This window comes from Gryllotalpicola sp., from assembly GCF_027352875.1.
Classification (GTDB): Bacteria; Actinomycetota; Actinomycetes; order Actinomycetales; family Microbacteriaceae; genus Gryllotalpicola.
In genome coordinates, this window is sequence record NZ_DAIEII010000066.1 from 1 (window position 1) to 51454 (window position 51454).

The 51454-nt window shown below is 68.6% G+C and carries 52 protein-coding genes and 3 pseudogenes; 36 read left to right on the forward strand and 19 right to left on the reverse strand.

The window, feature by feature from the left end; translation table 11 throughout:
- Positions 1 to 940 (forward strand): annotated as a pseudogene (locus M7D61_RS07970) (transposase); the annotation flags it as partial.
- 209 nt (positions 941 to 1149) lie between these two features.
- Here the strand turns inward: M7D61_RS07970 and M7D61_RS07975 are convergent.
- Positions 1150 to 1452: a hypothetical protein gene (locus M7D61_RS07975; RefSeq protein WP_298229288.1), complete on the reverse strand. Its 303-nt coding sequence runs from the start codon at positions 1450 to 1452 to the stop codon at positions 1150 to 1152.
- A 203-nt stretch (positions 1453 to 1655) separates the two neighbouring features.
- A complete protein-coding gene (locus tag M7D61_RS07980; RefSeq protein ID WP_298229290.1) occupies positions 1656 to 2141 on the reverse strand; it encodes a hypothetical protein in 486 nt (161 codons plus the stop codon).
- A gap of 369 nt (positions 2142 to 2510) precedes the next feature.
- On the opposite strand from M7D61_RS07980, the pseudogene M7D61_RS07985 reads away from it, so the two are divergent.
- A pseudogene (locus tag M7D61_RS07985) lies at positions 2511 to 2762 on the forward strand (transposase); the annotation flags it as partial.
- Positions 2763 to 3074: 312 nt separating this feature from the next.
- Here the strand turns inward: M7D61_RS07985 and M7D61_RS07990 are convergent.
- Positions 3075 to 3893, reverse strand: a complete 819-nt coding sequence (locus M7D61_RS07990) for a mycofactocin-coupled SDR family oxidoreductase (protein ID WP_298229292.1) — start codon at positions 3891 to 3893, stop codon at positions 3075 to 3077.
- 667 nt (positions 3894 to 4560) lie between these two features.
- On the opposite strand from M7D61_RS07990, the gene M7D61_RS07995 reads away from it, so the two are divergent.
- A complete protein-coding gene (locus tag M7D61_RS07995; protein WP_298229294.1) occupies positions 4561 to 5469 on the forward strand; it encodes a class III extradiol ring-cleavage dioxygenase in 909 nt (302 codons plus the stop codon).
- A 70-nt stretch (positions 5470 to 5539) separates the two neighbouring features.
- Here the strand turns inward: M7D61_RS07995 and M7D61_RS08000 are convergent, their stop codons facing one another.
- The 3 genes from M7D61_RS08000 to M7D61_RS08010 all read right to left on the reverse strand — a co-directional run bounded on the left by M7D61_RS08000 (position 5540) and on the right by M7D61_RS08010 (position 8600).
- Complete coding sequence (locus M7D61_RS08000; protein ID WP_298229296.1) at positions 5540 to 6394, reverse strand: mycofactocin-coupled SDR family oxidoreductase; 855 nt, start codon at positions 6392 to 6394, stop codon at positions 5540 to 5542.
- Positions 6395 to 6552: 158 nt separating this feature from the next.
- Complete coding sequence (locus M7D61_RS08005) at positions 6553 to 7911, reverse strand: FAD-dependent oxidoreductase (RefSeq protein ID WP_298229298.1); 1359 nt, start codon at positions 7909 to 7911, stop codon at positions 6553 to 6555.
- Positions 7912 to 7913: 2 nt separating this feature from the next.
- On the reverse strand, positions 7914 to 8600 hold the full coding sequence (locus M7D61_RS08010; protein WP_298229300.1) for an MIP/aquaporin family protein: 687 nt from the start codon (positions 8598 to 8600) through the stop codon (positions 7914 to 7916).
- A gap of 48 nt (positions 8601 to 8648) precedes the next feature.
- Between M7D61_RS08010 and M7D61_RS08015 the strand changes: the two genes are divergently transcribed.
- The gene (locus tag M7D61_RS08015) at positions 8649 to 9323 is read left to right on the forward strand and encodes a helix-turn-helix domain-containing protein (RefSeq protein ID WP_298229302.1); all 675 of its coding nucleotides are present in this window, start codon (positions 8649 to 8651) and stop codon (positions 9321 to 9323) included.
- A gap of 61 nt (positions 9324 to 9384) precedes the next feature.
- On the opposite strand, the gene M7D61_RS08020 is transcribed toward M7D61_RS08015, so the two are convergent.
- Entirely contained in the window at positions 9385 to 11013 is a 1629-nt protein-coding gene (locus M7D61_RS08020; RefSeq protein ID WP_298229304.1) for an FAD-dependent oxidoreductase, read from the reverse strand.
- A gap of 332 nt (positions 11014 to 11345) precedes the next feature.
- On the opposite strand from M7D61_RS08020, the gene M7D61_RS08025 reads away from it, so the two are divergent.
- The gene (locus tag M7D61_RS08025; RefSeq protein ID WP_298229306.1) at positions 11346 to 11630 is read left to right on the forward strand and encodes a metal-sensitive transcriptional regulator; all 285 of its coding nucleotides are present in this window, start codon (positions 11346 to 11348) and stop codon (positions 11628 to 11630) included.
- 89 nt (positions 11631 to 11719) lie between these two features.
- Here the strand turns inward: M7D61_RS08025 and M7D61_RS08030 are convergent, their stop codons facing one another.
- Together M7D61_RS08030 and M7D61_RS08035 are read right to left on the reverse strand one after the other, a co-directional pair.
- Positions 11720 to 11923, reverse strand: coding sequence for a cold-shock protein (locus M7D61_RS08030; protein ID WP_298229308.1), 204 nt, complete (start codon positions 11921 to 11923; stop codon positions 11720 to 11722).
- Between the two features lie 158 nt (positions 11924 to 12081).
- On the reverse strand, positions 12082 to 13212 hold the full coding sequence (locus tag M7D61_RS08035) for an acyl-CoA desaturase (RefSeq protein WP_366083903.1): 1131 nt from the start codon (positions 13210 to 13212) through the stop codon (positions 12082 to 12084).
- Positions 13213 to 13441: 229 nt separating this feature from the next.
- Here M7D61_RS08035 and M7D61_RS08040 point away from each other — a divergent pair, with 229 nt between their 5' ends.
- On the forward strand, positions 13442 to 14140 hold the full coding sequence (locus tag M7D61_RS08040; RefSeq protein WP_298229310.1) for a peptidase inhibitor family I36 protein: 699 nt from the start codon (positions 13442 to 13444) through the stop codon (positions 14138 to 14140).
- Between the two features lie 48 nt (positions 14141 to 14188).
- Here M7D61_RS08040 and M7D61_RS08045 read toward each other — a convergent pair whose 3' ends face one another.
- Both M7D61_RS08045 and M7D61_RS08050 read right to left on the reverse strand, forming a co-directional pair.
- A complete protein-coding gene (locus M7D61_RS08045; protein ID WP_298229312.1) occupies positions 14189 to 14716 on the reverse strand; it encodes a hypothetical protein in 528 nt (175 codons plus the stop codon).
- Positions 14713 to 15318 (reverse strand): sigma-70 family RNA polymerase sigma factor, encoded by a 606-nt coding sequence (locus M7D61_RS08050; protein WP_298229314.1) that lies wholly within the window; start codon positions 15316 to 15318, stop codon positions 14713 to 14715. Before M7D61_RS08050 ends, M7D61_RS08045 begins: the two co-directional genes overlap by 4 nt.
- A 317-nt stretch (positions 15319 to 15635) precedes the next feature.
- Here M7D61_RS08050 and M7D61_RS08055 point away from each other — a divergent pair, with 317 nt between their 5' ends.
- Positions 15636 to 16484, forward strand: a complete 849-nt coding sequence (locus M7D61_RS08055; protein ID WP_298229317.1) for a hypothetical protein — start codon at positions 15636 to 15638, stop codon at positions 16482 to 16484.
- A 16-nt stretch (positions 16485 to 16500) separates the two neighbouring features.
- On the opposite strand, the gene M7D61_RS08060 is transcribed toward M7D61_RS08055, so the two are convergent.
- Entirely contained in the window at positions 16501 to 17691 is a 1191-nt protein-coding gene (locus tag M7D61_RS08060; RefSeq protein ID WP_298229319.1) for a helix-turn-helix domain-containing protein, read from the reverse strand.
- A 203-nt stretch (positions 17692 to 17894) separates the two neighbouring features.
- Positions 17895 to 18527 (reverse strand): hypothetical protein, encoded by a 633-nt coding sequence (locus M7D61_RS08065; protein ID WP_298229321.1) that lies wholly within the window; start codon positions 18525 to 18527, stop codon positions 17895 to 17897.
- 73 nt (positions 18528 to 18600) lie between these two features.
- On the opposite strand from M7D61_RS08065, the gene argS reads away from it, so the two are divergent.
- From argS to M7D61_RS08110, 9 genes are all read left to right on the forward strand, one after another.
- Entirely contained in the window at positions 18601 to 20268 is a 1668-nt protein-coding gene (gene argS, locus M7D61_RS08070) for an arginine--tRNA ligase (RefSeq protein ID WP_298229323.1), read from the forward strand.
- A gap of 2 nt (positions 20269 to 20270) precedes the next feature.
- The gene (gene lysA / locus M7D61_RS08075) at positions 20271 to 21671 is read left to right on the forward strand and encodes a diaminopimelate decarboxylase (protein WP_298229324.1); all 1401 of its coding nucleotides are present in this window, start codon (positions 20271 to 20273) and stop codon (positions 21669 to 21671) included.
- Positions 21671 to 22981, forward strand: coding sequence for a homoserine dehydrogenase (locus M7D61_RS08080; protein ID WP_298229326.1), 1311 nt, complete (start codon positions 21671 to 21673; stop codon positions 22979 to 22981). The genes lysA and M7D61_RS08080 overlap by 1 nt, the downstream gene beginning before the upstream one ends.
- Before the next feature lies 1 nt (position 22982).
- The gene (gene thrC / locus M7D61_RS08085) at positions 22983 to 24062 is read left to right on the forward strand and encodes a threonine synthase (RefSeq protein WP_298229328.1); all 1080 of its coding nucleotides are present in this window, start codon (positions 22983 to 22985) and stop codon (positions 24060 to 24062) included.
- Positions 24059 to 24982: a homoserine kinase gene (thrB, locus tag M7D61_RS08090; protein ID WP_298229330.1), complete on the forward strand. Its 924-nt coding sequence runs from the start codon at positions 24059 to 24061 to the stop codon at positions 24980 to 24982. Before thrC ends, thrB begins: the two co-directional genes overlap by 4 nt.
- A gap of 215 nt (positions 24983 to 25197) precedes the next feature.
- Positions 25198 to 27012 (forward strand): transcription termination factor Rho, encoded by a 1815-nt coding sequence (gene rho, locus M7D61_RS08095; RefSeq protein WP_298229406.1) that lies wholly within the window; start codon positions 25198 to 25200, stop codon positions 27010 to 27012.
- Between the two features lie 81 nt (positions 27013 to 27093).
- Entirely contained in the window at positions 27094 to 28173 is a 1080-nt protein-coding gene (gene prfA, locus M7D61_RS08100) for a peptide chain release factor 1 (RefSeq protein ID WP_298229332.1), read from the forward strand.
- Positions 28174 to 28293: 120 nt separating this feature from the next.
- Positions 28294 to 28497 carry a hypothetical protein gene (locus tag M7D61_RS08105; protein WP_298229354.1) on the forward strand — a complete coding sequence of 68 codons (204 nt, stop codon included), beginning with the start codon at positions 28294 to 28296 and terminating at the stop codon, positions 28495 to 28497.
- A 49-nt stretch (positions 28498 to 28546) separates the two neighbouring features.
- Positions 28547 to 28678 (forward strand): hypothetical protein, encoded by a 132-nt coding sequence (locus M7D61_RS08110; RefSeq protein WP_298229356.1) that lies wholly within the window; start codon positions 28547 to 28549, stop codon positions 28676 to 28678.
- A 4-nt stretch (positions 28679 to 28682) separates the two neighbouring features.
- Here the strand turns inward: M7D61_RS08110 and cysE are convergent, their stop codons facing one another.
- Positions 28683 to 29225 (reverse strand): serine O-acetyltransferase, encoded by a 543-nt coding sequence (gene cysE / locus M7D61_RS08115; RefSeq protein WP_298229357.1) that lies wholly within the window; start codon positions 29223 to 29225, stop codon positions 28683 to 28685.
- Between the two features lie 8 nt (positions 29226 to 29233).
- Positions 29234 to 30175 (reverse strand): cysteine synthase A, encoded by a 942-nt coding sequence (gene cysK / locus M7D61_RS08120; protein WP_298229359.1) that lies wholly within the window; start codon positions 30173 to 30175, stop codon positions 29234 to 29236.
- 26 nt (positions 30176 to 30201) lie between these two features.
- Between cysK and prmC the strand changes: the two genes are divergently transcribed.
- The 15 genes from prmC (at position 30202) to yaaA (ending at position 43040) form a co-directional block, all read left to right on the forward strand.
- A complete protein-coding gene (gene prmC, locus M7D61_RS08125) occupies positions 30202 to 31077 on the forward strand; it encodes a peptide chain release factor N(5)-glutamine methyltransferase (RefSeq protein ID WP_298229361.1) in 876 nt (291 codons plus the stop codon).
- 63 nt (positions 31078 to 31140) lie between these two features.
- Complete coding sequence (locus tag M7D61_RS08130; protein ID WP_298229362.1) at positions 31141 to 32739, forward strand: S1 family peptidase; 1599 nt, start codon at positions 31141 to 31143, stop codon at positions 32737 to 32739.
- 57 nt (positions 32740 to 32796) lie between these two features.
- Positions 32797 to 33120 carry a hypothetical protein gene (locus tag M7D61_RS08135; protein ID WP_298229364.1) on the forward strand — a complete coding sequence of 108 codons (324 nt, stop codon included), beginning with the start codon at positions 32797 to 32799 and terminating at the stop codon, positions 33118 to 33120.
- Complete coding sequence (locus M7D61_RS08140) at positions 33069 to 33758, forward strand: L-threonylcarbamoyladenylate synthase (protein WP_298229366.1); 690 nt, start codon at positions 33069 to 33071, stop codon at positions 33756 to 33758. Before M7D61_RS08135 ends, M7D61_RS08140 begins: the two co-directional genes overlap by 52 nt.
- The gene (locus tag M7D61_RS08145) at positions 33755 to 34894 is read left to right on the forward strand and encodes an MraY family glycosyltransferase (protein WP_298229368.1); all 1140 of its coding nucleotides are present in this window, start codon (positions 33755 to 33757) and stop codon (positions 34892 to 34894) included. The genes M7D61_RS08140 and M7D61_RS08145 overlap by 4 nt, the downstream gene beginning before the upstream one ends.
- Complete coding sequence (locus tag M7D61_RS08150) at positions 34891 to 35322, forward strand: hypothetical protein (protein ID WP_298229370.1); 432 nt, start codon at positions 34891 to 34893, stop codon at positions 35320 to 35322. Before M7D61_RS08145 ends, M7D61_RS08150 begins: the two co-directional genes overlap by 4 nt.
- A 130-nt stretch (positions 35323 to 35452) precedes the next feature.
- A complete protein-coding gene (gene atpB, locus M7D61_RS08155; protein ID WP_298229372.1) occupies positions 35453 to 36316 on the forward strand; it encodes a F0F1 ATP synthase subunit A in 864 nt (287 codons plus the stop codon).
- A gap of 41 nt (positions 36317 to 36357) precedes the next feature.
- Complete coding sequence (gene atpE / locus M7D61_RS08160) at positions 36358 to 36588, forward strand: F0F1 ATP synthase subunit C (RefSeq protein ID WP_298229374.1); 231 nt, start codon at positions 36358 to 36360, stop codon at positions 36586 to 36588.
- Positions 36589 to 36614: 26 nt separating this feature from the next.
- The gene (locus M7D61_RS08165; RefSeq protein WP_298229376.1) at positions 36615 to 37178 is read left to right on the forward strand and encodes a F0F1 ATP synthase subunit B; all 564 of its coding nucleotides are present in this window, start codon (positions 36615 to 36617) and stop codon (positions 37176 to 37178) included.
- Positions 37178 to 37963: a F0F1 ATP synthase subunit delta gene (locus M7D61_RS08170; RefSeq protein WP_298229377.1), complete on the forward strand. Its 786-nt coding sequence runs from the start codon at positions 37178 to 37180 to the stop codon at positions 37961 to 37963. The genes M7D61_RS08165 and M7D61_RS08170 overlap by 1 nt, the downstream gene beginning before the upstream one ends.
- Before the next feature lie 17 nt (positions 37964 to 37980).
- A complete protein-coding gene (gene atpA / locus M7D61_RS08175) occupies positions 37981 to 39615 on the forward strand; it encodes a F0F1 ATP synthase subunit alpha (RefSeq protein ID WP_298229379.1) in 1635 nt (544 codons plus the stop codon).
- Position 39616: 1 nt separating this feature from the next.
- Positions 39617 to 40528, forward strand: coding sequence for a F0F1 ATP synthase subunit gamma (locus M7D61_RS08180; protein ID WP_298229381.1), 912 nt, complete (start codon positions 39617 to 39619; stop codon positions 40526 to 40528).
- Positions 40529 to 40551: 23 nt separating this feature from the next.
- Complete coding sequence (atpD, locus tag M7D61_RS08185) at positions 40552 to 42021, forward strand: F0F1 ATP synthase subunit beta (RefSeq protein WP_298229383.1); 1470 nt, start codon at positions 40552 to 40554, stop codon at positions 42019 to 42021.
- A 3-nt stretch (positions 42022 to 42024) separates the two neighbouring features.
- Positions 42025 to 42294 carry a F0F1 ATP synthase subunit epsilon gene (locus M7D61_RS08190; RefSeq protein ID WP_298229386.1) on the forward strand — a complete coding sequence of 90 codons (270 nt, stop codon included), beginning with the start codon at positions 42025 to 42027 and terminating at the stop codon, positions 42292 to 42294.
- A gap of 5 nt (positions 42295 to 42299) precedes the next feature.
- Complete coding sequence (gene yaaA / locus M7D61_RS08195) at positions 42300 to 43040, forward strand: peroxide stress protein YaaA (RefSeq protein WP_298229387.1); 741 nt, start codon at positions 42300 to 42302, stop codon at positions 43038 to 43040.
- Here the strand turns inward: yaaA and M7D61_RS08200 are convergent.
- Positions 43041 to 43180, reverse strand: a pseudogene (locus M7D61_RS08200) (DNA-3-methyladenine glycosylase I); the annotation flags it as partial.
- 37 nt (positions 43181 to 43217) lie between these two features.
- Complete coding sequence (locus M7D61_RS08205) at positions 43218 to 43715, reverse strand: methylated-DNA--[protein]-cysteine S-methyltransferase (RefSeq protein ID WP_298229389.1); 498 nt, start codon at positions 43713 to 43715, stop codon at positions 43218 to 43220.
- A gap of 52 nt (positions 43716 to 43767) precedes the next feature.
- On the opposite strand from M7D61_RS08205, the gene M7D61_RS08210 reads away from it, so the two are divergent.
- From M7D61_RS08210 to M7D61_RS08220, 3 genes are all read left to right on the forward strand, one after another.
- Positions 43768 to 45498, forward strand: a complete 1731-nt coding sequence (locus M7D61_RS08210) for an ABC transporter ATP-binding protein (protein ID WP_298229391.1) — start codon at positions 43768 to 43770, stop codon at positions 45496 to 45498.
- A gap of 2 nt (positions 45499 to 45500) precedes the next feature.
- Positions 45501 to 47447, forward strand: a complete 1947-nt coding sequence (locus M7D61_RS08215; protein WP_298229408.1) for an ABC transporter ATP-binding protein — start codon at positions 45501 to 45503, stop codon at positions 47445 to 47447.
- A 92-nt stretch (positions 47448 to 47539) separates the two neighbouring features.
- The gene (locus tag M7D61_RS08220) at positions 47540 to 48244 is read left to right on the forward strand and encodes a DUF4192 family protein (RefSeq protein ID WP_298229393.1); all 705 of its coding nucleotides are present in this window, start codon (positions 47540 to 47542) and stop codon (positions 48242 to 48244) included.
- On the opposite strand, the gene M7D61_RS08225 is transcribed toward M7D61_RS08220, so the two are convergent.
- Together M7D61_RS08225 and M7D61_RS08230 are read right to left on the reverse strand one after the other, a co-directional pair.
- Positions 48241 to 49650: an aspartate aminotransferase family protein gene (locus tag M7D61_RS08225; RefSeq protein ID WP_298229395.1), complete on the reverse strand. Its 1410-nt coding sequence runs from the start codon at positions 49648 to 49650 to the stop codon at positions 48241 to 48243. The genes M7D61_RS08220 and M7D61_RS08225 overlap by 4 nt on opposite strands.
- Positions 49651 to 49673: 23 nt before the next feature.
- Positions 49674 to 50156, reverse strand: a complete 483-nt coding sequence (locus tag M7D61_RS08230) for an Lrp/AsnC family transcriptional regulator (RefSeq protein WP_298229397.1) — start codon at positions 50154 to 50156, stop codon at positions 49674 to 49676.
- 146 nt (positions 50157 to 50302) lie between these two features.
- Here M7D61_RS08230 and M7D61_RS08235 point away from each other — a divergent pair, with 146 nt between their 5' ends.
- Positions 50303 to 51118 carry a protein phosphatase 2C domain-containing protein gene (locus tag M7D61_RS08235; protein ID WP_298229399.1) on the forward strand — a complete coding sequence of 272 codons (816 nt, stop codon included), beginning with the start codon at positions 50303 to 50305 and terminating at the stop codon, positions 51116 to 51118.
- Between the two features lie 62 nt (positions 51119 to 51180).
- The coding region (locus M7D61_RS08240; protein ID WP_298229401.1) for a hypothetical protein at positions 51181 to 51454 on the forward strand (274 nt) is incomplete at its 3' end.

A 51454-nucleotide genomic window follows, 5' to 3' on the forward strand; every position in this document is an offset into this window, starting at 1 on the left:
GCCCTCCTCGATCTGCTCGGAGGGACTGAAGCTCACCGATGTGAATGACCGGATCCGGGTCGCGACCGAGACGCTCTACCAGGAGCTGATCGATGCGGAAGCGGCCGCGTTCATCGGCGCCGTCCCGTTCGAGCGCACCCCGGAGCGGATCACACCACGCAACGGCACCCGACCGCGGACGCTGACCACGACCGCTGGCGAGCTCGAATTGCGGATCCCGAAGTTGCGGCAAGGGTCGTTTCTCCCGTCGTTGCTGGAACGGCGTCGTCGGGTCGACCAGGCCCTGTTCGCGGTCGTGATGGAGGCGTACGTTCACGGCGTCTCCACCCGCAAGGTCGATGATCTCGTGAAGGCGCTCGGCGCGGACACCGGCATTTCCAAGTCCGAGGTGTCGCGGATCTGCGCCAACCTTGACGAGGACGTCGCGGCATTCCGGGACCGTGTTCCAGGGCGCCGCCTGGCAGCGGTGTCGGGTGCATTTCCTGCGGAACGTGCTCGCGAACGTCCCGAAGACGGCCGGGCCGTTGGTCGCGTCGATCATCCGCACGATCTTCGCCCAGCCCGACCCGGAGCACGTCCAGACCCAGTTCGATGAGGTGGTCCGGATGCTGACCCGGTCGTACCCGAAGGTCGCCGGCATGCTCGAGGACGCCCGCAACGACCTCCTCGCGTTCTGCGGATTCCCGGTCGCGCACTGGCGTCAGATCTGGTCCACGAACCCCCTGGAGCGGGTCAACAAAACAAGGAGATCAAACGCCGCACCGACGTGGTCGGCACGTTCCCCGACCCGGCCGCGCTGCTGCGCCTGGCCGGGCACGTCCTGATCGAGCAGCACGACGAATGGGGCGGCGCCGGTCGCCGCTACTTCAGCGAGCACTCCATGAAGCTCCTCACCACTGAAACGGAGCAGGTAGCGGCCCCGGAACTCACCGCGGCATAATCAAACAGCTGACCCTGCACGGTGCCCGAAACCCCACCACTCAGCGGGACGTCACCCGGCATCGCCGTCCATCCTGAAATAAATGACGGAACGAAAGCCAGGCCGATTCACCGGAGTGACACCACGACACGAGACTTGACCCCCGGGTTGATGACATCCGCAGAGAAGCGGCAGAGAACCGGGGGCCGGTTCAGCGTTGGCCGAGCAGGCTAGAAGCTCGGGTCCGTGGTAACGATGCCCACGGCCTCCCGAATGATACCCAGGTCACCGCTGATCGTGAACCGGAGCGGTGTGCCTTTTGGAACGTTCGATTGACCGCCATCCACTTCGAAATCACGTGCATTGCACCCGACCGAGCCAAACTGAAACTGCGTCTTGCCGTCGAGAGACTGAACGGTGTAGCGAAGCGATGCCGCGCCCACTGACGCGCAGCGAACCGCGACAAAATAGTTCGATACTGCAGAAAAAGTTGCCGCCAGCTTGATAGGCGCATTTCCCGTCGTGAAGGCCACGAACGCCAGGGTTCCCGGCCGTTCACGTGATGGGGTTGCAAACGTAGCTGGCACCGTCGCTTCCGCTGTCGTCTGTGTCGAGGCTGGCGAGGGGGCCAACGACATGGTTCCGCCACCTCCTCCACCCGCTGAAGTACATCCCGCCAGCGCTGCCGCTCCAAGCAGGACGGCGGCGAAAGCTGCGGAGGTGCGGCGCGCGAATATCATGACGTTGTTGTCCAGTTGTACCAACCGATCGAGTTCGAAGGGATCGTTGCAGTGCCGGAATAGAGAGTGGTCTCGGCGCAGCTTGACGCAACGCGCACTTCCTTCCACGGCACCTTGTACCCGTAGCTCACGAACTGCGCGTTCAGGTACTTGCCACTGGGAATGGCCTTCGAGAACGTGCTCGTGACAGTAGTGGTTGCCGATGCCTCGAGGCTGGCGGAAACGGATACTTGTGCCGATGCAATCACTGAACTCAGTGATACCGACGCGCTGCTGCCGAGCGTCGCGTTCACTTCCTTGCCCGAGGAGATGGACTCCTCCATCGTGCCGGGGCCGGGACCATCCCTGAACGGACCGCCGCCGGGGAACCCAATGTGATATGCCGTGCCGCCTGAGGTAAGCAGTTCCGTCACCGTACAGCAGTTGGTATCAGGAGAGACGGTTGCGGCGCTTGCTGCGCTGCCACTTCCGACGGCCTCCACGCATGCAGCGTTCGCGGCCGCCGTAGGAACGACGACAACTCCGGCAACTAGGAGGAGGCCTGACACCAAGCCAGCGAGGGATGTGCGACGTTTCATCGAAGCCCATTTCGTCTCAGGCCATTACCGGATGGTTCCCAATTACGTGCCCTTCGCAGTTAAATGTCCGCTCGAGTCAAATAGGTCCATTATTTGTTGTGGCCAGGAATTTCCTATGTGGTTCTTGGCCGGCAATGAGCTCGGACCCGCCACACTGATCGACGGTCAAGACCGGAAGGTGCTGATGCAGGAACTGGTGGCAGTTTGACCTGCCTCACGGGATGGTTGCCACGTCGTATGTGGTGATCGGGCCTTTGCTGGAAGGCTCTGATCATGCCGAAGCCTTATCCCGCCGAGTTTCGGGCGCGCGCGGTCGCGCTCGTGCGATCCGGTCGCCGTGGTGCCGATGTCGCCTACGACCTCGGCATCAGTGCCGGCGGCCTGAGCAACTGGGTCCGCCAGGATCGCATCGATCGCGGCGCGCTTCCCGGCCGGTCGATGGTAGAGAGTGCTGAACTGCGGGCTGCCCGGAAACGCGTTCGGGAACTCGAGGAGGAGCTGTCGATCGTCAGGGCAGCCGCATCGCCGCACCCATGCCGACGCCCTCGAGCAGCGATTCGGCGTGGAGGCCTCGTCGCGGCGGTTCGACAGCAACTGAGCGTCATCATTTCGGTGTAGCTGCGCTGCCAACTGGTGCATGATCACGACCCGCTCGATCGTTCGTCGTCCCTCGCCCGGATGCTACGCCGCCCGACGCCCGTCGCCTCAGCCGGACTCGTGGCTGCTCGGGGCTGGCCCGCGGCGTCCCGGATCGGGTCGGATTCGGCGACGGTGGCGTCCACGCCTCTGAGCCGTGCATCGGCAGGGCCGGGAGCGGCGACCCTGGCGATCCACCTGCTACTTCACGGTGAAGCCGGCGTCCACCGGCAGGGTCACACCGGTCACGTAGCGAGCCTCGTCGCTCACCAGCCAGGCGATGGCGTTGCTGATGTCGATCGGCTGGACCATATCAACCGGGAGCAGGTTCTTCAGCGCATCGCCCATCCCCGGATTGGCGCTGAGGTACCTCTGCATCGACTCGTTCACGATCATCGGGGTGTTGACACCGGTGGGGTGCACCGTGTTCACCCGGATCGAGTACGGTGCCAGCCAGTTGGCGAAGGTGCGCATGAGGCCGACGACGCCGTGCTTCGACGCGGCGTAGCCGCTCGTGGCGCCCGTGCCGTCACCGCCGGCGCCGGACAGCCCCTGGGTGGAGCTGGTCAGCACGATCGCACCACCCTGCCCCTTCTCGATCATCGACGGAACGCCCGCCTTCACCGCGTTGTAGGCGCCGAACATGTTGACCTCCACCACGTCGCGGAAGGTCTGGAACTCGTCGCCGGTGCCACCTTGCGGGGCGATGCCCGCGTTGGCGAGGATGATGTCGATCGCGCCAAGCTCCGTGATACCCGCCTGGGCGGCGGCGGCAAGGCCCGCCGGGTCCCGCACATCCGCCTGGAGGGCGACGATGCGGCGGTCCAGCGCCTCGACGCCGGCGACCGTCTCCTTCAGGTCATCCGGCGTGGACATCGGATACGGCACGGTGTCGATCTGTCCGCAGAGGTCGACCGCGATGATGTTCGCGCCCTCCTGCGCCAGCCGCAGCGCGTGACTGCGCCCCTGGCCGCGAGCGGCTCCGGTGATGAAGGCGACCTTGCCTTCCAGTTTCCCCATTGGTTCTCATCCCTTCGATGTGATGCACGGCCGACACCGATCGGGGCGAGCGGTCATTGCTCTGAATTCGGCACTGAGTGCCAATAGCGGGAGGCTACGCCAGAGTCCGGCCAATCACAATGGGCCGATTCGACTGGTGGTTTCTAGTGATGATTGCAACACTTTCTAGATTCTGGAGGTCGTGTTGGCAGCGTCTCGTCGTGTGAGGAAGGGTCCGGAGGGCTGGCTCGTCCTCGATCATGCGGGCGATCTCGTCGCGGACCTCGAGGAGCGAGGCGCGTCGAACTGCCGAAGCTTCTCGAGGAGCGTGCTGTCGACCATGCCCCGGTGATACGCGCCGCCCCGTCACGCGGATCGGTGACCCGCAGCACCTGCGCGATCGCCTCAACCACGGCGGGCCAGGGGTCTGCGAGCAGGTTTTGGGATCGCCACGATCGTCTCTTGGCGGGCCTTCTCTCGACACCGTGCCGGCGGAGAATCGCCCCGACTGTCGATGGGTGATTGCCGAATGCCTTGGCGAGCTCGTAGGTCGTCTCGCCGGCGCGACAGCGCGCGATGATCGACGGGCGCAGCATCCTGGCCGCGCACTGGATCCTGCCCCTTCGGCTGGCTGTGCTCGGCGGGCCGATGCGGGAATACCGGACCCCGGGACCGGGTTGACACAGCCATGTCCGACATAGTCGTCCGAGATGACTCGCTCAAGGCCCTGCGCCCAGCGGTGCCCATGGGCGCGTACGACGCATTCCTTCCTCGTGCGCAGGAGCGTTCCCGCGCCGCACGCCGCTGGGAGCCGTCCGACGGCCCGCTGCCGACTCTGTTCCTTTCGCACGGCGCACCACCTCTGCTGGATTCGCCGCAGTGGCTGCAGGCCCTGCTGGACTGGAGTCTGACCATCCCCAAGCCGCGCGGAATCGTGATCGTGTCCGGGCACTGGGAGAACGCCCCGGTCGCGATCGGTGCGACCGACCCGCAGGTGCCGCTGTACTACGACTTCGGCGGGTTCCACCGGCGGTACTACGAGGCCGAGTACTGGACGCCCGACAGTCTCGCGCTCGCGCAGGAGGTCGCGCCCATGCTGGCGGGGCCCGCCGGCAGCATCCATCAGTACGTCGATCGGCGCCTCGATCACGGTGCCTTCATCCCGCTCATGGCGATGTACCCGCTCGCCGATGTGCCGGTGCTGCAGGTGTCGATGCCCGACCTCTCGCCCGGAGCGAACCTGAAGCTCGGGCAGGCGCTGCGCCCGCTGCGAGACCAGGGCTACCTCGTGATCGGGTCTGGCTTCGCCACGCACGACATGTCGATGTTCCAGCGCGACCCGTCCACCTGGAACGAACTGCCCGGCTACAACCGCGATTTCGACGAGTGGCTGGCCGGCACCCTCGTCGCCGGTGCCGTCGATGACCTCGTCGACTTCCGCGCGAAGGGCCCGGGCAATCAGGGCGCCCATCGCACGAGTGACCACTTCGTTCCGCTCCTGGTCGCGATCGGGGCCTCCGACGACCCCGCGTCCGGGCGTACCGCGTTCACCGGCGTCAACCTCAGCAATTCGATCCGCAGCCTCGAATTCCGCTGAGGCCCCGGCCGCACGAACGGCGCCCGGGCGGATCGTTCCGCCCGGGCGCCGTTCGTGCATGTCGCAGATGTCACATCTGAGGGTTCATATTGATCCCGGGGAGTCCAAGGTGACCGGCGTCGACCGGGAGGGTGATGCCCGTCACGGTGCGGGCCATGTCGGAGTTGAGCCAGACGGCGGCGTTCGCGATCTCCATCGGGTCGAGCATGCCGACTCCCTTCAGGATTCCGAACGAGTACCCGCCGCGCACGAGGTCCTCGTGCGTCCCGCCAGGATGACCGGCGAACATGTCCCACGCCATCTGGTTGTCGGTCATGCCGGTGAGGATGGCGCCCGGGTTCACCGTGTTGACGCGGATGCCGTGCGGGCCGAGGTCGAGCGCGAGCGACTTCATCAGGCCGACGACGCCGAACTTCGCGGCTGCGTAGTGGGCGTAGCCGGGACCGCCCTCCAGGCCGTTGATCGACGAGGTGAGCACCATCGAACCGGTCTGACGCTCGATCATGTGCTTGACGACGCTCTTGACGCTCTGGAACACGCCGGTCAGGTTGATGTCGATCATCTCCTGCCAGGTCTCCTTGGTGATGTCCGCGATCGGCGCCAGCGTCCAGATGCCGGCGTTGGCGATCAGCACGTCGATCTTCCCGAACTGCGCGATCCCCTGGGCGACCGCGCCATCGAGAGCCGCCTGGTCGCGCACGTCCGCCTCGATGGACAGCACCCGACGGTCCTGCTCTTCGACCAGTCGCACCGTCTCGGCCATGTCCGCCGCCGTCGTGTGCGGGTAAGGCACGCTCGCGAACGGCTTCGTCGTGTCGACGAAGAGGATGTCGGCGCCCTCACGTGCCGACGCGACGGCGTGCGCTCGGCCCTGACCGCGCCCCCCGCCGGTGATGAATACGGTCTTGCCTTCGAGCAGCCCCATGGTGGTGCCTTCCTGTTGTCGCCCGCGACGCGGGCGGGTGATCGGTGGCGTCCCGCGGCGGGCAGGTGCTCGTCGTCGAGACCCCTCGGGATGCCTCTATCCTTCCACCTTTTGGCACCCGGTGCCGTACCTCCGGGGTGCCGAGTGGGGCACCATCGCTACCCCCAGGCCTGCGCCGCGACCTGCACGGCATCCCACGGCGAGCCGAGCGGCGGCGTGTAGCTGAGGTCGAGCTCGCTGAGCTGCTCGACGGTGAGCCCGGCATAGAGGGCGGTGGCGTACGTATCGACGCGCTTCGAGACCTCGGTGCCGAGCGTGCCGACGAGCTGGGCGCCGAGCAGCCGCCCGTCGCGGACATCGCCGGTGATCCGGAACCGGATCGGATGCGCGCCCGGGTAATAGCGCTTGTGATCGTCGGCGGCCGCGGTGCTCGTCCGAGGCGAGTACCCGGCGGCCTCGGCCTCGCGCTGCCGCAGTCCGGTGCGGGCGGCGACGAGGTCGAACACCTTGACGACCTGCGTGCCGACCGAACCCGCGAACACCGCGTCGCCGCCGAGCGCGTTCTCGCCGGCGACTCTGCCCTGCTTGTGCGCGGTGGTGCCGAGCGGCAGGTATGTCGTGCCGAGCAGCCGGTGGCGGGTGACGGTGCCGTCGCCGGCCGAATAGACGTGGGGGATTCCGGTGCGCATGCGCTCGTCGACGACGACCGCGCCGCCGGCGCCGAGCGTCGCCCCCGCACGCTCCAGCAGCTCAGCATTCGGGCGGACGCCGACGACGACGAGCACGAGGTCGGCGGTGCGGGTGAACGGCTCGCCGTCGCGCACGCCGCTGACGGAAAGACCGGCAGCCGTCTTCTCGATCCGCCCGACCGCGGCGCCGACGACCACCTCGACGTCGTGCGCGGCGAGCTCCTCGTGCACGAGCGCGCCGAGTTCGGGGTCGAGGGTCGAGAGCACCTCCGGACCGCGCTGCAGCTGCGTCACCCGGATGCCGCGGGCCGTGAAGGCCTCGGCCATCTCGAGCCCGACGTAGCCGGCGCCGACGATGATGGCGGTCTCGGGACGGCGCGCCTCGAGGTCGGCATCCAGCGCGAAGGTGTCGCCCATCGAGTGGATGACGTGGACGCCGTCCGCGGCGGTGAGGGCGTCGAGGCCGTCTATGCCTGCGCGCGAGGGCAGCGCGCCGGTGCCGACGACGAGCTCGTCGTAGGAGATGACGTGCAGGCTGCCGTCGGCGTTCCGGACGACCAGGCGTTTGCCGTCCGCATCGATCTCGGTCGCGAGGGTGTCGAGGCGCAGCCGCATTCCGGTGGCTTCGAGGTCGGCCGCGGTGCGGTGCGCGAGCGACTGCCAGGGCTGCACCTCGCCCGAGAAGTAGTAGGGGATGCCGCAGATCGAGAAGTTCGGGTAGCGGTCTGCGACCACGACCGTGACCTCGACCGAGGGGTCGAGCTCGCGGGCGCGCAGCGCCGCCGAGATACCGGCGTCAGAGCCGCCGATGGCGACGATGTGGGGCATGATCAGGCCTTTCGCGGCGGGAGGAGCAGGAGAAGCAGGCCGAGGCCGACGGCCGCGCCGACGAGCTGGGCCCCGAGGAATCCGGGGGTCGAGCCGGGGGCGATCCCAGCGAAGGTGTCGGTGAAGACGCGCCCGATCGTCACCGCAGGGTTGGCGAACGAGGTCGACGACGTGAACCAGTACGCCGCCCCGATGTAGGCGCCGACCGCGGGCGCGACGGCAAGCGAATGGGTTGTGCGCGCGAGCACGAAGATGAGCAGCACGAGGCCGGCGGTGGCGACGACCTCGCCGAGCAGATGCCCGGCGGAGGCGCGCTCCGTGGTCGACAGCGCGGTGCCGACGCCGAACATGGCGTTCGCGAGAACGCTGCCGCCGATCGCCCCGGCGAACTGCGCGACGAGAAAGGCCGGGACCTCGCGCCACGGTCGGCCGCCGAGCACCGCGTCGACGAGCGTGACGACGGGGTTGAAGTGCGCACCGCTGATCGGTGCGAACAGCAGGATGAGCACCGCCAGTCCGAGGGCGGTCGCGAGCGAGTTCTCGAGCAGTTCGAGACCGGTGTCGCCCGGCGAGAGCTGCGCGGCGGCGATGCCGGAGCCGACGACGACGGTGACGAGCAGGCCGGTTCCGAGGAATTCGGCGAGCGTGCGACGCCAGAGGGCAGTGGTGACTGTGGCAGAGGGGGTCATGGCGGCACCATCTTGACGGATTCATCTGACTCAGTCAACATTGAGGCAATGACAGCTGAGCTAAATGATCTGACGATTCGTGCGGCGCGCCATGCGGCGCTCGCCGACCCGCAGCGGCTGCGGATCGGCGATCTCCTGACGCTCGGCGACCTCTCGCCGACCGAGTTGAGCGCCCGGTTGGGCGGCATTCCCTCAAACCTGCTCGCGCACCACCTCAACGTCCTCGAGCACGCCGGCCTGGTGACGCGCTCGCGGTCCGAGGCCGACCGGCGGCGCAGCTATGTGCGCCTGGTGCCGGGTGCGCTGGATGCGCGCGTGACCGCCCCCGCGCTGAGCGCGCATCGCGTGGTGTTCGTGTGCCGGGCGAACTCGGCCCGCTCGCAGCTCGCCGCCGCGCTGTGGAGTCTCCGCAGTGCCGTGCCCGTGGCCTCCGCGGGGACGAAGCCCGCCGAGGGGGTCGCCCCTGGCGCGGTCGCGGCAGCCGAACGTCACGGTCTCGTGCTCCGGTCGCAGAAATCCCGGGCGCTCGCGGACGTCCTGGAAGCCGGCGACTGGGTGGTCGCGGTCTGCGACAACGCCTACGAAGAGCTTGGCGCGACCTCGGCGCTGCACTGGTCGGTGCCGGACCCGGTGCCGGCCGGCACCGACCAGGCCTTCGACGCCGCGCTCGAGGACCTCGCCCAGCGGGTCGAGGAGCTCGCGCCACGGTTGCTCGCCGCCTGACGGATTCCGGGTACTGGCGTGCGACCCTGGCCGCCGGCCTCGGGGCGAGGTCTGCCGGCTGCTATCCGCTGAACTCCCCTGCGAGCCAGGTGCGGTAGCCGCCGTCCAGGTTGCGCACGCGACGGCCCCACTGCGCGAGAATGCGCGTGGCATAGTGCCCGCGTTGACCGACCTGGCAGTGGACGATCAGCTCGCCGTCGGGCAGCTCGTCGCGCCGGGCGCGAAGTTCGTCGAGCGGGATATTGATGGCGCCCGGAATCGATCCGGCGTCGAACTCGACCCGGTCGCGGACGTCTAAGAGAGTCGCCCCGGCGGCACAGGCCGCGTCGAGCTCATGCCACTGGACGGTGGGGGTGGTGCCGGTGCGCGTGTTCTCGGCGACGTAGCCGAGGATGTTGACGGCGTCTTTGGCCGAGCCGAATTGCGGAGCATAGGCGAGCTCGAGCCCGGCGAGTCGCGCGGCGGGAATGCCGGCCTGCATCGCGGTCGCGATGACGTCGATGCGCTTGTCGACCCCGTCGCGACCGACGACCTGGGCCCCGAGGATGCGATCATCGTCCGATGCGGCGATGAGTTTCATCGCGAGTGTCTCGGCGCCGGGGTAGTACCCGGCGTGGGAACCGGGATGAACGTGTACGACGTAGTGCGGTATTCCGGCCTCGCGTGCCCTCCGTTCGCTCCAGCCGACCTTGGCGAGGGCGAGGCCGAAGATCTCGACGATTCCAGTGCCGAGTGCGGGGGCCATCGTGGGGGAGCCTCCGGCGATGATGTCGGCGACCATCCGGCCATGCCGGTTCGCGAGGCCGGCCATGGCGACGAGTGCCGGGCTGCCGCCGACGAGATCGTTCTTCTCCACGCTGTCGCCGACGGCAAAGATATCCGGGTCGCTGGTGCGGCAGTGCTCGTCGACATGGATGCCACCCGTCGGTCCCAGGAGCAGGCCGGCGTGCTTCGCCAGCCAGGTCTCGGGCGTGATGCCGGTGGCATCCACCACGAGGGCGACGGGTAGGTGAGAGCCGTCGCTGAGCTGCAGTCCGTCGGCATCGGCACCGGTGACATCGGTATTGAGGCGTACCTCGACGCCATGAGCGCGCAGTGTCGCGATCGCCGGCGACGTCATCTCGGGGTCGAGGGGTGAGAGCAGATGCGGTCCGCGGTGAACGAGCGTGACGAGGGCACCTCGGTGGGCGAGGTTCTCAGCGGCTTCGAGCCCGGTGTATCCGCCTCCGAGCACGGCGACCGCACGGTGGCCGTGCTCGGGCAGCACGGCGATGATCTCGTCGGCATCTTCGACGGTGCGCATGTTCCGCACCGGAATGCCGCCGAGATCGGATGCAATACGCGGTTGGGCGCCGACTGCGAGGACGAGTTTGTCGTAGGGCTCGAGCGCCTCGGTGTTGCGGACGGTGTCGCGGACGGTCACCGTCTTCGCGCCGCGGTCGATGGTGAGAATTTCGTGGCGTACGCGGACGTCGAGTCGGAACCGGCGGTGCAGGGACTCCGGCGTCTGGAGTAGCAGCTGGGACCGCTCGGAGATCACCCCGCCGACGTAGTACGGGAGTCCGCAATTGGCGTACGAGACCTCTGGACCGCGTTCGAAGACAACGATCTCAGACTCCTCGTCCAGCCGTCGCAGCCGGGTCGCCGTGGACATGCCGCCGGCCACGCCGCCGACGATCACGATCCTCATGGCCTCGCCTCCGGGTGCGCAGCGGTCATCGCGTTCTCCCTCACAAGCTCACGCTCTTCCGAACAGCCGGGATAGGAAGCCGCTGCTCGACGGCTCCGTCGGGTGCCCCGGGCACCACTCGGATGCGCGCACGCCGCGCCGCACCTGGTCGATATGCTGCCCGCACCCGGCCCACGTCGTCTTTCCGCACGTCGTGCACTTCACCGCATAACACATAGATCGCTCCCCGTTTCAACGCATTGGATACCCCACCGGGTATAATTTGCCAATATACCCCATGGGGTATCGTTGCACAACGAGCGATGCACAAAGCGGAAGGTGGAGAAGCTCTCATGGGCGATTCGAACGCGATAGACGCGCAGAAGAAGATCATCAACAGGTTGCGGCGCGCGCAGGGTCAACTCGCCGCGGTCGTCACGGCGATGGAGGGGGGCGCGGGGTGCCGCGATGTCGTCACCCAGCTCGCAGCGGTCAGCTCGGCACTCGACAGGGCCGGGTTCCAGATCGTGGCAACCGCGATGAAGGATTGCCTCGGCAATGACGAGGCGGGGCAGGGCTCCGATGCCGCAGATCTCTCACTCGACGAGCTCGAGAGGCTCTTCCTGTCGCTCGCCTGAGGGCCGGAGCTTAACGGCGGAAGCCGGGCGCCGCACCTCAGTGCCGCGCCCGGCTTCCGCCATTCGGCCCGCGAGGGGCCGTGCCGCTCTCAGAGCGGGCGGATGTTCGCGGCCTGGGGGCCCTTCTGACCGCGCTCGAGGTCGTATTCGACCTTCTGCGCCTCTTCGAGGTTGCGGAATCCGCTGCCGGTGATGGCGGAGAAGTGGGCGAAAACGTCGGCGGAGCCGTCGTCAGGGGCGATGAAGCCGAAGCCCTTTTCGGAGTTGAACCATTTGACGGTGCCGGTGGCCATGTCGTGTTCTTTCTTTTTCTTGTGCTCTCGGGCCGCGGTCGCGGCCCTGTATGCCGCGGCTCGGAGCCGCGGACGGATGTGGGGGAGGGGATGCCGCACTCCGATCGCCATCGGCGTGGTGCAGCAGGGAAAGCGTAAAGGAAAGGGGGAGGCGTGCGCTAGGCGCCGCGGTATTGAGCCACCATCGGGCAGGCGAAAGGATCTCGTGCCTGAAGGCCGACTCGATTGAGATAGGCGGTGACGATGGCGTATGACTCAGCCAGCGTTGTTTCAGTGTAGGGCACTCCGGCCTGCGCGCAGTGCTCGCGCACGATGACGCGGGCCTTCGACAGCTGCGGACGCGCCATGCTGGGGAAGAGGTGGTGCTCGATCTGGTAGTTGAGCCCGCCGAAGAGGATCGTCGCCCACCAGCCGCCGGACACGTTCCGCGAGGTGCGCACCTGCTTGCTGAGGAAGTCGAGCTTGACATCTGCGGGCACGATCGGCATTCCCTTGTGGTTCGGGGCGAACGATGCGCCCATGTACACGCCGAACACGGCGAGCTGCACGCCGAGGAACGCGGCGGCCATCCCCGGCGGCAGGAACCAGAACAACGCGCCGAGGTAGAGCGCGAAGCGGGCCGCGATCATCGCGATCTCGTATCGGCGGTGCTTGACCTCGGCCGGGGAGACGAGCAGGCGCATCGAGATCCAGTGCAGGTTGAGCCCTTCGAAGCACAGCAGCGGGAAGAACAGGTAGCCCTGGCGCCGCGTTATCCAGGCGAGGATTCCCCGCTGCTTCGCCGCATCCTCCTCGAGGAAGGAGATGGTGTCGATATCGATGTCGGGGTCCTTGCCGATCTGGTTCGGATTCGCGTGGTGGCGGCTGTGCTTGTTCATCCACCACGAGTAGCTCATGCCGACCACGAAGGTTCCGACGAACCGGCCGAGCCGATCGTTCGCGGGGCCGCTGCTCAGGATTGCGCGGTGCGCAGCCTCATGCGCGAGGAACGCCGACTGGGTGAAGATCAACCCCAGTGCCCCCGCCAAGAGGAGCTGGAACCAGCTATCGCCGAGCAGAACCATGCCGACGGCCACCCCGCCGAAGGCGACGAGGAGTGCGGCGACGATAGCGAAGTAGAACAGCCGACTGCGCCCGAGCAGGCCGCGATCGCGCACCCGGCGCGACAACTCGGTGTACGACGCGATCATGTCGACGCGTGGGCCCGTCCGCGGCACGGTGGCGCGGATCGCGCCGAGCCTACTTTCGCCGAGTGTTGCAAGCGACGCGGGAGTGGTGGATGCGGCCATGTGGCGCCAATCCGATCGTCGGCCCCGAGGGCCGGTTCGTGCCAAAGGCAAGACGCCGATCGCTGCTTCACACGCTAGCGCGCGAATCCCCTAGAACCCTGGCAATCACGGTGCTGCCGTCCTGCGACCGCGGCTGCCGCCGTCATCCGCCCGCCCACCCCTGTTTGGGGGAAGAACTCGCTGCTGCTCAGGGGTTGGAGAGCCGACCGTTGCCCTTTAGGCTCGTCGCGTGAGGTCTCTTCTCAGTTCTGCACGTGCCAAGGTGATCGTCGCTGCGATCGCCGCTGCCGCACTCGTCGCGGTGCCCGCCATCGTCTCGGTCGCGACCGTCGAGGCCCCCGCCGTCTCGTCCGCCGCCGGCTCCGGCGTGGATGCGGGCCCGGGAGGGTCTCATTGGGGTCCGTTCAACTACGTCGGTGTTTTCGGCGGCCACCACAAGTATCAGGACCCGTACGGCAACTCGTTCACCGATGACCCGGCCGGTCAGCGGTGCGTAGCCGACATCAATGACACGCCCCTGACCGCGACCTGCTTCGACACCACGGACGAGGCAGCCAGCTATATGCAGGCGCAGGGTGTCGCCGCTGCTGACACGTCGTCGATCACGGATTCCGCGGGAACAACGACTGACATCGGCCTGCTCTCCTCGTACTCCTACGTCCTCGGCACGCTCTACAAGGACGTGAACTACAGCGGCTCGAGCCTGACGTTCTACGGCAGCGGCGAGTGCATCAACGGCAACACTTACGGGATCACATCCATGCCGAGCGGCTGGAACGATGTCGCCAGCTCTGCCAGGGGAGCCAGTCAGTGCTGGGTCCAGGTGTTCCAGAACACCTATTACGGCGGCGCCAACCTCGTCTGCACCCCGAACTGCGCGAACTTTTACAGCCGTAACGACCAGACGAGTTCAGTCCGATTCTGGTAGCAGGCGCCGCTGTCTGTGAGCGGCGGACGAGACGTCTAACAGGTCGTTCTACGAGGATTTCCACGTCGCGAGGCCGATTGCGGAACACACATCCGCTGCGCCGGGAACGACGGCAGGAGAGCCGTCAGGCAACACGCACACGGTCAGGGCGCTCGGCGCATGTCCAGGAGTGTGCGCTGCGACCGTCGTCTGGCCCAGGCGATCGAAGTACCCGTGCTGCCAGTTCGTCGTGCACGCTGCCAGGTAGTTCGGAACCACCGGGGCTCCGGCGGTGCCGACAACGATCGTCACCGCGGGGTCGCCTGCAGTATTGACCAACGAGGCGTCCGCATTGGCGAGGCAGTGCACCAGCGTGTTGTTGGTCACCGGCGCCGGTCCGTGGATTAACGTCGCACCAGCGGTCGCCGCAGCGATCGCGACGACGCCGACGGTGCCCCAGGCGAGCACCCGGCTGCGAACGCGGCGGCGGCGCGCGGCAGGCTCGCCCTGGATCGTGTCCATGAGCAGGCGCTCGATCGCAGCGGTGCGCACGACCGACATCTCGGGGATCATCCCCTCGCGCTCCTCAGCGCTCATTGGTCACCTCCTGCCGCGTCGAAGTCGGACGCGATGCCGGCCTTGTCGAACTCTTCCCGCAGTCTGGTGCGAGCGCGGGAAAGCCGCGACTTGACCGTGCCGACCGGGATGTCAAGAGCTGCGGCAACCTCCTGGGTGGAGAGGTCGTCGACGATGGCGAGCTGCAGCATGACCTGGTCGCGTTCGCCGAGCCGGGCGATCGCCGTGCGTACCTGGGCCCACTGGTGGGCGCGGTCGAGGTCCTCCGAGACGTCCTCGCTCCAGTCGCGCTCGGCCTCGTCGAGGGGCAGCTTCGAGAGCGCAATGCCGTGGCGGCGCTTGCTGCGCTCGACGTTGAGGGTGACGTAGCCGGTCATGGCGAGCAGCCACGGCAGCACCGAGCCGTCGACGAACCGGACGTCGTCGCGCTTCTTCCACGCCTCGAGAAAGACCATCGCTACGACGTCTTCCGCATCTGCGGCGTTCTGGATGCTGCGGTAGGCCTTGCGGAACACCCGTACGCGATGGCGATCGAAGATCGCCGCAAACGCGCTGCTTCCGCCGTGCGTGGCCTCGAGCCAGAGGGCCGCGTCCGAGTCGGAGTCGCGTCCGGGCTGCGCCATGCGCACATCTTATGTGGCGTGCTGAGAGCCATTTCGCACCCCTCGACCTTCCGCATCAACCCGCCCCCGCTCGGTTTCGATTCCCCCGGAATCGGCGGCCCCTGGTCCGCTTTCATAACAGTGATGTCCGCTGCGCCGCATTCGGTTCCATCGGACCTGGACATCTGACCAGATCCGGCCGGGCGCCGCTCACTAGGTGTTTTCCACCGCGGATTCCGAACCGCGATGGAACCCGTTTCGGAGCAGCGGACATCCCCATATAGAACAGCAGTGATCGCACGCTTCGATCCGATCGGACCCGAGAGAGACGAGTTCCCGTGACTCTGACCGAGTTGACTCCCCGCGTGAAGGACGGCGCCCCCGCCGTCCGTCGCGCGGCTGCCTGCGACCAGGCCGAGTTGACTGCGCTCGCCCACGCGCTGCACGCTGACCACCGCGCGCCGATCGAGCGCTTCTTCCAGCTTCCGTCCGAGCAGCAGGCCCGCCACATTTTCCTCGTGGCCGAGCACCTTGGCCGGATCGTGGGCTACGTCTTCACAAGCCCGCGCGTGCTGCCACGCGAGGGCGACTGTGCCGACCAGGCCGACGCCGACCAGGCCGACGCCGACCAGGCCGGTGCCGACCAGTGGGACCACAACACCGCCGTCCTGCGCCAGCTCGCCGTGTTGCCGTCGTACCGTGCAGGCTGCGTGAGCGCCGACCTGCTCGGCACGGCGATGAGCGAAGCCGCTGCACTGTGGTACTCGCAGATCATCGCCTACGTCGAGCCTGGCGACGCCGAGGTCTACGCGTCGGCCGGCTGGTCGGTAGGCCGTCCCGGTTGCAGTTGGTCGTGGCTCGAGCGCTCGCACGACCTCGACTCGGACCACCCCGAGTGCGTCGACGTCGTTCTCATGACGGAGGCGCCGGATTCCCCGCGCGTTTCGCTCGCACGATTCGAGATCGTCGGTGACGAGTACCTCGCCGTCGGGCACCGTCTCGACTCAGCCCACGCGCGGTCCTCCGCGCTGAAGATCATCGCAGACGCCTTCGTGGGCGGTGACCGGCCCTCGTGGCTGTACGCCCTCGCGTCGGAGCGCGGTCTTCTCGATAATGTCGGTGCCCTTGCGCACCTGACCACCCGCCGGCCGTTCGCCGCTGCGGGTACGCAGTCGCGCGTCGCCTAGGGGTGGGCTGGCGCGACTAGGGATGCTGCGGGCGAGGCGATAGCCGCCTCGCCCGCAGCGCCGCGTAGAGCTCAGCCGACTCCTTGGGGTCGGAGACCGAGCGGCTGGTGAGGTCTGCGATGCGGCTCAGCCGGTTGAGGACCGTGTTGCGGTGACAGTGCAGCGCCGCTGCCGCCGCTGCCGAGGATCCGCCGTTGTCGAACCAGGCCTCGAGCGTGTCGACGAGGGCTGCCGCGTCGCGCTGATCGAGCCTGTCGAGGCCGGCGAAGACCGTCGTCGCATACTCGAGAGTGCGCTTGTCATTCGACGCGAGCAGCGCGTCGAGCGGCGCATTTCCATACTGGGTTGTCCCGGCCGCGCCGGGCGGCAGGCACTTCAGCGCCGTCTTCGCCTGGCGCTGCGCTTCAGGGGCCTCGCCCAGCGCGGCGAAGGGTCGGCTCACCCCTACCCGCGCCCTGGCGGTGAGGTGCAGTTCGTCGACGACGGCGTGGATCGCCTCGGGGGTGGCCGCGGCGAGCAATCCGATGTGCTCCTCGGCCGACTGCACCCACGTCGCCGTGACGGCGCGGCCGTGCGAGCGGCTCCCGACGACCGGGGGAGGGTCGCCCTGGCCGCTGAGCTCCGCGACGACGACGACGAACGAGGCCTTGCCCGGCAGGTCGAGGATGTGCCGCACCGTGCCCTGGCTCGCCGCGCCGTCGCCGTTGAGCAGACCCATGAGCGTCACGCGCCTGGTCTGCTCGTCGCGCCGCCCGCGCTCATCGAGGACGGAATAGTACGCCTCGGCGGATGCCGTCGAATAGCGGTCGATGGTGTGCCAGAGCGACGTCGACAGCGCAAGCATGTCACCCGGTTCGGTGTTGTCGCCGGCGAGCGTGACGAGCTCCTGCCACATCCGCAGCCCGGCGAGGCGGTAGGCGTGGAGCACGCTGGCGAGCGGCACCCCCAGTTCGGCGTTGTAGTGGCCGGAGGCCTGGGCGGGCTCGACGGAATCGGGCCGCCCGGCGAGCGCGGCCGTGATCTGCCGCAGGTTGTCGATGGCGTGCTCGCGGATCGTGTCGTGCGTGAGCACCGCGTTCGGGAATCGCCGATAGGCCGCCTCGGCCTTGAGGATGTCGGCGGTGACCTCGTCGGCGACACTCTCGAGCGCACTCTCGAGCGCGGCGATCGGCGCGGGTGCGGTCGGGGAGGCGGTGGTGCCGGACATCGGAGCGAGGCTAACCCGAGACTGTGCCGGCGCACAACGAAAACCACCCGATTCGATGCCGGCCCCTGTTGTCGCCGGGCGGCGGGCAGGGACACTTGTCCGTGTCGCCGCCGCGCCCGGCTCTACCTCATCACCGCCACCCCTGCCGACGAGAGCGTTCGAGGCGTCGCGCCACCCCTGACGATGCGAGGGCGCTGCCCGCGCTACGGCAGGTTCTTCTCCACGTCGGCGACGATCTCCTCGGCATCGCCCGGCTCCTGGAACATGTTCGAGTCGACGACGATCCAGTAGCCGTTCGTGAAGACCTGTGCCGTACCGGTGTCGGCACTGAAGTAGCCGGTGGTGCCTGCGTCGGTGCCGTAGGTCGGTACGACCCGCGACTTCTCGGCCGCCTGTCCGCTGTAGAGGGTGTAGTCGTCGGGCGACGGCTTGGCGACGGCGATCTCGACCCTGCCGCCGTCGGACTGGCTCGCCCAGCCGCAGGCGACGCCGCTGGCAGTGATGACCTGCGCCGCGAGAGAACCTGCTGCGGTGGCGTAGGAGGGGTTCGGTCCGAAGTTCGGGTTGAACGAGTACACCTGGTCCGAGGTCCAGAGCTGATCGCAGGCCAGGGCGATCGGCACGGCGGTCTGGGTGGGCGGCGCGCTGGTCGCCGTCGCGGTCTCGGTGGGCGTGGCGGAGGTAGTCGCGGTGCCGGTCGGCGAGGCGGAATCCGCCGACGGCGGGGTCGTCCCACCAGGGAAGAAGACCGAGCATGCGGAGAGCAGCAGCACGCTCGCCGCGCCCAGCGCGATGACGGGGATGGTGCGGCGGAGAAGGGGCTGGAGCCTGCTCATACCGTGAGCGTAGGCGAGGGCGCCGCGCGCTCGCCGACCGGCACGCCAGATGCCGCCGATAGAATCGAGGGTCGTGACTCCCGCAGACCTCCAGGCCGCTCTGTTCGCGCTCATCGACCCCATCGTCGAGCGCGTCCGCGAGGCCGGTGTCGAGGTCGCGCTGGCGCCCGAGGACGTGGTCCTCGAGCGCCCCAAGAATCGCGAGCACGGCGACTGGGCGACCTCCATCGCCCTCAAACTCGCCAAACCGCTCGGCACGAACCCGCGCGACCTGGCCGCCGAGGTCGCGGCCGGCGCGACGGGCATCCCGGGCGTGGCATCCGCTGAGGTCGCCGGCCCCGGTTTCATCAACCTGCGACTGGATGCCGCGGCGGCGGGCGCCCTTGCGAAGACCATCGTCGAGGCGGCCGAGGCATACGGTCACGGCCACCTCTACGACGACGTGACGATCAACCTCGAGTTCGTCTCCGCGAACCCCACCGGCCCGATCCACATGGGCGGGGTGCGCTGGGCGGCCGTCGGCGACAGCCTTGCCCGTATCCTCGCCGCCGAGGGCGGGCTCGTCACGCGCGAGTACTACTTCAACGACCACGGCTCGCAGATCGACCGCTTCGCCCGCAGCCTGCTGGCGAGCCACCTTGGCGAGCCCACTCCCGAGGACGGCTACGGCGGCGCGTACATCTCCGAAATCGCCGACCAGGTCGTCGTCAAGTACGACGGCGACTTCGCCGCATTGAGCCGCGACGAGCAGCAGGAGGTGTTCCGCTCGATCGGCGTGACCCTCATGTTCGAGGAGATCAAGCAGAAGCTCCACGACTTCGGCGTCGACTTCGACGTCTACTTCCACGAGGACTCCCTGCACGAGTCCGGCGCTGTCGACAAGGCGATCGCGCACCTGCGCCAACTCGGCCACATCTACGAGAAGGACGGCGCCACCTGGCTCGCCACGACGAAGTTCGGCGACGACAAGGACCGCGTCATCATTCGCTCCAACGGCGAACCCGCCTACATGTCGGGCGACCTCGGCTACTACCGCAACAAGCGCGACCGCGGCTTCGAGCAGAACATCATCATGCTCGGTGCCGATCACCACGGCTACGTCGGCCGCATGATGGCGATGGCGGCCGCCTTCGGCGACACTCCGAACGTCAACCTGCAGCTGCTCATCGGGCAGATGGTCAACCTCCTCAAGGAGGGCCAGCCGGTGCGCATGAGCAAGCGCGCGGGCAACATCGTCACCATCGACGACCTCGTGGACGCGGTGGGGGTGGATGCCGGCCGCTACGCCCTGGTGCGCTCCTCGAGCGACACCCCGCTCGACCTCGACCTCGACCTGCTCGCCAAGCACAGCAACGACAATCCCGTCTACTACGTGCAGTACGCCCACGCGCGCACGGCCTCCGTCGCGCGCAACGCCGCGGCAGCCGGCGTCGACCGCAGCGCCTTCGCGCCCGAACTGCTCGTGCACGAGACGGAGGCCGCGCTGCTCGGCGCGCTGCAGGAATTCCCGCGCACCGTCGCCCACGCCGCCGAGGTGCGCGAGCCGCACCGGGTCGCCCGCTACCTCGAAGAGGTCGCCGGGCTCTACCACCGCTGGTACGACGCCTGCCGGGTCATCCCGCAGGGCGACGAGCCGGTGGGCGATGTCCACCGCACCCGCCTGTGGCTCAACGACGCCGCCGGCCAGGTCATCCGCAACGGCCTCGGCCTTCTCGGCGTCAGCGCGCCCGACAGGATGTAGCCATGCCCGAAAGCCCCCTCGCCCCCGACTGGCTGCGCCTGCCCGACGACGCCAACGCGCTCGACGGCGCGGTGTGGCCGGCGTCCGCCGCGCGCGACGCCGCCGGCATCCTCTCGGTCGGCGGGGCCGCGACGACCGAACTCGCGGCGCGCTTCGGCACCCCGCTCTACGTCCTCGACGAGGGGATGGTGCGGGCGCGGGCGGTGCGCGTGCGCGAGGCGCTCGAGACGGCCTTCGCCGAGGTGGGCGCCGCGGTGCGCGTCTACTACGCGGGCAAGGCGTTCCTCTCGACCGCGGTCGCCCGGTGGGTGACCGAGTCCGGGCTCGGCATCGACGTGTGCACCGGGGGAGAGCTCGCCGTCGCCCTCGCGGCGGATGTCGAGGCATCCCGCATCGGACTGCACGGCAACAACAAGTCGCTCGCCGAGATCGACCGCGCCGTGGGCGCGGGCGTCGGCACCATCATCATCGACTCGCTGCAGGAGATCGAGCGTGTGGCGGATGCCGCGAGCCGCCACTTCCGCCGCCAGCGGGTACGGCTGCGCGTGAGCACCGGTGTGCATGCCCACACCCACGACTTCCTCGCCACGGCGCACGAGGACCAGAAGTTCGGCATCCCGCTCGCGCAGGTGCCGGGCGCCGTCGCATTCCTTCGCAGCTTCGCCAGTCTCGAGTTCGTGGGCCTGCACTGCCACATCGGCTCGCAGATCTTCGGTTCGGAGGGCTTCGCCGAGTCCGCCCGCCGCCTCGTCGCGGTGCACGCCGACCTGCTCGAGGGCGGTCCGGTGCCCGAGCTCAACCTTGGCGGCGGCTTCGGCATCGCCTACACCGCGGCCGACGACCCCGAGCCCATCGAGGCGCTCGCCGCCGACATCGCACGCGCCGTCGCGGGGGAGTGCGCCGAGCGCGGCATCCCCGTGCCCACCGTCTGCTTCGAGCCCGGCCGCTGGGTCGTCGGCAACGCCGGCATCACCCTCTACGAGGTCGGCACCACCAAGCCCGTCGAGGTGTCGCTGGCGGGCGGCGAGACCGCGATCCGCCTCTACGCGAGCGTCGACGGGGGCATGAGCGACAATGTGCGCCCCGCACTGTACGGTGCCGACTACGGCGTGCGGATCGCCTCCCGCACCTCGGCGGCCCCGGCGCAGCTCGTGCGCATCGCAGGGCGCCACTGCGAGTCGGGCGACATCGTCGTGAACGCCGACTACCTGCCGGGCGATGTGCGGCCCGGCGACCTCGTCGCCGTGCCCGCCACCGGCGCCTACTGCTGGTCGCTGTCGAGCAACTACAATCACAGTGCCCGCCCCGCCGTCGTCGCGGTCCATGCCGGCACCGCTCGCGTCATCGTCCGCGGCGAGACCGAGGCCGACCTGTTGTCCCGTGACGTCGGAGCCGTCCGCTGATGATCGAATATCGCACTCTGCGCATTGCCCTCCTCGGCGCGGGGACGGTCGGCGCCCAGGTCGCGAAGCTCCTGCTGGAGGGCGGTGACGAGCTCGGCGCACGCGTCGGCGCCCGCCTTGAGCTCGTCGGCATCGCCGTGCGCGACCTCGACGCGAAGCGAACCGTTGACCTGCCTCGCGAGCTCCTGACGACGGACGCCGAGCGCCTTGTCCTCGGTGCGGACATCGTTGTCGAGCTCTTGGGCGGCATCGAGCCGGCCAAGACGCTCATCCTCAAGGCGCTGAATTCGGGCGCAGACGTCATCACGGGTAACAAGGCGCTGCTCGCCGAGCACGGCCCCGAGCTCTTCGACGCCGCCGAGCAGGTCGGCGCGCAGCTCTACTACGAGGCGGCCGTCGGCGCCGCCATCCCGATCATCCGGCCGCTGCGCGAGAGCCTCGCGGGCGATCGCATCCAGCGCATCTTCGGTATCGTCAACGGCTCGACGAACTTCATCCTCGACCGGATGACCGAGCACGGCGCAACCAAGGACGAGGCGATGAAGCTCGCCTTCGAGCTCGGCTATCTCGAGGCCGACCCGACACTCGACGTCGACGGCTACGACGCCGCGCAGAAGGTCGCAATCCTGGCCGGCCTCGCCTTCCACACCGCCGTGCCGCTCTCGGCGGTGTACCGCGAGGGCATCGGGGATGTCACCCCTGAGGTCGTCGAACGCGCCAGGTCGCTCGGCTACGTCGTCAAACTCCTCGGCATCTGCGAGCGCGTCACCACCGCCGACGGCCTCGAGGGCGTCTCGGCGCGGGTGTACCCGGCCCTCGTGCCGCAGCAGCACCCGCTCACGGCGGTCCACGGCGGTAACAACGCAGTGTTCGTCCAGGCCGAGGCCGCCGGCGACCTCATGTTCTATGGCGCCGGCGCGGGCGGATTGCAGACCGCGTCAGCCGTCCTCGGCGACGTGGTCTCGGCGGCGCGTCGCCATATCGCGGGCGGGCCGGGGGTCGGGGAATCCACTCACGCCAAGCTGCCGCTGCTCGGCATCGAATCTGCGCGCACCCGCTACCTCATCACCCTGCGTGTCGCCGACGAGCCCGGCGTGCTCGCGACGATCGCCTCGATCTTCGCCGAGCAGGGCACGTCGATCGAGACCGTGCAGCAGACCGCTGCGGCGGGCGCGGACGCCCCGACCGCGAGCCTCGTCATTGGAACCCACCATGCCCTCGAGGCCGCGCTCGCCGCGACTGTCGAGGCGTTGCGCGCGAGCAGCGTCGTCACCGACGTCGCCAGCGTGCTGAGAATCGAAGGAGCCTGAGATGACGCATCAGTGGCAGGGCGTGCTGCGCGAGTACGCCGACCGCCTCGACGTGACGGACGCCACTCCGATCGTCACCCTCGGCGAGGGCGGCACCCCCCTCATCCCCGCGCCGGCGCTGAGTCGCCGCACCGGGGCGCAGGTGCACATCAAATTCGAGGGGATGAACCCCACCGGCTCCTTCAAGGATCGCGGGATGACGATGGCGATCTCGAAGGCCGTCGAGCATGGCGCGAAGGCTGTCATCTGCGCCTCGACCGGCAACACCTCGGCCTCCGCCGCCGCCTACGCCGCCTACGCCGGCATCCAGTCCGTCGTCCTCGTGCCCGAGGGCAAGATCGCGATGGGCAAGCTCAGCCAGGCGATCGTGCACGGCGCCCAGTTGCTGCAAGTGCGGGGCAACTTCGACGACTGCCTGCAGATCGCGCGCGAGCTGTCGGCGAACTACCCCGTGCACCTCGTCAACTCGGTGAACAACGACCGCATCGAGGGGCAGAAGACCGCGTCGTTCGAGATCGTCGACGTGCTCGGCGACGCCCCCGACTTCCACTTCATCCCCGTCGGAAACGCCGGCAACTACACCGCCTATACCCGCGGCTTCGTCGAGGACGCCGAGGCCGGCCGCACGACCAGGCTGCCGCGCATGTTCGGGTTCCAGGCCGTGGGAGCCGCGCCCATCGTGCTCGGGCACCCGGTCAAGGACCCCGACACCATCGCCACCGCCATCCGCATCGGCAACCCCGCCTCGTGGGAGCTCGCGCTCGCCGCGCGCGACACGACGAACGGCTATTTCGGGGCGATCTCCGACTCGACGATCCTCGAGGCGCAGAAGATCCTCGCCGCCGAGGTCGGCATCTTCGTCGAGCCCGCCAGCGCGATCTCCGTGGCGGGGCTGCTCGAGCGCGCCGCCGCGGGCGTCATCCCCGCCGGCGCCGTCGTCACGGTCACGGTCACCGGGCACGGCCTCAAGGACCCGCAGTGGGGCCTGCGCCTCGCCGACGGCTCCGAGGCGAAGCCCACCGTCGTCGCGGTCGACGTTGCGGCGGTGGCCGATGCGATCGGCCTGAAGGCGAACGCGTGAGCGTCCCCGCCGGCCGGGGCGTGCACGTGCGCGTTCCGGCTACGACCGCCAACCTCGGCCCCGGATTCGACACCCTGGGCCTGGCGCTGTCGGTCTACGACGAACTCGACGTCACCGCGCGCGCGGACGCCGCCCTCGCCGTCGAGGTGCACGGCGTCGGCGAGGGCGAGATTGCGACGGATTCCTCGAACCTCGTGGTGCGCGCCATCCAGCACGTTTTCGACAGCGTCGGCGAGACGATGCCCGGGCTGACGATCATCGCGCACAACGCGATCCCGCAAAGCCGCGGCATGGGATCTTCGGCCGCGGCGATCGTCGCCGGGATCATGGCGGCGAAGGGCCTGCTCGGCGGCGCCGTCGACCTCGACTCGGCCCGGCTGCTCCGCCTCGCGGCCGAGATGGAGGGGCATCCCGACAACGTCGCCCCTGCGCTGTTCGGCGGGCTCACCATCGCCTGGGTCGAAAACGGCGCGCCGCAGTTCAAGAAGCTCAGCGTCCACCGGGGTGTCTCACCGGTCGTGTTCGTGCCCGCCCAGGTGATGTCCACTTCCCTCGCGCGCTCGCTGCAGCCGGAATCCGTGCCGCACGAGGACGCGGTGTTCAATGTCTCGCGGTCCGCGCTGCTCATCGCCGCGCTCATCCAGAGCCCGGAGCTGTTGCTCGCCGCCACCGAGGACAAGCTGCACCAGAGCTACCGCGCGTCGGCGATGCCGGAGGCCAGCAGCCTCGTCACGCTGCTGCGCTCGTACGGCTTCGCCGCCGTCATCTCGGGCGCCGGCCCCTCGGTTCTCGTGCTGTGCTCCGACCCGGCGCAGCGCCTTGCGGCCGCCGATCTCGTCGAGCGCGAGGCGAGCGCGCCGTGGCAGCCGTACCTGCTCGCCGTGGACGTCAGGGGCGCGACGGTCACGCCGGTCGAGTAGCCGGTGCTAGCATTGGGATATCACCCGCGGGCTTCGGACCGAGGCCTGTTCTTCGGGTGAATCCCCCAGTAACACCCGCAGTCGAGCGGCTCAGCTCTGATCGGCGCTCGCGGCCGAAGCCGGCCGAAACGTCGAAGCCCGGATACCCCATCCGAAAGCCGCTGCGCGTGCGAAGTGCCCGACGAGGCCGCACCCGCGCCCGTTGGAGAAAAGGAATCCCAGTGACTGACACCACCACCGCAGAGATCAACATCGCGCGCCTCAAGGTCGCGGAGCTTCAGGAGGTCGCGGCTACCCTCGGCATCGAGGGCGCGGGCAAGCTCCGCAAGCCGGAGCTCATCGCGGCCATCCAGGCGGCGCAGGCCGACGCATCCGGCGTCACCGTCTTCGAGGAGGCCCCTGCACCCGGTGCCGATGTGGAGCCGCCCCCCCTCGCCGACCTCCTGCCTCCGCGCCGCTCGCGTCGCGCGACGAGCGCCGACCTCGGTGCCGTCGCCGCCAGCGACCACGTCACTGCGAGCGTCGAATCGCTGCTGCCGGCGCTCGACGCTCTCAGCGAGGCGAAGGACGGCGATGCCGAAGGTGAAGGCGAAGGCGAGCCCGAGGCGGGCGAACCGGCCGGAACGAGCCGTCGCAGTCGCCGGAACCGGAACCGGAACCGGAACCGGAACCGTGCAGATGGCCCGGCCGGCGAGGGCGAGGCCGACGCCCAGTCCATCGCCCCCCAGAGCGGCCAGGGCACCCAGCGCGGCCAGAACTCGCAGAACGGCGACCAGGGCGATTCCCGCCAGCGCGATCGCAACCGCAAGCGCGGCCCGCTCGGCGAGGATGGCGAGATCGAGCTCAGCGACGACGACGTGCTCATCCCCGTCGCAGGCATCCTCGACGTGCTCGACAACTACGCCTTCGTCCGCACCACGGGCTACCTGCCCGGCCCGAGCGACGTCTACGTCTCGCTCGGTCAGGTCAAGAAATACGGCCTGCGCAAGGGCGATGCTGTCGTCGGCGCCATCCGCCAGCCGCGCGACGGCGAGAACCCGGGGCGCCAGAAGTACAACGCACTCGTCAAGGTCGACTCGGTCAACGGCCAGACCGTCGACCAGGCCCTCGCCCGCGTAGAGTTCGGCAAGCTCACCCCGCTCTACCCGCAGGAGCGCCTGCGCCTCGAGACCGAGCCGAGCAAGGTGACGCAGCGCATCATCGACCTCGTCGCTCCCATCGGCAAGGGCCAGCGTGGCCTCATCGTCGCCCCGCCGAAGGCCGGCAAGACGATCGTGCTGCAGCAGATCGCGAACGCCATCACGACGAACAACCCCGAGGTCCACCTCATGGTCGTGCTCGTCGACGAGCGGCCGGAAGAGGTCACCGACATGCAGCGCACGGTGAAGGGCGAGGTCATCGCCTCGACCTTCGACCGTCCCGCCGAAGACCACACCACGGTCGCCGAGCTCGCCATCGAGCGCGCCAAGCGCCTCGTCGAGCTCGGTCACGATGTCGTCGTGCTGCTCGACTCGATCACCCGCCTCGGTCGTGCCTACAACGTCAGTGCACCCGCGTCGGGCCGCATCCTGTCCGGCGGCGTGGATGCGGCAGCGCTCTACCCGCCGAAGCGCTTCTTCGGCGCGGCGCGCAACATCGAGCACGGCGGGTCGCTGACCATCCTCGCCACCGCCCTCGTCGAGACCGGCTCCAAGATGGACGACGTCATCTTCGAGGAGTTCAAGGGCACCGGTAACAGCGAGCTGCGCCTCTCGCGCCAGCTTGCCGACAAGCGCATCTTCCCGGCCGTCGACGTCAACGCCTCATCCACCCGCCGTGAGGAGATGCTCCTCAGCCCCGACGAGGTCAAGATCACCTGGAAGCTGCGCCGCGCGCTCGCCGGCCTCAGCCCCGAGCAGGCCATCGAGGTCATCCTCGGCAAGCTCAAGGAAACGTCCTCGAACGTCGAGTTCCTCGTGCAGATGCAGAAATCGATGCCGGCCGTTCCGGCGACTGCACACTCGCACGAAGCCGAGCACTCGCGCCGCTGACCGGCGTGCCCACCAAGTACGAGACGTCCCGTCCGGACGGGCGCGTGCGTATCCAACGGGAACGTTTGACGAGGTGATCCGATGTTCGAGTCTGTCAAGGGGCTGCTCGCCGAGCACGATGAGCTGCAGCAGCAGCTCGCCGACCCGGCTCTGCATGCCGACCCGGCGCGCGCCAAGAAGGTCAACCGGCGTTACGCCGAGCTGAGCCAGATCAAGGCTGCCTACGAGCGGTGGCAGCAGCTCGGCGACGACCTGGACGCCGCGCGCGAGCTGGCGAAGGAGGACGAGGCGTTCGCCGCCGAGATCCCCAGCCTCGAGGGGCAGCTCCACGCCGCCGAGGAGAAGCTGCGCCGCCTGCTCATCCCGCGCGACCCCGACGACGGCCGCGACGTCATCCTCGAGATCAAGGGCGGCACCGGTGGCGCCGAGTCGGCGCTGTTCGCGGCCGACCTGCTGCGGATGTACGTCCACTACGCCGAGTCCAAGGGGTGGAAGACCGAGATCCTCGAGCATGACGACACCGACCTCGGCGGCTACAGCAACGTGCAGGTCGCCATCAAGGGAAACTCGAGCGACCCGTCCGAAGGCGTCTGGGCGCACCTCAAGTACGAGGGCGGCGTGCACCGTGTGCAGCGGGTGCCGGTGACCGAGTCGCAGGGCCGCATCCAGACGTCGACGGCGGGCGTGCTCGTGTTCCCCGAGGTCGACGAGCCCGAAGAGGTCGAGATCAACCCGAACGACATCCGCGTCGACGTGTTCCGCTCGTCCGGCCCTGGCGGTCAGTCGGTGAACACGACGGATTCCGCGGTGCGCATCACCCACCTTCCCACTGGCATCGTCGTCTCGATGCAGAACGAGAAGTCGCAGATCCAGAACCGTGAGGCCGCCCTGCGCGTGCTGCGCGCTCGCCTGCTTGCCCGTCAGCAGGAGGAGCTCGAGGCCGCCTCTTCGGCGGCGCGCAAGTCGCAGATCCGGGGGATGGACCGCTCGGAACGCATTCGCACCTACAACTTCCCCGAGAATCGCATCGCCGATCATCGCACCGGCTACAAGGCCTACAACCTCGACCAGGTCATGAACGGCGCCCTCGAGCCCGTCATCGATTCCGCGATCCAGGCCGACGAGGAAGCGCAGCTCGCCGCCCTCGGCGACACCCAGTAGTGCGGACTTCGGCCGGGTCTTCGCTGCATGAATTGCCGTAGAGCTGCGCCGGCGCCCGATATCAGTCCGGAGGCGCTGTTCGTCATTGGTCACGCACTCTCTCGGGTCTAACGTGAGTGGATGACGAATCCGCATCTTCGAGGGCTGTTTCGCTATGGGAACAGCGCAATCATTGTCGGGGTGATCGTGCTGCTCGCTGGTCTGGCCCTGCCAGGGCTGGATGCGATCGCCATCGTCCTCACGGTCACCGGCGCGATGAGCGACATCGCCGGGGTCGCCGTCAGTGCGATCGTGCACGCCTTCAAGGGCGGCGACACGGCCTAGCGAAGAGAGTGCGAGCCGTCAGGTCTGCACGGCGAACGCGTCCGCGACTATGCAGAAGCGACGGTTCAACGCCCAGGACGTTGCGATGCGCTCAGGCAAGACCGCGCGCAACTACCGCGCCGCCATCTGCCTCGCCGCGACCCTCCAGTGGCTCGATACCCCCTCCGGCGGCACGGCTTAGAGGCCTAGATGTAGAAGGCCATGTCGATCGAGGCCGAGCTCCGCACCTGAGCCGGAATGCCGGTGAGCACGCTGCCCGCGGGCGCCGAGCGCACCACGACCGAGTTCGCTCCGATCTGGCTGCCAGCACCGATTTCGATCGGCCCGAGCACCTTCGCGCCGGCGCCGATCGTGACGCGGTCGCCGATGGTGGGGTGGCGCTTCACGCCCTTCGCGAGCGAGCGGCCCCCGAGGGTCACGCCGTGGTAGATGAGCACGTCGTCGCCCACCTCGGCGGTCTCGCCGATGACGACGCCCATGCCGTGGTCGATGACGACCCGCCGCCCGATGGTCGCCGCCGGGTGGATCTCGACGCCGGTCACGGCGCGCGTCCACTGCGCGAGCGCCCGCGCTGGGCCTTTCGCTCCGCCCTGCCACCACGCATGTGCGACGCGGTGCGCCCAGAGCGCGTGCATCCCCGAGTACAGCCAGAACACCTCGGCGCTCGTGCGCGCGGCCGGATCGTTCGTGCGCACCGCCGCGATGTCTTCCCGGATTCTCGAGAACATGCTCGCGTTCAGTCGGCGTCGGCGAGGTGCTTGTACAGCGCGGTCGAGAGGTAGCGCTCGCCGGTGTCCGGGACGAGCGCGACGATGACCTTGCCCTCGTTCTCGGGCCGCTTTGCGATCTCGACGGCGGCTTTCACCGCGGCGCCGGAGGAGATGCCGGCGAAGATGCCTTCCTGCGACGCGAGCAGGCGCGCGGTCTCGAGGGCGTCGTCCGAGCTCACCGGCACGACCTCGTCGTACACGGTGGTGTCGAGTATCTCGGGAATGAATCCGGGCGCGATGCCCTGGATGCGGTGCGGGCCGTGTGCGCCGCCGCGGAACACCGCGGTTTCGGCCGGCTCGACCGCATAGACCTTGATCGCGGGGTTCTGGTCCTTGAGGAAGCGCCCGGTGCCGGTGATCGTGCCGCCGGTGCCGATGCCGGCGACGAACGCGTCGACCTTGCCCTCGGTGTCGGCCCAGATCTCGGGGCCGGTGGTCGTGTAGTGGATGGCCGGGTTCGCAGGGTTCTCGAACTGGCGCGCCCAGATCGCGTTCGGCGTCGCGGCGACGATCTCCTTGACGCGCTCGATCGAGGCGGTGATGCCCTCGGCGCCGGGCGTGAGGACGACCTCGGCGCCGAGCGCGCGCAGCACGAGGCGGCGTTCGCGGCTCATGGTGTCGGGCATGACGAGGATCGTCTTGTAGCCGCGCGCAGCGCCGACGAGGGCGAGGCCGATGCCGGTGTTGCCGCTGGTGGCCTCGACGATGGTGCCGCCCGGTGCCAGCGTGCCCGCGGCCTCGGCCGCGTCGACGATCGCGACCGCGATGCGGTCTTTGACGCTGCTGGCGGGGTTGTAGAACTCGAGCTTCGCGAGCACGGTCGCCCTCGCATCGCCCGGAAGCCGGTTGAGTTTGACGAGCGGAGTGTTTCCGACGGCGGTGGTGATGTTCTCGTGAATCCGGGCCATACGCCCCAGCCTAGAGTTGGCGTGTCATGCGACGTCACACTGTTACGGTCCGCGAAGCGCTCGCCGAGGTGGCCGCGCAGCTGGCCGCCGCGGACGTTTCCACCCCCGAGGCCGACGCCGAGCTCATTCTGGGCCATGTGCTCGACGTGAGTCGGGGCCGCGTGCGGGCGCTTGCGGTGCTGGATTCCCCCCTCGAGGCCGCTCAGCTCGATGCCATCCGCGGCATCGCCGACCGCCGCGCCGCCCGCGAGCCGCTGCAGCACCTCACCGGCCGCGCCGCATTCCGCTCGCTGGAGCTCGCGGTCGGCCCCGGCGTCTTCACGCCCCGGCCGGAGACCGAGCTCACCGCCCAGCTCGCGATCGACGCGCTGCGCGCGGCGCCCACTCCGCAGCCGCGTGCCGCCGACCTCGGAACCGGAAGCGCCGCGCTGGCCCTCGCCCTCGCGACCGAGGTGCCGACGGCGCGCGTCTGGGCGGTCGAGAAGTCGCCGGAAGCCCTGCGGTGGGCGGTCTGCAACGTCACCGCGAACCGCGTCTCGAACGTCGTGGTCGTCGGCGGCGACCTCACCGAGTCGGTTACCCTGGCCGAGCTCGACGGCACCCTCGACGTCGTCGTCTCGAATCCGCCGTACGTCCCGGACGACGCCATCCCGCGCGACCCGGAGGTGCGCCTCTTCGATCCCGCCTTCGCGCTCTACGGCGGTCCGGACGGGCTCGACGTCGTGCGCGGCCTCTCCCTCACCGCCTGGCGCCTGCTCCATCCGGGCGGCGCGCTCGTCATCGAGCACGGCGAGCTGCAGGGTGCCGAGATCCGCGGAATCCTCGCCGCCGACGGCTGGCGCGCCCCTTCGACTCACCGCGACCTCACAACCCGCGACCGGGTGACTACCGCGATTCGATAACCGAACACCGCCGATCAGCCGATACCTCCTGACGTACCACGCGAGCCCAGGAAGGGGTCGTCGATGCGCAGGAAGCGCCAGGGCGTCAGCACGCCGACCCGGGTTCTCGCCTGGTCGACGGCCGCCCTTCTCCCGGCCGCCGCGCTGCTCGCCGTCTCCGTGTCAGGAGCGCTCGGCGCCGCGGTCCACCCGAAGCAGTTCGCCGCGCGCTACGACCCGTCGCAGTTCGCTCCCGCGCGTTATGCCGCCGAGGCCGACGCACTCGGCCCTGGTCTCGCCGCCCAGCTCGAGTCTCAGCTCGGCATGACGACGGCCGAGTACCTCGCCGACACGGCGGCGGCCGCGGCGGCCGTCACCGTCGTCGACTCCCTGCGCGAAGCCGGTGTGCCGGTCGCGGGCTCGCGCATCGACGGCACCCGGCTGACGGTGTATCTCAAGACCGCTGGTGACGAGGAGACGATCCGCGCTGCGGGCGCATCGCCCGTCGTCGGCGACCAGCCCGGGCTGGCGGTGTCGACGACCAGCCGCCTCGCCCGCGCCCAGTCCGGCGATTTCACGAGCCCGATCGACAACGGCGGCGTGCTTGACGGCGGCGACGGCTACTACTTCACCGGAACCGATCCCGGAGGGGCTCCCGGCGCGTGGGTGTGCACGGTGGGATTCCTCGGCCACGACGCCCGCACCCGCCAGAGGCAGTACCTCACCGCGGGCCACTGCGGCTCGCCCAAGGCGAACATCGACACCCCTGACGGGCCGGTGACGCCATACGCCGCCGGCGCCGTCGACGACATGGTGCTCGCGTCGGGTGCTTTCGGCTCGTTCCTCAAGCGCACCTTCGCCTTCGGCGGAGGAGGGGACGCGGGCCTCGTCGCGATCACGAACAGGCAGGCGAGGACGCGCGCCGCGGTGACGACGTGGGCCGGCGGCTGGTCCGACGGCGGTGCGCCCGTGCCCGTCATCGGGCAATCCGCCGGCATCGTCGGTGCCCCGGTGTGCCGTTCCGGCATCACGAGCGGCTGGCAGTGCGGCACGATCATGGGCGTCGACCACGACGAGCTCTACGCGACCGGAGCGCTCGACAAGCACGGCAACCCGGTGTGGGTGCACCTCAACACCGTGGTGACGACGGCCTGTGCGCTGCCGGGCGACTCGGGCGGCCCGATCATGATGGGCGAGTACGCGGTCGGCATCACCTCGCTCAGCGACTGGTACGACTGCTCGGCGAAGAGCCGCAAGGCGAACAGCACGAACATCGCTGCGGGCTACCGCGACGACTCGGTGTTCGGCCCGCATGCCGTGTACTACACCTTCGGATTCCCCATGGTGTCGGCGATCGGAGCGACGAGCGCGCAGTCGCTCTTCGGCTCCACCTGGAGGCTCGACACCTCGCGGGGTGCGGCGGCCGCTCTCAGGGCGTCCGACCCGACCCTCGTCGGAAAGGCGGTCGTCGCCTCACGCCTCACCGTCAGAACCGGGGCCTGGACCAAGGGCACCCGGTTCGGCTACCAGTGGTACGCGAACGGCGCGCCGATCAAGGGCGCGACAGGCCCCGCGCTCGCCATCACCAAGGCGCTGCGCGGCAAGCGCATCATCGTGAAGGTCACTGGCTGGAAGGCCGGCTACCGCACGGTGGTCAAGATCGCCGCGGCGCGGGTGCGGTAGTGGCCGCACCGCCCTGTTCCCAGGCCCTCTTCCCCCTCTCGCCAGGAGAATCGGATGGTGACCGCCGCCGTGCTTCGTGACCGCGGCGCCATCGCGCGCGTCGGCGAAGCGCATGGCGTGGCCCGTCTGCACGTGTTCGGCTCGGCAGTCGCCGACCGCTTCGACCCGGCCTCGAGCGAGGTCGGCTTCCTTGTCGACTTCAAGCCCGGGACCACGAAACTGCTTCACGAATACCTGTCGCTGCGCGCCGACCTCGTGGCTGCCGCCACGTCGCGGCACCCCGCGGCTGAGGTATTCTGCCGGGCTCCGCAACTAGCATGGGAGCCGCGATGCCGATCATCTACGACTGCTCCCAGCCCGAAGAGTTGCTCGCCGGCATGAGGCTGGCGCGCGCGGCGATCCGGCGCGGTCATCTCGCCGTCATCCCGACCGACACGGTCTATGGCATCGCCGCCGACGCCTTCGACGCGAAGGCCGTCGCGAACCTCCTCGAAGCGAAGGGCCGCGGCCGCCAGTCGCCGCCGCCCGTGCTGATCCCCGGCACCGCTCAGCTCGAGGCGCTCGCGGCCTCCGTGCCCGACGAGGTGCGCATGCTCGCCGCGGCGTTCTGGCCAGGCGGGCTCACCATCGTGCTGCCCGCGCAACCGTCGTTGCAGTGGGACCTCGGCGACACCCATGGCACAGTCGCGCTCCGCATGCCGCGCAGCACCGTCGCCCTCGACCTGCTCGCCGAGACCGGCCCGCTCGCCGTCTCGAGCGCGAACAAGACCGGGCTGCCCGCTGCGAAGACCGCGCAGGAGGCGGCGGAGATGCTCGGCGAGGAGATCGCCGTCTACCTGGACGCCGGCCCGTCGGGCGCCGACTACGCCGACGCGGGCGAGGCCGGGGGAGCCTCGACGATCGTCGACGCGACCGGGCTCGCCGCCGGGCTCCCGGTGACGATCCTGCGCCAGGGCGTCGTCTCGGCGGCTGCCCTGCGCGACGTGCTCGGCGACAGGCTGGCCGGCCCCACGCCATGAGGGTTCTGCTGCTCATCGGGGCGGTGTCCGCGGTCGTCACCTTCGGCTTCTCGTTCGCCATCTACCGGCTGGCCATGCGCTTCAAGCTCTACCCGGCGATCCGCGAGCGCGACGTCCACACCCGCCCGACGCCGCGCCTCGGCGGTATCGCGATGTTTCTCGGCATCGCCGTCGGCTTCGGCGGCGCGTTCGTCGTCGCCCGCTACTCGCCGCTCATCCAGGCGGTGCTCGCCGACCCGCGGCCCGTCTTCGCGATCCTCGGCGCCGGACTCCTCATCGTCGTCCTCGGCACCCTCGACGACTTTCTGGACCTCGACTGGATGACGAAGCTCGCCGGCCAGTTCGCCGCAGCCGGCCTCGTCGCCTGGCTCGGCGTGCAGCTGCTCTCGCTGCCGATCGGCGGCATCGTCGTCGGCTCGTCGCTCGCCTCGGTCATCATCACGATCTTCGTCATCGTGCTCGTGATGAACGCCATCAACTTCATCGACGGCCTCGACGGCCTCGTCGTCGGCGTCGCCCTCATCGGCAACGTCGTCTTCCTCGTCTACACCTACTCGATCACGGTGCGCACGAGTCCGCAGAACTACTTCAGCCTCGCCTCGTTCATTACGGTCATCCTCATCGGCGCGTGCATCGGATTCCTGCCGTTTAACTGGCATCCGGCGCGCATGTTCATGGGGGATTCCGGCGCCCTGCTCGTCGGCCTCCTCATGGCCACCTCCGCCATCGCCGTGACGGGCCAGTTCGGGCCGTCCGTGCTCATCCAGAACGTCGGCCGCACCCAGCTGCTCTCGGCGTTCCTGCCGATCGTCCTGCCGTTCGTGATCCTCATCGTGCCGTTCCTCGACTTCGTGCTCGCGGTGGTGCGCCGGGTCTCGGCCGGGCGCTCGCCGTTCACCGCCGACCGCAAGCACCTGCACCACCGCCTCCTCGACCTCGGCCACACCCATCTGCAGGCGGTGTTCATCTTCTACGCCTGGACGGCGGTGGTCTCGGTCGGATTCCTCCTCTTCTCGTTCGCGCCGACCGTGCCGTCGTGGGTCGGTATCGTCTTCCTCGTCGTCGGGTTCGCGGTCTGCGCCGTCATCACCCTCGCGCCGAGGCTGCGCAGGAACACCAAGGAAGAGGCGCTGTGAGTTCGTTCGACACCCATGAGACAGTGCTCCTGCGTTCCATTCGGTGGAACAGCATCGCGGCGCTCGCCATCGCCGTCGGGGGCGGGATCATCGGCTACCTCGCCGTCGGATGGACCGGCGTGTGGAGCGCGCTCGCCGGAGCCGCCGTCGCCGCGTTCTTCGCAATCCTCACCGCGCTGAGCATCCTTCTCACGAACCGGTTCGCGGGGCAACCGTCCTATGTGGTGGTCTTCCTGTCGGTGATGATGGGCGGCTGGTTCGTCAAGCTCGTGCTCTTCTTCGTCATCGCGCTCGTGCTGCGCGGCCAGCCGTGGGCGGATCCGACGGTGCTGTTCTGCTGCGTGATCGTCGGCGTCCTCGCCTCGCTCGTCGTCGACGTCGTGGTCGTCGCGAGGGGACGCGTTCCGTACGTCCTCGACCCGAAGTAGCAGCCTTCAACCGCTCGTTCAGATTTGTCGGGGTGGGAGTTCCCTAGTACGATAAGGGTGTTCCCCCTGCTGTCCGGCGCGTTGCTGCGCTTGGCTCGGCAGGCCATCGTTATCGACATCGAAACAATCGATGCTCGATGTCTGGAAACAGGAGATAGCGCTGATAACTAACGCTGTGCACCTGCTCGCACCGTTCTTCGTCAAGGCGGCTGACTCGGGCGGCTTCGAGGGGCCGTCGGTCAACGACTTCTTCCCGGCTGACGTCCTCTTCCAGGGAACCCCGTTCGCGCTCAACCGGATCATGCTGATCCGTCTTTTGGTCGTCGCCGTTCTCGTGGTGCTCATGTGGCTCGGGACGCGCAAGATGAAGGTCGTGCCGGGTCGCGGCCAGGCTGCGTTCGAGTTCGTCTTTGGGTTCGTCCGCGATGGCATAATTTTCGACACCCTCGGCGAGAAGGACGGCAAGCGATTCCAGAGCGTGCTGCTGACGTTCTTCTTCGTCGTGCTCGGCATGAATCTCACCGGTGAGGTGCCTGGACTCGGCATCGCAGGCACTTCGGTCATCGGCCTGCCGCTCATCATGGCCCTGCTGGCGTGGGTGCTCTACATCTACGCCGGGGTCAAGCAGCACGGCTTGCGGTATTTCAAGAACGTTCTCTTCCCCCCTGGTGTGCCATGGCCGCTCTACGTCCTGCTCACACCGATCGAGGCGTTCTCGACCTTCATCCTGCAGCCCATCACGCTGACGCTGCGGCTCCTGATGAACATGGTCGCAGGCCACATGCTGAGCGTTCTGGTGTTCAGCGCAACGCAGTTCTTCCTCTTCACCGTGCTCGCGCAGGGCAACTTCGTGGGCCTGCTCGGCGTCCCCGCCTTCGCCTTCGGCACCGTGTGGCTCGTCTTCGAGATCTTCGTCGGCGCGCTGCAGGCTTACGTTTTCACCTTCCTCGCCGCTATCTACATCCAGATGGCCATCGCCGACGAGCCCGTCTAGAGACAGCATCCAGTTTCGTACCACCTCTGAAAGGAATCCCCGTGAATGTAGTAGACATCGTCGGACAGCTTGCTCCGCTCGCGTTCGGACTGGCCGCCATCGGTTCCGGTGTCGGTGTCGGCGTCATCGTCGGCAAGACGATTGAGTCGGTCGCGCGGCAGCCTGAAATGCAGGGCCGCCTGACCAGCCTCATGTTCCTCGGCATCGCGCTTACCGAGGCGCTCGCGTTCATCGCGATCGCCGTGGCGTTCATCCCGTTCCCCAAGCCGTGATCTGGGCTTCGGCCGAAGGAGTTCCCATGCTCATTGCGCTCACCCCATCGGTTCAGGCCGCGGACTCGAGCAGCGGCAGCCTGCTGGTTCCCGCGCTCCCCGATCTGATCTGGGGCACACTCGCGTTCGTCATCGTGCTGGCGTTCATGATCTGGAAGATCGTCCCGACCATGAACAAGGCGCTCGACGCCCGTCACGACGCGATCGAGGGCAGCATCGAGCGCGCCGAGAAGGCTCAGGCCGAAGCGACGGCCGTGCTCGACAACTACACCTCGCAGCTCTCGGATGCCCGCGCCGAAGCGGCGAAGATTCGCGAGACCGCTCGCGAGGAGGGCAAGAAGATTGTGGCCGAGCACCGCGACGCCGCCCTCGTGGAGGCCGCACGGGTGCATGCCGCAGCGGCCGCTCAACTTGAGGCTGACCGCAAGGCGGCAGAGGCGCAGCTGCGCTCCGAGGTCGGCACGCTCGCCATCGACCTGGCGTCGGGCGTCGTGGGCGAATCCCTCAAGGACGACAAGAAGGCGGTCGGCGTCGTCGAGCGCTTCCTCGCGGAGCTCGAGTCCCAGCAGAAGGCAGGGGCGAACTCCTGATGGGCAGCGCTACTCGTGAAGCAGTGACCGCGTTGCGCGATGTTCTCGCGCAGCAGGGCAAGGCCGCCGATCTGAGGACGGCGGAGGATCTCTTCGCCGTGTCCGGTCTGCTGGCCGGCTCGGCGCAGCTTCGCGGGGCGATCGCCGACGCCTCGGCGGAGGGCGCCGCCAAGGCTGCGCTCGTCAACCAGACGTTCCGGGCCAAGGTGACCGCACCCGCCCAAGCCATTCTCCTCGCCGCCGCCGAGCAGCGGTGGTCGGCGCCCTGGGACGTGGTCGGCGCCATCGAGGAGATCGGCGTGCGCGCGCTTGCGGCGGTGTCCGGCGCCCCCATCGCCGACGAGCTGTTCGCCTTCGAGGCGGCCGTGACCTCGGATCCCGAGCTCGAGCTCGCGCTGCGCAACAAGCTCGCCCCCGGCGACGCCAAGGCCAGGCTCGCCGCTGCGCTGCTGAAGGGCGGCTCGCCCGCGACTATCGCCCTGGTGGGCCAACTCGTCGCGAACGACCGCGGTCGCAGCATCCGCGAATCGCTGACCTGGGCCGAGCGTGTCGTCGCCGACGAACTCGGGCAGTCCGTCGCGGTCATCACGAGCGCGCAGGCGCTCGACCCCGCACAGCTCAGCCGGCTGCGCGGCGTGCTCTCGACCAAGTACGGCCGCAGCATCGCCTTCAACCAGATCATCGACCCATCGCTCATCGGCGGCCTGCGGGTGCAGGTCGGCGACGACGTGATCGACAGCAGCATCCAGACGCGTCTCAACGACATCCGTCTCGCGCTCGCATAACCGACAAGAGGAACACCATGGCAGAGCTCTCCATCAGCCCCGACGAGATCCGGGCCGCGCTGAAAGACTTCGTCTCGTCCTACGAGCCGGCCAAGGCCGCCACGGCCGAGGTGGGCCACGTGCTCGACGCTGCGGACGGCATCGCACACGTCGAAGGCCTTCCCAGCGCAATGGCGAACGAGTTGCTGCGCTTCGGCGACGGCACCCTCGGTCTCGCCCTCAACCTCGACGAGAACGAGATCGGCGTCGTCGTGCTCGGCGAGTTCACCGGCATCGAAGAGGGCCAGGAGGTCACCCGCACCGGCGAGGTCCTCTCCGTTCCGGTCGGCGACGGCTACCTCGGCCGTGTCGTCGATCCGCTGGGCACCCCCATCGACGGCCTCGGCGAACTCAAGACGGAAGGCCGCCGCGCCCTCGAGTTGCAGGCACCCGGCGTCATGCAGCGCAAGTCGGTGCACGAGCCGCTGCAGACCGGCATCAAGGCCATCGACGCGATGATCCCCATCGGCCGCGGTCAGCGCCAGCTCATCATCGGCGACCGCCAGACCGGCAAGACGGCCATCGCGATCGACACCATCATCAACCAGAAGGCCAACTGGGAGTCGAACGACCCGAACCAGCAGGTCCGCTGCATCTACGTCGCGATCGGCCAGAAGGGCTCGACCATCGCCGCGGTGAAGGGCGCCCTCGAGGACGCCGGCGCGATGGAGTACACGACCATCGTCGCCGCTCCCGCCTCCGACCCGGCCGGCTTCAAGTACCTCGCCCCCTACACCGGCTCGGCCATCGGCCAGCACTGGATGTACGCCGGCAAGCACGTCCTCATCGTCTTCGACGACCTGTCGAAGCAGGCCGAGGCCTACCGGGCTGTGTCACTGCTGCTGCGCCGCCCGCCGGGCCGCGAAGCGTACCCCGGCGACGTGTTCTACCTGCACTCCCGTCTGCTCGAGCGCTGCGCGAAGCTTTCCGACGAGCTCGGCGCCGGGTCCATGACGGGCCTGCCCATCATCGAGACCAAGGCGAACGACGTTTCGGCCTACATCCCGACCAATGTGATCTCGATCACCGACGGCCAGATCTTCCTCCAGTCCGATCTCTTCAACGCCAACCAGCGCCCTGCGGTCGACGTCGGCATCTCGGTGTCCCGCGTCGGCGGTGACGCCCAGGTGAAGTCGATCAAGAAGGTCTCCGGCACCCTCAAGATCGAGCTCGCCCAGTACCGGGCGCTCCAGGCGTTCGCCATGTTCGCCTCCGACCTGGATGCCGCGTCGCGCCGCCAGCTCGCGCGTGGCGCCCGCCTCACCGAGTTGCTCAAGCAGCCGCAGTACTCGCCCTTCCCCATCGAGGATCAGGTCGTCTCGATCTGGGCAGGCACCAACGGCAAGCTCGACGACGTCGATGTTCCCGACATCCTGCGCTTCGAGAAGGAGTTCCTCGAGTACCTGGCTCGCAACACGAAGATCCTCGACACCCTGCGCTCGACGAACGTCCTCGACGACGACACCGAGGCCGAACTCGCCAAGCACGTCGACCTGTTCAAGCTCGAGTTCCAGACCGGCGAAGGCAAGCCCCTCATCCAGTCCGGCTCGGAGGAATACGAGGCCCTCGAGGCCGAGGCCGTCGAGCAGGAGAAGATCGTCAAGGGCCACTGACATGGGAGCACAGCTTCGCGTCTACCGGCAGAAGATCCGCTCTGCCCAGACGACCAAGAAGATCACGCGGGCGATGGAGCTCATCTCCGCGAGCCGGATCTCGAAGGCGCAGGCGCGTGTCAACGAGGCCGACCCGTACACCACCGAGCTTTCGCGTCTGACCGGTCTCGTGGCCGCGATGTCCAATGCCAAGCACGTCCTCACCACCGAGCGCGAGAGCATCACGCGCGCCGCGGTTCTCGTCGTCACCGCCGACCGCGGGCTTGCGGGCGCCTTCAACTCGCAGGTCATCCGCGAGGCGCTCGAACTCGAGGAGCTGCTGCACGAGCAGGGCAAGCAGGTCGACTTCTACCTGGTCGGCCGCAAGGCCGTCGGCTACTTCGCGTTCCGTCGCCGCGCGTTCGTGCGCAGTTGGGTCGGCGAGACCGACACCCCCGAGTTCTCGCTCGCCGAGGAGATCGCTGCCGATCTTATCGGCGCCTTCACCACCCCGCAGGAGGAGGGCGGCGTGGGAGAGCTGCACGTCGTCTTCAACCGCTTCGTCAGCATGCTCACCCAGACCCCGGTCGTGCGCCGTCTGCTTCCGCTCCAGCTCGTCGACGTCTTCGACGCCGACGAGATCCCTGAGGCGGGCACGGGCATCCTGCCCCTCTACGAGTTCGAGCCGGATGCCCAGACGGTGCTCGACCAGCTGCTGCCCGACTACGTCAAGAGCCGCATCTTCTTCGCCCTCCTCCAGTCAGCCGCGGCGAAGCACGCGGCGACGCAGCGGGCGATGAAATCGGCATCCGACAACGCCGACAAGCTCATCCGCAACTACACGCGCCTGGCGAACAACGCCCGCCAGGACGAGATCACCCAGCAGATTTCCGAGATCGTCGGCGGCGCCGACGCCCTCGTGTCCCGCAAATAGACCCCATTCAGAGAGAGACAGCCATGAGCATCGCTACCGCTGAGAAGACCGCCGCGGGCGACACCCCGCTCGCCGTCGGGCGCATCGCACGCGTCACCGGCCCCGTCGTCGACATCGAGTTCCCGCATGACGCGATCCCCGAGATCTACAACGCGCTCGTGACGACCGTCTCGCTCGGCGATGAGGAGAACGCCTACGAGATCACGCTCGAGGTCGCGCAGCACCTCGGCGACGACCTCGTGCGCGCGATCGCTCTCAAGCCGACCGACGGCCTCGTCCGCGGCCAGGAGGTGCGCAACACCGGAGCTGCCATCTCGGTCCCCGTCGGCGACGTGACCAAGGGCCACGTGTTCGACGTCACCGGCAACGTGCTCAACGCCATCCCCGGCGAGAAGATCGAGATCACCGAGCGCTGGCCGATCCACCGCAAGGCCCCGGCGTTCGACCAGCTCGAGTCGAAGACCCAGATGTTCGAGACCGGCATCAAGGTCATCGACCTCCTCACCCCATACGTGCTGGGCGGCAAGATCGGCCTCTTCGGCGGAGCGGGAGTCGGCAAGACCGTCCTCATCCAGGAGATGATTCAGCGCGTCGCGCAGAACCACGGTGGTGTCTCGGTGTTCGCCGGCGTCGGCGAGCGCACCCGTGAGGGCAACGACCTCATCCACGAGATGGAGGAGGCCGGAGTCTTCGATAAGACGGCGCTCGTCTTCGGCCAGATGGACGAGCCGCCCGGGACGCGCCTGCGCGTCGCCCTCTCGGCGCTGACGATGGCCGAGTACTTCCGCGATGTCCAGAGGCAGGACGTGCTCCTCTTCATCGACAACATCTTCCGCTTCACTCAGGCCGGATCCGAGGTGTCGACGCTGCTCGGCCGCATGCCGTCGGCGGTGGGCTACCAGCCCAACCTCGCCGACGAGATGGGTGTCCTCCAGGAGCGCATCACCTCGACCCGCGGCCACTCGATTACCTCGCTTCAGGCGATCTACGTTCCCGCTGACGACTACACCGACCCGGCGCCCGCCACGACCTTCGCGCACCTCGACGCGACGACCGAGCTGTCGCGCGAGATCGCCTCGCAGGGTCTCTACCCCGCGGTCGACCCGCTCACTTCGACGAGCCGCATCCTCGACCCGCGCTACATCGGCGAAGACCACTACCGGGTCGCGACGACGGTGAAGCAGATCCTCCAGAAGAACAAGGAGCTCCAGGAGATCATCGCGATCCTCGGTGTCGACGAGCTCTCCGAAGAGGACAAGATCACCGTGGAGCGCGCCCGCCGCATTCAGCAGTTCCTCTCGCAGAACACCTACATGGCCAAGAAGTTCACGGGCGTCGACGGCTCCACCGTGCCCATCAGGGAGACCATCGAGTCGTTCGACGCCATCGCGCGCGGCGACTTCGACCACGTGCCGGTGCAGGCGTTCTTCAACGTCGGCGCGATCGGCGACGTCGAGGCGAAGTGGGCGCAGATCCAGAAGGAGAACGGCTAGGCTATGGCCCGCACCCTCAATGTCAGCATCGTCGCGGCCGATCGCAAGGTCTGGTCCGGCGACGCCGAGATGGTCGTCGCCAGGACGATGATCGGCGAGATCGGTGTGCTGCCCGGTCACGAACCCGTGCTCGGCCTGCTCGCCGACGGCCAGGTGCGCATCACGTTGCCCGGCGGCGAGAAGATCGTCGCCAACGCCGCAGGCGGCTACTTCTCGATCGCAGCCGACATCGTCACAGTCGTGGCGAGCCGTGCCGAGCTCGTATCGGCGTAGGCCCTTTGCTGCTTCTGCTGCCGCCGTCGGAGACCAAGCGCCCCGGCGGCGGCGGCGGTTTGCGGCTGGCCTCGCTGCGGTTTCCGGAGTTGGCGGATGCCCGGCGCGCGGTTCTGCGCGCGACCCGGGAACTCGCCGCCGACGGCGATGCCGCCGTCGCCGCGCTGAAACTGGGGCGCACCCGGTATGCCGAGGTGGCCAAGAACCGGGTGCTCGAGACATCCGGGGTGCTGCCCGCGGCCGACCGCTACATCGGGGTGCTCTACGGCGCGCTCGACGCGGCCACCCTGCCGGATTCCGCCCGGGCGCGGCTCGGTCGGCACGTCGTCATCCAGAGCGCCCTGTTCGGCCCGGTCGGCGCGCTCGACGGCATCCCCGACTATCGGCTCTCGCACGATTCGCGTCTGCCAGGCCTCAGGCTCAAGGAGGTCTGGGCGCAGCCCGTGGCGGCGGTGCTCGCCTCCCGGCGCGGGCTCATCGTCGACGCCCGGTCGCGTTCCTACGCGGAACTCGGGCCGATTCCTGATCGCGATGACGCGGTGGTCCTCGACGTCGTCAGCGAGGATGCCGCCAGCCGTCGCCGCGCTCTCAACCACTTCAACAAGCACGCGAAAGGCGAGCTCGCCCGAGCCTTCGCTCTTGCCGGCGTCGACCCTCAGACGCCGGCTGAATTCGTCGAATGGGGCGACTCGGCCGGGTTCCGTCTGGAGCTCGACGGACGACGGCTGACTCTCGTGACCCACTGATCGCCGCAGAATCGTCAGCCAGGACAGCCCAGCCTGGAAGCCTTCGACGCAGAGCTTCTCGATGAGGCGCCGGTCGTCGCACATCGGATGCCCCACTCGTCGTCGTGGTAGACGACGTATTCCGGTGTGGCCGCCCACACGCGGCGCGCCTTCCCGTCGTCGCCGACGGTGAGCGGATCACGCGGCAAGCGTGACGCCCTCGTGGGCGAGCAGCCACAGCTTCGTCGGGATGCCCGCCCCGGCCGAGTAGCCGGTCACGCGGCCTTCGGAGGACAGTACGCGGTGGCAGGGCACGATGATCGGCACCGGGTTGGCACCCACTGCGCCGCCGACCGCGCGACCCACCGGGCCAAGGCCGACCTCGAGGCCGATCTCGCCGTAGGAGGTGTACTCGCCGAACGGCAGCTCGGCGATGACCGCCCACACCTTGCGTTGGAACTCGGTGCCCGTCAGGTGCACGGGAAGGTCGAAGTCGACCCGGTCGCCGGCGAAGTACTCGCCGAGCTGGCGGACGGCCTCGTCGAGGACCGCGTTCGAGTTGGCGGGCAGGCCGTCGAGGGGGAGGGCGCCGTCTTTCGCGACAGAGAGGGAGGTGATCGCGTCGCCGTCGCTGGTCAGCTCGATGCGCCCGATGGGCGACTCGGTGCGTGCGAGGAAAAGTGCTGCCTTGGTCATGCGGCGAATCTAGCGCGACCCACTGACATTGGGGGCGTGCGAGGATCGGCACATGCTGTTGAGGCTGCTGGGCCATTTTCTGAAACCGCACTGGCGGCTGCTGTTCGCGGTCGTCGTCTTCCAAATCGCCCAGGCCCTGGCCTCGCTCTATCTGCCGACGCTCAACGCCGACATCATCGACTACGGCATCGCCAAGGGCGATACCTCCTACATCCTCGGCACCGGCGGGTGGATGCTGCTCGTCACCCTCGCCCAGGTCGCCTGCTCGATCGCCGCGGTGTACTTCAGCGCCCGCGCCGCGATGGGCCTCGGCCGCGACCTGCGGCTGGCGCTCTTCACCCATGTGGGGGCGTTCTCCGAGCGGGAGGTGGCGCAGTTCGGGCCGCCATCCCTCATCACCCGCAACACGAACGACGTGCAGCAGGTGCAGATGCTCGTGCTCATGACCTGCACGCTGCTCGTCTCGGCGCCGATCATCGCCGTCGGGGGCGTCGTGCTCGCCCTGCAGCAGGACCTCGAGCTCACCTGGATCATCGGGATCGCCGTGCCGGTGCTGCTCGTCGCGGTCGCGCTCATCGTCACCCGGATGGTGCCTCAGTTCCGCCGCATGCAGAACCGCATCGACCGCATCAACCAGGTGCTGCGGGAGCAGCTCACCGGCATCCGCGTCATCCGCGCCTTCGTCCGCGAGCGCATCGAAACGGATCGCTTCACCATGGCCAACGACGAAGTGACCCTCACCGCGGTGCGCGCCGGGCGGCTCTTCGCGCTGATGTTCCCCATCGTCATGCTCACGGTCAACATCTCGTCGGCTGCGGTGATGTGGTTCGGCGCGTTCCGCATCGACTCCGGCCAGATGCAGCTCGGCGCGCTCACCGCGTTCATCACCTACCTCGTGCAGATCCTCATGGCGGTGATGATGGCGACTTTCATCGGCGTCATGGCGCCGCGCGCCGCCGTCTCGGCAGACCGCATCGCCGAGGTGCTCGACACCGCGTCGAGCGTCCGCGAGCCCGAGCGACCGATCGTGGAGCTGCGCGAGATCGGCACCGTGGAACTCTCGGCGGTGGGATTCCACTACCCGGGCGCCCAGGCCCCTGTGCTCACCGATGTCGGCTTCCGCGTCGAACGCGGCGAGACCGTCGCCATCGTCGGCAGCACCGGATCGGGCAAGACGACGCTCATCAGCCTGCTGCCCAGGCTGTTCGACGCGACGAGCGGCACGGTGGCCGTCGACGGAGTCGATGTCACGAGCCTCGACCTCGATCTGCTGTGGAGCCGCATCGGCCTCGTGCCGCAGAAGCCCTTCCTGTTCTCGGGCACCGTGGCGAGCAACCTGCGCTACGGCAAGCCCGACGCGACGGAGATCGAGCTCTGGCGCGCGCTCGATACCGCCCAGGCGAGCGACTTCGTCCGCGCGATGGGCGGCCTCGACGCTACCGTGGCCCAGGGCGGCGTGAACGTCTCGGGCGGCCAACGGCAGCGTCTCGCCATCGCCCGCGCGCTCGTCAAGCATCCGGAGATCTACATCTTCGACGACTCGTTCTCGGCCCTCGACCTCGCCACCGATGCACGGCTGCGCATCGCGCTCAAGGAAACCGAGCGCGGCGCGACGTTCGTCATCGTCGCCCAGCGCATCTCGACGATCATGGATGCCGATCGCATCGTCGTGCTCGACGCCGGTCGCATCGTGGGCGTCGGCACGCACCACGAGCTGCTCGCGGGCAATCCCACCTACGCGGAGATCGTCTCCTCGCAGCTCAGCGCCGAGGAGGCCGCATGAGCATGGGGCGCGGCGGCGTGGCGCGCGCGGGGGAGATGGGTCGCACGGCGGGCGGCGTCGCGCCGAGCGGCAAGGCGATGAACTTCGGACCCTCCGCCAAGCGCCTTATCGGCCGGCTGAGCCCGGAGCGGGCGCTTGTCGTGCTCGTGGCGGTGTTCACGATCGTCAGCGTCGGCCTGTCGGTGCTGGGGCCGCGGCTGCTCGGCAACGCCACCAACATCATCGTCGCGGGTGCCTTCGGCAAGGCACTGCAGACCGGCCTCACCAAGGCCCAGGTCATCGCGGGCCTCCGCAGCTCGGGGCAGGGCCAGCTCGCCGACATGCTGGGCGGCATCGACTTCCTGCCGGGTCGGGGCATCGACTTCACGGCTCTCAGCCGGCTGCTCGCGGTCGTGCTCCTGCTCTACTTCGGCTCTGCCGTCCTGTCGTGGCTGCAGGCCTACCTGCTCAACGGCATCGTGCAGCGCACCGTCTACCGGCTGCGCGAGGACGTCGAGCGGAAGATCCACGCGCTGCCGCTGACGTACTTCGACCGGATGGAGCGAGGGGACCTCCTCAGCCGGGTCACCAACGACATCGACAACATCGCGCAGACGCTGCAGCAGACGATGGCGCAGGTGCTCACCTCGCTGTTCCAGGTCATCGGCATCATCGTGATGATGTTCATCGTCTCGTGGCAGCTCGCCTTCATCCCTCTGGTGACGATCCCGTTGAGCATCTTCGTCGCGTCGTACATCGCGCGCCGCTCGCAGCGCCAGTTCGTCGACCAGTGGCGGCGCACCGGAACGCTCAACGCACAGGTCGAGGAGACCTTCACCGGTCACGCCCTCGTGAAGGTCTTCGGGCGCCACCGCGAGGTCGAGGAGCGTTTCACCGTCGAGAACGAGGCGCTGTTCCGGGCGAGCTTCAACGCCCAGTTCGTGTCGGGCGTCATCATGCCCGCGATGATGTTCATCGGCAACATCCTCTACGTCGTCGTCGCGGTCGCGGGGGGCTTGCGGGTCTCATCCGGCATGATGCAGCTCGGCGACGTGCAGGCGTTCGTCCAGTACTCCCGGCAGTTCACCCAGCCGGTGACGCAGCTCGGCTCGATGGCCAACCTGCTGCAGTCGGGCGTCGCCTCGGCAGAGCGCGTCTTCGAGCTGCTCGATGCGGACGAGCAGACTCCCGACCCCGCGGCGCCCGAGCGTCCTGCGCAGCCCCGCGGCCGCATCCAGTTCGAGCACGTCGGCTTCAGCTACGACGCGGACAACCCGCTCATCGCAGACCTCTCGCTCATCGCCGAGCCGGGCCAGACCGTCGCGATCGTCGGTCCCACCGGCGCAGGCAAGACGACGCTCGTCAACCTCCTGATGCGCTTCTACGACCCTCAGAGCGGCCGCATCCTCGTCGACGGCGTCGACACGCAGACCATGAGCCGCGGCGAACTGCGGCAGCTCATGGGCATGGTGCTGCAGGACACGTGGCTGTTCTCCGGAACCATTCGCCAGAACATCGCGTACGGCCGACCGGATGCCACCGAGGACGAGATCGTCGAGGCGGCCAAGGCGACCTACGTCGATCGCTTCGTCCGAGCGCTCCCGGGCGGCTACGACACTGTCATCGACGACGAGGGCTCCAACGTCTCGGCCGGCCAGAAGCAGCTGCTCACCATCGCCCGCGCCTTCCTCGCCCACCCGATGGTCCTCATCCTCGACGAGGCGACGAGCTCGGTCGACACTCGCACGGAGCTCCTCGTGCAGCAGGCGATGAGCGTGCTGCGGCAGGGGCGCACCAGCTTCGTCATCGCGCACCGGCTCTCGACGATCCGCGATGCCGACCTCATCCTCGTCATGGAGCACGGCAGCATCGTCGAGCAGGGCACGCATACCGGATTGCTCGCGGCGGGCGGCCCCTACGCGAGGCTCTACAACGCGCAGTTCGCCGGCGCGGTCGTCGACGAGGCGTAGTCGCCCTCCACAGGGCCGCGCGACCGTGCGATCGCTGCCGTGCCTCGGCGGCGCGGCATGGCGGTGTCGGGGGCGGCCCGCACCATCCCGCTATGACCAGCCCCGACCAGTCCGTCATCCGCCTCCGCTCGCCGCGCGACGTGCTCGCGACCGTGCCGCGCCTGCTCGGCTACCGGCCGCGCGACAGCGTCGTGCTGCTCTCGGTGCACGCCGGCGCCCGGGCCTCCACCCTGCGCTTCGACCTGCCGCCCGCCTCCGCCGGCGGCCAGGCGGTGTCGGCGATCACCGGCATGCTCTGCCGGCTGCCGCACGTCGAGGCCGTCGTCGTCGCCATCTACACGGATGAGGCATTCGAGGCGGAATCCCCGCCTCAGCGTGCCCTCGCGGCACTGCTCGCCGAGCAACTCGACCGCGGCGGCTTTCGCGTGCATGACGTGCTCTGCGTCGCGGCGGACGGTTGGGCGCGGTACTCGGACGGGGCCAGGCACCCGCTCGGCGAACTCGACATGCCTGCACCGGGCGACCCCGGCGGCGAGGCGATCGCCGACGACATCGCCGAGCTGGCCGCTATGATCGCGGCCGACGTCGAGGCTGCGCTGCCGCGCCGCAGGCGGCCGGCGGGTCTCCTGCTGGTCGCCTACGACCACTGGCTGCGCGGGCAGAGCTCGATCGCCGCTCGGCTGCTCGATCGCGCGATCGAGCTCGACCCGAGCAACCGGGCGGCGAGACGGCTGCGGGCAGCGCTCGACGAGGGAGTGCTGCCCGACAGCGCGTTCGATCTGCCGCGATCCGGCTAGATCCGACCCCAGGCCTCGGCGAGCACGCCCTCGAGGATCTGCCTGATCTCGGTGAACTCTGCCGGGCCGATGGTGAGCGGCGGCGAGAGCTGGATCACCGGGTCGCCGCGGTCGTCGGCACGGCAGTAGAGGCCGTTCTCGTAGAGCCGATGCGAGATGAAGTCCTTGAGGATGCGCTCCGACTCCTCGTCGGTGAAGGTTTCCTTGGTCGCTTTGTCCTTGACGAGCTCGATGCCGAAGAAGTACCCGGCACCGCGCACGTCGCCGACGATCGGCAGGGCGAGCAGCTTCTCGAGCTCGGCGCGGAACAACGGCGAGTTGTCGCGCACGCGCTGGTTGAGGCCCTCCTCCTCGAAGATGTCGAGGTTCTCCAGCGCCACGGCCGCCGAAACGGGGTGACCGCCGAAGGTGTAGCCGTGGTAGAAGTTGTTCTCGCCCGTGCGGAACGGCTCGTAGATCCGGTCGCTGACGATGGTTGCGCCGATCGGCGAGTAGCCGCTCGTCATGGCCTTGGCGCAGGTGATCATGTCGGGCTGGTAGCCGAGCTCGGCTGAGGCGAACATGCCGCCGATGCGCCCGAAGGCGCAGATGACCTCGTCGCTGACGAGCAGCACGTCGTACCGGTCGCAGATCTCGCGCACGCGCTGGAAATAGCCGGGAGGCGGCGGGAAGCAGCCTCCCGAGTTCTGCACGGGCTCGAGGAACACGGCGGCGACGGTCTCGGGGCCTTCGAACTCGATCATCTCCGCGATGCGGTTCGCGGCCCAGAGGCCGAACTCCTCCTCGGTGCCGCCCGGGAAGCCCATCTCCTCGGCGCGGTAGTAGTTGGTGTTCGGCACGCGGAACCCGCCTGGGGTGAGAGGCTCGAACTGCGCCTTGAGCGACGGCAGGCCGGTGATGGCGAGTGCGCCCTGCGTGGTGCCGTGGTAGGCGACCGCACGCGAGATGACCTTGGTCTTGTAGGGCTTGCCCACCAGCTTCCAGTAGTTCTTCGCGAGCTTGAACGCGGTCTCGACGGCCTCGCCGCCGCCGGTGGAGAAGAAGACCCGGTTGAGGTCGCCCGGTGCATAGTCGGCCAGCCGGTCGGCGAGCTCGATGGCCGCGGGGTGCGCGTACGACCAGAGCGGGAAGAACGCGAGCTCCTCCGCCTGGCGCGCCGCCACCTGGGCGAGGCGCTTGCGGCCGTGGCCGGCGTTGACGGTGAAGAGGCCTGCGAGGCCGTCGATGTACGACTTGCCGTGGTTGTCCCAGATGGTGTGGCCCTTGCCGCGCACGATGATGGGCACCTGGCCCGCCTCGGCCGGTGCCTGCGAGGTCATGTGCATCCAGAGGTGGTCTTTCGCCTTCTGCTGCAGCGAGGCGTCGCTCATGTCCAGACCTGCGTACGCCGATGAGACATCGGTCATGATGGCTTCCTTAACCCCCGCGCTCAGCGGGTTCCCCAGTTGTAGAGCTGCTTGTGCAGCTTCAGATACACGAACGTCTCGGTGGAGGAGACGCCCGGGATGGCCCGGATCTCGGAGTTGAGCAGCGAGATCAGGTGATCATCGTCCTCGCAGACGATTTCCGCGAGGATGTCGAAATCGCCGGCGGTGAGCACGACGTAGTCGACCGCCGGAATGGCGGCGAGCTGATCGGCGACGACGCGGGTGTCGCCGCTGCAGCGCAGGCCGATCATGGCCTGGCGGTAGAAGCCGAGCTGCATCGGGTCGGTGACGGCGACAATCTGCATCGCGCCGGACTCGGTGAGCTTCTGCACTCGCTGCCGCACGGCCGCCTCGCTGAGGCCCACCGCCTTGCCGATGTCGGCGTAGGAGCGCCGGCCATCCTCCTGGAGCTGCTCGATGATGGCCTTGGAGACGTCGTCGAGCGGCTGCGGTCGGGCGGATGACGCGCGAATCGGGGTCGACATAGAACGATTCTGTCAGTCTGAATGGCCCTCTGCAAGCGAATCCGAATCTAGATGCTCAAAATTCAACGGAATCGGTAGGCTTTGCCCGTCTCCGCATTCGGCGTCGCACGGCGCGGAATGTCTGTTGTCGGCGCTTAGATGGGCCTATGACGCAGATCGGCCGCAGCAGCAGACGTCACGACGTCGTGCTGCCGGACGGCTCAAAGCTCCGCCTGGCGTGGCTGGGCGCCTCCGACAGGGGGCATCGCCGCGCCGCCAACGAGGACAGCGTTCTGGCCCGGGTGCCGATCTTCGCCGTCGCCGACGGAATGGGCGGCCACAAGGCCGGCGGGTTCGCCTCCTCGGCGGTGGTGAAGAGGCTGGCGGCCGTCGCAGCGGAGGGCGGGTTCGTCGAGCCGGAGCAGCTCGTCACCGCGCTCCGCCTCGCCGTCGCCGACATGAGCGAGGGCGTGGGGGACGAGGACCCGGGCACCGGCACGACCATCACCGGCGTGGCGCTCACCGTGCAGGGCGGCGCGCCGTACTGGCTCGTGTTCAACATCGGCGACTCACGCGTTTACCTCGCCCAGGAGGGCGGGCTCGTGCAGCTCACCCGCGACCATTCGCTCGTGCAGCAGATGGTGGAGGCGGGCGAGATCACCGCGGAGCAGGCCGAGACGCATCCCCACTCCAACATCATCACGCGCGCCGTCGGCTACAGCGAGGATCCGGTGCCGGACTTCGCCCTGCTGCCGGTGACACCGGGCGACCGCATCCTGGTGTGCTCGGACGGGCTCACCAAGGAGCTCACCGCGCATGGGCTGCTCTACTTTCTTTCCCAGGGCGCCGACCCGGCCGCTGCGGCGCGTCGCCTCCTGGACGCCGCACTCGGCAACGGCGGTCGCGACAATGTCAGCGTCATCGTGATCGAGGTCGTCGGGCTCGTCGGCTCGGCTCGTCCTCCACAGGCTGCGCCGGCCTAGCACCCGGTTCGGCGCCCCGGCCGCCGACGGGTTGCGCGCGCGAGCGCATGCTCGCCTGGAGCATGCCGATCCGAACCAGCATCCCGCTTCCTGCTCGCCCCGCCCCGCAGCGTCGCCGCGGTCTCTCCGTCGCCGCTCTCCTCGCACCGCTGCTCATGGCGGGGGTGCTCTGGGCGATGACGCGCTCTCCGCTTTCGCTCGTGTTCGCCGCCGCAGGCCCGCTCGCCGCGGCTGCAACCTGGTTCGAGGCGCGGCGTGCGACGCGCCGCGAGCTCGCCGGTGCGGCGCTCGAGCGGGCGGCGGCGCTGCGGCGGGTGCGCGAGCAGCTCGCGGAGG

What these genes read in the sequence shown, in the direction of transcription:
- M7D61_RS08065 (WP_298229321.1), bottom strand. Translation starts at nt 18,527, where the DNA reads ATGAGCAGGCTCCAGCCCCTTCTCCGCCGCACCATCCCCGTCATCGCG.
- prfA (WP_298229332.1), top strand. Translation starts at nt 27,094, where the DNA reads ATGTTCGAGTCTGTCAAGGGGCTGCTCGCCGAGCACGATGAGCTGCAG.
- M7D61_RS08035 (WP_366083903.1), bottom strand. Translation starts at nt 13,212, where the DNA reads ATGGCCGCATCCACCACTCCCGCGTCGCTTGCAACACTCGGCGAAAGT.
- cysE (WP_298229357.1), bottom strand. Translation starts at nt 29,225, where the DNA reads ATGTTCTCGAGAATCCGGGAAGACATCGCGGCGGTGCGCACGAACGAT.
- M7D61_RS08110 (WP_298229356.1), top strand. Translation starts at nt 28,547, where the DNA reads ATGCAGAAGCGACGGTTCAACGCCCAGGACGTTGCGATGCGCTCAGGC.
- atpD (WP_298229383.1), top strand. Translation starts at nt 40,552, where the DNA reads ATGAGCATCGCTACCGCTGAGAAGACCGCCGCGGGCGACACCCCGCTC.
- M7D61_RS08220 (WP_298229393.1), top strand. Translation starts at nt 47,540, where the DNA reads ATGACCAGCCCCGACCAGTCCGTCATCCGCCTCCGCTCGCCGCGCGAC.
- M7D61_RS08080 (WP_298229326.1), top strand. Translation starts at nt 21,671, where the DNA reads ATGATCGAATATCGCACTCTGCGCATTGCCCTCCTCGGCGCGGGGACG.
- cysK (WP_298229359.1), bottom strand. Translation starts at nt 30,175, where the DNA reads ATGGCCCGGATTCACGAGAACATCACCACCGCCGTCGGAAACACTCCG.
- atpB (WP_298229372.1), top strand. Translation starts at nt 35,453, where the DNA reads ATGCTCGATGTCTGGAAACAGGAGATAGCGCTGATAACTAACGCTGTG.
- M7D61_RS08045 (WP_298229312.1), bottom strand. Translation starts at nt 14,716, where the DNA reads ATGAGCGCTGAGGAGCGCGAGGGGATGATCCCCGAGATGTCGGTCGTG.
- M7D61_RS08105 (WP_298229354.1), top strand. Translation starts at nt 28,294, where the DNA reads ATGACGAATCCGCATCTTCGAGGGCTGTTTCGCTATGGGAACAGCGCA.
- M7D61_RS07990 (WP_298229292.1), bottom strand. Translation starts at nt 3,893, where the DNA reads ATGGGGAAACTGGAAGGCAAGGTCGCCTTCATCACCGGAGCCGCTCGC.
- M7D61_RS08165 (WP_298229376.1), top strand. Translation starts at nt 36,615, where the DNA reads ATGCTCATTGCGCTCACCCCATCGGTTCAGGCCGCGGACTCGAGCAGC.
- M7D61_RS08225 (WP_298229395.1), bottom strand. Translation starts at nt 49,650, where the DNA reads ATGACCGATGTCTCATCGGCGTACGCAGGTCTGGACATGAGCGACGCC.
- M7D61_RS08210 (WP_298229391.1), top strand. Translation starts at nt 43,768, where the DNA reads ATGCTGTTGAGGCTGCTGGGCCATTTTCTGAAACCGCACTGGCGGCTG.
- M7D61_RS08180 (WP_298229381.1), top strand. Translation starts at nt 39,617, where the DNA reads ATGGGAGCACAGCTTCGCGTCTACCGGCAGAAGATCCGCTCTGCCCAG.
- M7D61_RS08230 (WP_298229397.1), bottom strand. Translation starts at nt 50,156, where the DNA reads ATGTCGACCCCGATTCGCGCGTCATCCGCCCGACCGCAGCCGCTCGAC.
- atpA (WP_298229379.1), top strand. Translation starts at nt 37,981, where the DNA reads ATGGCAGAGCTCTCCATCAGCCCCGACGAGATCCGGGCCGCGCTGAAA.
- thrC (WP_298229328.1), top strand. Translation starts at nt 22,983, where the DNA reads ATGACGCATCAGTGGCAGGGCGTGCTGCGCGAGTACGCCGACCGCCTC.
- M7D61_RS08130 (WP_298229362.1), top strand. Translation starts at nt 31,141, where the DNA reads ATGCGCAGGAAGCGCCAGGGCGTCAGCACGCCGACCCGGGTTCTCGCC.
- M7D61_RS08010 (WP_298229300.1), bottom strand. Translation starts at nt 8,600, where the DNA reads ATGACCCCCTCTGCCACAGTCACCACTGCCCTCTGGCGTCGCACGCTC.
- M7D61_RS08025 (WP_298229306.1), top strand. Translation starts at nt 11,346, where the DNA reads ATGGGCGATTCGAACGCGATAGACGCGCAGAAGAAGATCATCAACAGG.
- M7D61_RS08020 (WP_298229304.1), bottom strand. Translation starts at nt 11,013, where the DNA reads ATGAGGATCGTGATCGTCGGCGGCGTGGCCGGCGGCATGTCCACGGCG.
- M7D61_RS08145 (WP_298229368.1), top strand. Translation starts at nt 33,755, where the DNA reads ATGAGGGTTCTGCTGCTCATCGGGGCGGTGTCCGCGGTCGTCACCTTC.
- M7D61_RS08050 (WP_298229314.1), bottom strand. Translation starts at nt 15,318, where the DNA reads ATGGCGCAGCCCGGACGCGACTCCGACTCGGACGCGGCCCTCTGGCTC.
- M7D61_RS08060 (WP_298229319.1), bottom strand. Translation starts at nt 17,691, where the DNA reads ATGTCCGGCACCACCGCCTCCCCGACCGCACCCGCGCCGATCGCCGCG.
- M7D61_RS08000 (WP_298229296.1), bottom strand. Translation starts at nt 6,394, where the DNA reads ATGGGGCTGCTCGAAGGCAAGACCGTATTCATCACCGGCGGGGGGCGC.
- lysA (WP_298229324.1), top strand. Translation starts at nt 20,271, where the DNA reads ATGCCCGAAAGCCCCCTCGCCCCCGACTGGCTGCGCCTGCCCGACGAC.
- M7D61_RS08215 (WP_298229408.1), top strand. Translation starts at nt 45,501, where the DNA reads ATGGGGCGCGGCGGCGTGGCGCGCGCGGGGGAGATGGGTCGCACGGCG.
- prmC (WP_298229361.1), top strand. Translation starts at nt 30,202, where the DNA reads ATGCGACGTCACACTGTTACGGTCCGCGAAGCGCTCGCCGAGGTGGCC.
- M7D61_RS08190 (WP_298229386.1), top strand. Translation starts at nt 42,025, where the DNA reads ATGGCCCGCACCCTCAATGTCAGCATCGTCGCGGCCGATCGCAAGGTC.
- M7D61_RS08205 (WP_298229389.1), bottom strand. Translation starts at nt 43,715, where the DNA reads ATGACCAAGGCAGCACTTTTCCTCGCACGCACCGAGTCGCCCATCGGG.
- M7D61_RS08030 (WP_298229308.1), bottom strand. Translation starts at nt 11,923, where the DNA reads ATGGCCACCGGCACCGTCAAATGGTTCAACTCCGAAAAGGGCTTCGGC.
- M7D61_RS08140 (WP_298229366.1), top strand. Translation starts at nt 33,069, where the DNA reads ATGCCGATCATCTACGACTGCTCCCAGCCCGAAGAGTTGCTCGCCGGC.
- M7D61_RS08015 (WP_298229302.1), top strand. Translation starts at nt 8,649, where the DNA reads ATGACAGCTGAGCTAAATGATCTGACGATTCGTGCGGCGCGCCATGCG.
- M7D61_RS08005 (WP_298229298.1), bottom strand. Translation starts at nt 7,911, where the DNA reads ATGCCCCACATCGTCGCCATCGGCGGCTCTGACGCCGGTATCTCGGCG.
- M7D61_RS08170 (WP_298229377.1), top strand. Translation starts at nt 37,178, where the DNA reads ATGGGCAGCGCTACTCGTGAAGCAGTGACCGCGTTGCGCGATGTTCTC.
- M7D61_RS08235 (WP_298229399.1), top strand. Translation starts at nt 50,303, where the DNA reads ATGACGCAGATCGGCCGCAGCAGCAGACGTCACGACGTCGTGCTGCCG.
- M7D61_RS07995 (WP_298229294.1), top strand. Translation starts at nt 4,561, where the DNA reads ATGTCCGACATAGTCGTCCGAGATGACTCGCTCAAGGCCCTGCGCCCA.